Here is a 57,018-nt window from a genome sequence, read left to right on the forward strand (position 1 = left end):
CTTGCCTTCAAGTTCCAGTCCACGAACGCGCCCCTGCCCTGTCTGGACCAGGCACGTTGATGTGCCACAGAGTGTGCCGTTCGGATCATAAGTGGTCATATTGTTTTGGGTAATCTGGTATCCACCAAAAGTGACATAGATACTCTTCCCGTACTGATACCGAATACCACCTTCATACTGATCACCAGTTGTCGGCTTAAAGGCCTTTCCCCCCAATGACGTGGATGGATCAGAGACTTGTGGCTGAAACGACTGAGCGTAACTGAAATAGGGCACGAGACCGTTATCAAACAGATAAACGGCACCTGCTCGCCAGGTGAATGCATTGGAATTCGTGATGTACCTAGATTTGGTGAGAACATTGAGCGTGTTATCGCGCGCCCAATCCTGACGTCCACCAATCGTGACCCGAAGGCGGTTGAACTTCAACTGATCCTGAAAATAAATTCCGTTCTGGCTGCTAATGGTTGCCGTATAGACCTGCGGGCTCAGATTGTCTGAATACCCAGCACTCCCACGTGCTTTCGGATTAAAGATATTCAGGATCGGCAGAACATAGGAAGACGCCACCAGATCGCGGCTATGCCGCCAGTTCGTATAGAAATAATCAGTGCCAACCAGGAGTAGATGCCGCACAGGACCTGTACGGACATGCCCTTCAAGTTGCGTATCCGTCGTGACACCCTGAGACTGCCCGCGGCCTTCCACAGCACGTCGATTAACCGTTTCGCCTGCAACACATCCAGCCACTGTCGCCGCGCATTTGGCTAGCGTATCGCCAGAAAGCACTGTCGCTCTGTAAAGCGTGTTCAGGTACGTGTAGCGCGTATTGTTTCGGACTGTTAGAAACCGGTTGAATTTATGTTCCAGAAATGAGCCTGCCAAAGCCTGGTTTCGGTCAAACGTATCCCAGTTCGGCTCACCAATATTCGCATCATTCGCGATATGACGGCCTTTGGATGCATACAGTGTTCCCGTTGCTGGCAGGAACTGGAATGTGGAGCCACCCTGATCTCGCTGATACTGTGCAAGCAAAGTCCAGACCGTCTTGGGTGTAATTTTCCAGGTCAGGCTTGGGGAGATGTAGTAGCGGCCAGTCCGTACTTCATTGACCTGAGTGTCACCATATCGAGCGAGGCCGACAATCCGGCCTGTCAAAGCCCCATCATGCGTCAGTCGGCCAGACACATCCCCAGAGGCCTGCCCCTGCCAGTTGGACAGGTTGGTAAATCCGCTGCTCTGTAGAAAGAATTCGCCTTCGCTCTTTTCCGTCGGACGCTTCGTCACAAGGTTAACGACGCCCCCTGGTGCCGTCTGACCATAAAGGGCACCTGAAGGCCCCTTCAGAACTTCAATCTGCTGAAGTGCAAACGGATCAAAGGACGTTCTGGTCCACTGGCCGCCTGATGGCAGACGCAACCCATCGACAAAGTTGTTGTTTGATGAAAATCCACCCGCACCAAACCCACGGACAGACACTTCATCCACTCGACTGTCGATGCCGGATGGCTCAGCCTGTACACCCGCAGTATAGGCCAGTGCATCCGCAATTGACGGAGATGCGCGCAGTTCGATTTCTTCGCGGCTGACGATGGAAATGGACTGAGGCGATTCAATAATCGGTGTGCGTGTCTTTGTCGCAGAAGACGCGTGGGACATGCCGGTCGCCGTCACAACAATAACTTCCGCTTTGGACTTTGGCGCCTGCGGCTGTCCGGTCTTCTGAAGTTGTTTCTGGCCCCTGGACTGAGCTTCATCCGTAACAACAGACGTATCTGCACCTGCAGCGGCGGAAGTTAGCCCTGCCAGCACAAGAGCGGGAAAGACAGTATATTTGACGACAGAAGAAGACATGCTGGCCCACCGAGAGAGGATCGGAACTGGAGCCCTCATATTTGCAATTGATAATTATTGTCAATTAGATGTTATCATGGGAATTGCATCAAAGAATGCCTAACCCCGACACGGCCAGATCTGTCTCAATAAATATTGTTGTTTTTCAATTATATAAAAGGAAAATATGCTATCTATGACTCAGTGACTGGCGCGAAAAACGTTCCATCCCGTATGCTGAACAAGACGCTCAAGGGCACGTGTTCCCAGCAGTGAATTGCCCTGCGCATTCAAACCCGGTGACCATACCGCAACCGACGCCACACCGGGAACAACGGCCAGAATACCGCCCCCAACGCCCGACTTTCCTGGCAACCCAACCCTGATCGCAAAAGAGCCGGACCCGTCATAATGTCCACACATCATCATGAGAGCGAGTACGGTCTGGGCATTTCGCGTGGAAATGACGCGTTCGCCCGTTCGGGGATTAATACCGCCCGTCATCAGATAGGTGCCCATTTCCGCAAGCTGCCTGCAACTCATGGTCAACGCGCACTGATGAAAATAGAGGTCCAGCGTTTCATCAACGGGATTATGAATATTCCCGAATGTCCGCATGTAATTGGCCAGAGCCTTGTTGCGAAATCCGGTTTCTTCTTCCTGCCGCGCCACATCCCGATCAATCAGGATGGTATCCGGATCTGAGCTCATGGGCTTCAGGAAGCCCAGAAGCTCATTCTGCGCACCGTCCAGACCATACTGGGATGTCAGAATATCCGATACGACAATCGCACCCGCATTGATGAACGGGTTTCTCGGAATGCCGTTTTCGCTTTCAAGCTGGATGATCGAATTGAATGCACTCCCTGACGGTTCCTGCCGCAAGCGGCTCCAGAGCCCGGCGTCCACCGCATTAAGCGCGAGCGTCAGGCCGAAGACCTTTGAAACACTCTGAATGGAAAAAGCTTCTTCAGCGTCCCCAACAATATGACTGCCGCCTTCTGCATCGATAATGGCCATTCCAAACCGACCGAGATCGACGTTTGCCAACGGCGGAATATAGTTTGCCACCTGCCCCCGATCTGTCTCGGCACGCATTTCCTCTGCGATTTCCGTGATAATAGCGGTCAGTGACGGCATAAGGGGTCATCTCCAGTTCAGGCGGTTGTAAGACCTTTCACAGAGCAGCCTATTGAAAAAAGGCCTTTTTTAAGAACAGGAGCCATGCATCTTACGCGCAGCTCTTTATTCAGGGTGAAACAACGCGATGACGAACAACCTCCCCCACAATCACAAGCGCGGGTGAAGAAACCTGTGCTTCTGCGGCCTGAGCCGCCATTGTTCCGAGTGTTCCCGTTAACACACGTTGCCCGGGCTGGGTTCCCCGTTCCACGATGGCTGCTGGCCAGTCTGACGGCAGGCCATTTTTTACCAGACCCGCCATCAGAGCTGGTAACGTCGAAATTCCCATGTAGATGACGACAGTCTGGCGGCGATCCGCCATATCGTCCCAAGGCAGATCCAGCACGCCATCCGCCCTTGCGTGCCCTGTCACAAACAGACACGCCTGAGCACAATCCCTGTGTGTCAGGGGAATACCTGCGTAGGACGCACATCCGCTGGCAGCGGTAATGCCCGGCACAACACGAAAAGACACTCCCGCGTCCACCAGGGATTCAATTTCCTCGCCACCGCGCCCGAAGATGAACGGATCGCCCCCCTTCAGACGTAGAACGCGTTGACCGGCTTTCGCGTGACGGATCATCTCGCTGTTGATTTCGGACTGTGGCATCGCATGGCGATTACGCTGCTTGCCCACAAAAATCAGCTCCGCATCACGTCGAACACGTTCGAGCAACACTTTGGGTAACAGATTATCGTAAAGCACCACGTCAGCATTCTGCATGAAGTGGAGGGCCTTCAATGTCAGAAGATCGGGGTCGCCGGGCCCGGCCCCCACAAGCCAGACCTCGCCAGCAGCCCGCTGTGCCGACAGGAGCACATCAAGCACACTGTCAGCCCGAACCTCATCGCCTGCCAGTGCAGCTTCTGCGCCTGCTCCGTCCAGAAAATCTTCCCAGATCCGTTTCCGATCCTGCACTGCAGGATATTGTGCGGACACCCGCGCCCGGCGGGACTGCATATACGCGGCGAGTTGCCCCGTCCCATGCGGCATCCAGCTTTCAATTTGTTCCCGCAGTCGACGCGCCAGAACCGGTGCTCCGCCAGCGGTTGAAATTGCCACACGTACCGCCCCACGCCGAACCTGCGCAGGCGTAATGAACGTGGACGGCTCCGGATCATCAACAGCACAGACTGGAATATTTAACGTGTCAGCAAGAGCAGCCACTACGCGATTGACGCTCCGATCGTCTGTTGCCGCATAGACCAGACGACACCCCGGCATGACAGTCTGTAAAATATCAGCGTCAACGCGACCGCCTACATGCCGCGCCAATCCCGCATCCACCCACTCCTGAACAACGGCATTCAGGGCTTCCGCAACAATCTCGATCTGCGCACCATGATCGAGCAAAAGCCTGCCTTTGTTGACAGCAACTTCGCCGCCGCCAACCAGCAATACACGTGCGCCCTCCAGACGAAGGGAAATGGGAAACCAGCCTGTCTCAACCCCGGATGCGGGCATCTCTATATCCATGTGCGTTCAGAATAACAGTTCCGGAACGGAACGCCGTTTCTCTTCCCTACACGCCCACCCCGAACAGGCAAAGACAGGATGCCCTCAGAAAAACCCAAACGACCTTGAGTTCAGGCTTCTCTGTAAACAGTAAGGTTCAGCGGTGCCCGTATCCTCCGCCGCCGCCAACATACGGTCCGCCTCGGCCATTGTGATGATGATGTCCCCGTCCATGATCGTATGGTCCGTAGCACGCCATCAGAGGTGCCATCATGGCAAAACCAAGCACCATCATTGCAAGACGCTTCATGGGAAAATCCTTTTGAAAGACTGAACCGATAAGATTTCTATTCAGGAAATATGGCTGCTTTCCGGCGACAGTTTCCCCTGATGTTACGCGGCAAGCCCTTGAAGACCCACTTGCATTTCTGTCCTGCACGGACGGGGAGTTACCATTTTAACCATTTTCGCATATAATTTCGTACGACTGTAGGACAACCGTTCGCCTGCACTCGCCCCAGGAGCGCGACATGATGGCTGAATTTATCGTCAAGGCGATCAAATCGATCCAGAACGGTATGGGTTTTCCAATCCTTCTTGGAATTCTGGTTTTGCTCGTGATCGTCGGATATGTGGTGCTTTACGCGCTGGTAATGTGACAGGACGCCATCTCTCAGGATCAGGCCTGACTTTGGCCTCAAATTTCCAATCGTCAGGACCTATTTTGATGACCACACACGAGATCAAGAAGCGTCTCGATTTTCTCCGCGAAGCCTCCAAGCTCAAAGATGTGCTCCGCCGTGCTTTTACTCTGGGTGGTCAAGCTGAAAGCACCGCAGAACACACCTGGGGTCTATGCCTTCTTGTCATGACCTTCGCTGACCAGCTTGAAGGCATCGATCTGCTGCGCCTCCTTAAGATCTGTATTCTCCATGACCTGGGCGAAGCCATCCATGGCGATATCCCGGCCATTTCTGTTGAAGCTTCCAGCAACAAATCCCAGCAGGAACGTGAAGATCTCCTGACCGTGATGGCCCCTCTTCCCGAGCATTTGAAAGAAGAGTTTCTTGAGCTTTGGGATGAATACGAAAATGCTTCCAGCCCTGAGGCAAGGATGGCAAAGGCTTTCGACAAACTCGAAACCATTTCCCAGCATAATACTGGCATCAACCCGCCAGACTTCGACCATGAATTCAATCTGACTTATGGCCGCCGCTACACCGACCATTCAGCATTAACCCGTGCGATCCGCGACGTCATTGACAGTGAAACCATGCGAAACGCTGAGAAAGTCTGAACACACGCTGATTGTTTCGGAGAATTTTGTTTCTCGACAAAAAGAAACAGTTTCCCCAAAAATACCCCACTATGGTTTGCGCGTCAGGGAATGACTTGACGATCCTTCGTTGCTCCAGACACAAACGGAGCTCATAAACTTGCAATTCCGGGAGATCGGCAGGCCACAGCATGACCAGCCACCATTCTGGCACTCCAGCCGCTACCCGCTCCCGATTAAATCTTAGAAAACTGACGTACTGCGGTTTCAGCGCCGCCCTCTCCTGCGGCTCAGCCTGGGCACAAAGTACCAATACGGCGGGCACAACCCCATCCAACGTATCCGGCAGCACGACATCCACAACGGAGCATATCGTCGTTACCGGCCATAAACCGGAAGGAGCCGTCATTGGTGCGCCAAAACCACTCATGCAAATCAGCGCAGATGAGATTAAATCCTATGGCGTCGATACCGTAACGGATCTGTTGAGCACCATTTCGCCTGAGACACGCTCCGGACGGGGAGCAACAGGAAATGCTCCTGTTGTTCTTTTAAACGGCAAACGAATTTCCGGCCTTCAGGAGGTTAATGACCTTCCCTTTGAAGCAATTGCACGTGTGGAAATTTTTACGGAAGAAGAAGCTCTCCGTTATGGCTACGCCGCAGATCAGCGCGTCGTCAACATCATCACCGTCAAGCACTTCCGGTCAGTTCGTGCGCGCGTATATGGCGAAACATCCTCGGATGGGGGTGGAGAAAATGGCGCTCTTTCCCTCAGCTTCACGCGATTGCAAGACGAACGGCGCATCAACCTCAGCGCTCGTTACACGGCCAGCTCATGGCTGAGAGACAGCCAGCGCAGCGTGGCTCCCCCGGCGGCAAACTCACTCTATGCCACACAGGGCAACCTTAGTACGTCAGATGGTACCAGCCTGGACCCGGCCCTTGATGCTCTGTCCGGACAGACCGTCACTACGGCAGGCAGCCCATCCTTGCCTTTCGGGCAGGCCGCGACGCTGGACGATATTCTCCCCTACGCGAACAATCCCAATACCAGCACGAATGCCTCAGCGTATACGCTTCAGCCGCGCAAGCACGAATTGAACCTGAACGGAGTTTACGCTGATCGTATCGCTGAAAATATCAGCTCGTCTCTCAATGTGAGTTTTGATCATCAGGATCAAATCAGTCTGCAGGGGCTACCGCATGGGGTACTCACGCTGCCTGGCGGAAGTTTCTATTCACCATTTACCCAGTCTGTTCAGCTTTTCCGCAGCTTTGGAAACATCGCCCCTCTTCAGCAGACCGCACACACCGAAACAGGACACGCCGGCCTTAATTTTAATGGAGATCTCGGGGACTGGAAGTGGAATGCCAAGGGCAGCTACGATTACACTCAAACAGTCACGAACAGCCAGACTGGGCTGTCGCTCACAACGGCCCAGGCAGCCCTGAATTCCAACGACCTTTCTTTCGACCCGTGGGCAACAGTTTCTCCAGCCTGGTTAGGCATGCGCCTCGTCAATCACGGTCGCACCACAAGTAATCAGGGTCAGATCAACGGACTGCTCTCCGGTCCGGTTTTCACACTTCCTGCTGGAGATGCCTCCACCAGCATTGCAGCCACGGGAATACTCAGCCAGCAAAACGCTGTATCCACCGTCAATACCGTGACATCTCGCGCGGCCATCAGCCGGGACATTGGTACAATTCGGATCAACGGCGACCTTCCGATCGCAAGCCGAAAGAACCACTTTCTGTCTTTTCTTGAAAAGCTGGATGCCAATGTGAACGGTGCGGTCAGTCAAGTGTCCCACTTCGGAACATTGGGAACAGTTGGTGGGGGCGTCACATGGGCGCCTCTCACATGGATCCAGCTGCCGCTCTCCATCACTGAACAGACAGAAGCACCCGCAGCAGCCTCCCTTGTGGCGCCCACAATCGAAACTCCGAACGTCACAACATATGACTATGTGCGTGGAGAGTCCGTTCAGGTCACGACTGTATCTGGCGGCAACCGGAACCTGCGGTCAGCCGATCGACATGAAATCAGTCTTGGTGCCATCCTGTCCCCCCCTTTTCTGGACGGATCACGACTGCACATCAATTACGTGCACGACAACACACACAATCCGGTTCTGTCTTTACCGACTGCCACCGCAGCCATTCAGGATGCTTTCCCGGATAACTACCAACGAGATGCTGAAGGCGTTCTGGAACGTGTGGATTTAAGGCCAGTCAACGCCGACTATGAGAAGCGGACAGAATGGAACACCACTTTCTCGCTTTCACGCCCATTCGGAAATGAGCCTGACAAAGCGCACCATAAAGGACGGCCAGGCAATACCACGCAGGGTCGGTATTACGTTGTCCTGACCCAGGTCTGGCGGTTGAACGATACCGTACGATTACGATCCGGCCTCCCCGCGATAGACCTCCTAAACGGCGGAACGATAGGTGGCCTTGGCGGCAAACCCCGTCATGAAGTGGAACTTCAGGCAGGGGCTTATCGAAACGGTATTGGCATCAGGCTGGACGGCAAGTGGCAATCGAGCACATCAACTCTGGGCAGCACGTCCTCAGGCAGCCTGTATTTCAGTAGCCTCGCAACCTTGGATTTTTCGGTTTTCGTCACTTTGGGAGACGTCCCCCGCTGGAAACACAGCGACTGGGCTCAGAATTTTAGAATCATGTTGTCGCTGGATAATGTCTCGAACAACCGCATTCACGTTCATAACGGAACTGGCGCCACGCCGGCTGGATACCAGCCTGCCTTCATGGATCCCATGGGGCGGACTATCGGGTTGTCTCTTCGAAAATCGCTCTAAAATCGCTCATCACGCCTTCTTGGCACTGCCGTCCAAAGATGTGCGCGAAAGTTGGATTACACACTGACACAGAACGCGAGCTTGCCTTCAAACAGTTGAGATCCTTGCAATTCTGCAAAGTTCTCGCGTGTGGGTATCGTCCCCAAACTGTCCATGTTCATCCCTCCGTAGAGGTGAATGCAACGTTTGGTCATAAAATGTGAGTTTAGATTTTCTCTTGAGACCCTATGTGTGAAGCAGATTTGTGACAACGATTTGACAGCTATGAAAGTTTCCTGCGCCTGATGTCGGCCGAAGAACCGCCTTTACAACTCCCGAAAGTGGCCGGTGTCCGACGCGTCATGAGCAATGTTGGTGTGTTGCTTGGAGGACGTGTCGTAAATGCGCCCCTGAGCCTCCTCCATATCTGGATGGCAACACATTTCCTTGGAAGTTATGGCTTTGGTCTCATCGCCATGATGTACGCCTTCGCGCGTACCATGGGCGATCTGGTCGATTTCCAGTCGTGGCAGACAGTGCTGAAATATGGCCTTCGCCCGCTGACGGACGGAGACCGGATAGGGTTTCAGCGCGTCATAGCGTTCAGTTTTCTGCTGGATGGCCTTGGAGGATTGCTTGGGTTTTCTGGCGGCCTGTTCATCAGTATCTTTGCTATGAAAATGCTGGGCTGGCCGCCAGAAATTCACCAGACAGGAACAATATTCTGCCTGTCGATCCTGTTCATGGCATCCGCCACACCCACAGGTCTCCTGCGCATCTTCAACAGATATGATCTGATTTCCATTCAGGGCGTCGTCGCCACTCTCGTTCGCGTCGTGGGTACTTTTTTCCTCGCCGTAAAAGGCGCGTCCGTACCGGCATTGGCGTTCGTGTGGATGTTCGCCGAATTTGCAGCCTGGGCAACACTCGGGTTTATGGCCGTCCGGGAGTTGATCCGCCGAGATCTGATGCGTGGCCTTACAAAAGAACTACGCGATCTGATCCCTGACCTGTTGAATGGGCATTTCTTTCGAACCCATCTCGGTATCAGGCGCTTTGCGCTTTCCACAAACCTCAATTCTGCCCTGGCTCTGACCTTCGGGCATATTGGAACGCTTGTAGTGGGAGCGTTCGTTGGCCCCGCAGGTGCCGGATATTATCGGGTGGCCAGCCAGATTGCCGCTGGGATCGCCAAGCCAGCCGCACTGATTCAAACAACCGTGTATCCCGAAATGGCGCGCCTCTGGCGTGATCGCGCGACAACCAAGCTTTATCGCCTGACCATTCAGGTAGCACTTGCCGCGGGTGGGATTGGGACAGGTCTGCTGGCCTTGACCCTTCTGGCAGGGCGCCCCCTTTTACAGCTTTATATCGGCCCAACAGGTGCAACGCAGACGATGCCAGTCACACTCTGGCTTCTTGCAGCGGAAGTTGTTGCTGTCTGGGGCCTTCCGCTCGAACCCCTCCTGTTCACAACAGACCGTTCCGGCGCTGCGACATCTGCGCGTTTCCTGGACTTTCTTGTATTTTTTCCAGGGCTTGTTCTTGTTGTCCGCAGATACGGTCTCGATGGAGTTGGTCCTATTACACTCTGCGGGGTCATGCTCCTGATCGGACTTCAGCTTCTTCTGGTTCTTCGTAAGCCCTCTCTGCGCACGATTTCCCAGCCATGAAAGTCGTCTTCCCCTTAATCGCCCAGCGACACCAGACACTACACGCTCTACCAATCGCACTGGAAATGTCAGCCCGACACCCAGAAGTCGCGGTCCATATTGCGTGCCTGACAGCAAGTCATCTGGAACTCGCGCGTTCGTTGGCTACGCTCTATCCGGAGTCTCGCGTTCAGTTTGACCTGCTTCCGATTTCAGATGCACTTCGGCATCGGATTGAAGCACAGGGACTACGAGTCCTTGACCGCCTCATAGGGCTGTTTTTCTCCCGGAAGTATTTCAAGGGCTTCGATGCCATCATCGTTCCTGAAGCGACCTCTCTTCAGCTTCGACACATGGGCGTTCGTACCCCCCGTATGATCTGGACGGGTCATGGGGCCGGAGATCGTGCCATCGGCTTTGCCAAGCATCTCAGAAAATTTGATTATCTTCTGGTTCCCGGCCGTAAAGTCGAAGAGCGGATGCTGGAAAAAGGCATCATCCGTCCCGGCTTCTATCACCGTGGCACATATGCAAAGTTTGATCTGGTTCGCCGGATGCATGCACGTCGACCACCGCTTTTTAATAACGGTCGCCCGACAATCCTGTATAATCCGCATTTCGTGCAGCGTTTCTCGTCATGGCGCATGATGGGCAAGAAGCTGCTTGATTTTTTTGCAGCACAGGATCAGTACAATCTGATCTTTGCTCCTCATTTCCGGCTGTTTGATAACCATCGCCCGGAAGGAGAAGCCCTCAGACGAGAATATGCGGGTCTGTCCCATATGCTAATCGACCCAGGGAGCGAACGAAGTATCGACATGACCTATACCATGGGCGCAGATCTCTATCTCGGGGATGTCAGCAGTCAGGTGGCAGAATTCATGATACGACCACGCCCATGCCTGTTTCTCAACGCTCACGAAGCAGCCTGGCAGGATAACCCCAATTATCAGTCTTGGACGCTTGGCCCGGTGACGGATAATATTGCCAATCCTGGACAGGAAATCATGAAGGCGTTCGACACACACTCACGTTTTCTTGAGACCCAGCGCCAATATGTACTAGAGACTTTCGAAACTTTGGGCGAACAGCCCACGGCACCCGCCGCAGCGGACGCCATAGTTAACTTTCTACACAAGGCCGCCTGATGTCCGGCGATCCTAATGGAGCTAGTCTAGGTTTGACCGAGGACACCCAGAACCCAACTCTTCTCTCCGCTCCGACGCCGAGCCGCTCTGGCCTGACCAGACGGTACGGGGACTTCACGAGCTTTGCCGCAGCCCTGGACTATGCAGCCCAGGGCGAGAGTGGATTCAATATCTACTCTGGCCGCGGGCAACTGCTGGAAGCCTTGCCGTATCGAACGCTCCGCGAACAGGCAATTTCCATGGCCCAGCGCCTGCTTGGCCTTGGACTGGCAGCAGGAGACCGGGTGGCCATCGTCGCAGAAAGCGATGGTGACTTTGCCCGTATCTTCTTCGGTTGCCAGTATGCAGGGCTCGTTCCAGCTCCGCTGCCGCTTCCTGTCGCTTTTGGCGGACGTGAAGGATATGTTTCCACCCTCCGTGGCATGATCCAAAGCGCTGCAGCACGTGCTGTTGTGGTTCCGGACGTGATCGGAAGCTGGACATCGGAGATCGTTGAGGGGCTGGATCTGGTTTTTGGCGGCTCCCCTGCTGACCTCTACCGTCATGCTGAAGCCAATGTAGAGCTTCCGGAAATCAAATCCGAAAATCTGTCCTACCTCCAGTTTTCATCTGGCAGCACGCGTTTCCCAATGGGCGTTTCTGTCACTCAGGCCGCCGGAATGGCCAATGCACGCGCGATTGCCCGTGATGGTCTCAAGGTTTATCCCGCAGAAGATCCCCGCGATGATCGCTGCGTGTCCTGGCTGCCACTCTACCATGACATGGGCTTGGTCGGGTTTTTCCTGACTCCCCTGACATGCCAGTTGACGGTTGATCTGCTGCCGACCCGCGAATTCGCACGTCGCCCCCATGTGTGGCTGGACCTGATTTCGCGCAATCGCGGCACGATCGCCTACAGCCCCTCCTTTGGCTACGAGCTATGTTCGCGTCGCAGTGGCCAGGCCGATCTGGACCTCTCTTGCTGGCGCATTGCGGGGATCGGCGGCGACATGATCCGCCACCATATCCTCGAAGGCTTTGCCGAGCGTTTTGAATCCAATGGATTTGATGCGCGCGCATTCGTTGCCAGCTACGGTATGGCCGAAGCGACGCTGGCCATCAGCTTTGCCCCGCTCAACACCGGCATTCAGACCGACACGATCGATCTGCGCACGCTGGAAAAAGACGGCCTCGCACAGCCTTCCAATGATCCTTCTCACGCGCTCCGCACCTTTGTGCTTTGCGGTGAAGCCCTTCCTGAGCACGAGATTGAAGTCCGTGACCCGCTCGGTAACATTCAGCCTGAGCGCCACGTTGGCTGTGTTTTCGTCCGTGGACCAAGCCTCATGTGCGGCTATTTCCGCCGCCCCGAAGAGACCGAAGCCGTTCTCGATGCTGATGGCTGGCTGAACACTGGCGATCTTGGCTACCACCTGAACGGCCAGATTGTCGTAACGGGCCGCGCCAAGGATCTTATCATCATCAACGGCCGGAATATCTGGCCGCAGGATCTGGAATGGTCTGCCGAGAGCGAGATCAGCACACTCCGGTCCCGCGATGTCGCAGTTTTCTCCCTGGAAACCGAAACAGGCGAGAATATCGTCGCACTTGTTCAGTGCCGTGCAACCGAAGAAGAAAACCGCAATACGCTCCGTGATGAAGTCACGAGCCTGTTCCGCCGTCAGCATGGTGTGGATGTGCAGGTTATTCTGGTTCCGCCCCGTACCCTTCCACAAACGTCTTCCGGCAAGCTGACGCGTGCCCGTGCCAAGACAATGCTTCTGTCAGGTCAGTTCGATCTGCAGACCGAGCCAACCAACTCCGCAGCCTGACGGACACACCTGACCGCTTTTCCTCTCCCTGCTCAGGGAGGGGGTGGCGAACAGACGTGCTTTGACGCATAAAGCGCTCACAAACTGCATAGTAAGACCGAGAGTTCAATTCCATGACTGACAGCGTCGCCGGCATCTCCGGAATGATCATAGAAAAGCTGCTTGCCAACCCGAAAGTGCCGCGGGACATCAATGGCAACAGCAAGATCGTCGAAGATCTGGCTTTTGACAGCCTCGCCGTCATGAACTTCGTCATGGAAATTGAAGATGAGCTGGATGTGTCTGTCCCGCTCGACAAGCTGGCAGATATCCGCACCATCAACGATCTGGCTGCCTGCCTTCATACACTGAAGGCAAGCCACGCGTGATTGATATCTTTGCAAAACACGCCGCCCTCCGGGCAGCCTATGACGGATTGACGGCAGTTTCGCCACGCAACCCGTTCGAGGTCGTGATTGAACGCCCACTCTCAGCCACGGTCGGTCTGATTGAGGGGCGTGAGACGCTTCTGTTCGGAACCAACAATTATCTGGGCCTCAGCCAGTCAGGGCACGCAGCGGAAGCCGCGATTGAGACAGCCCGCACAATGGGCGTCGGCACAACGGGCTCCCGGATTGCCAACGGCACTTTCGGCCTGCATCGCAAGCTCGAAGAGCGCCTCGCCTCTTTCTTCGGCCGCAAGCACTGCATGGTGTTCTCTACAGGATATCAGGCAAATCTCGGCACCATTTCCGCGCTGGTCAACAAGGACGATGTGCTGCTTCTGGATGCAGATAGCCATGCCAGCATTTATGACGGTGCAAAACTGTCTGGTGCGCAGGTCATCCGCTTCCGCCACAATGACCCGGTCGATCTTGAGAAGCGCCTTGCCCGCCTGAGCGATCATCCCGGCGCCAAGCTGATCATCGCAGAAGGCATCTATTCCATGACGGGGAACGTTGCCCCGCTGGACAAGTTTGTCGAAATCAAGAAGCGCCACGGCGCCTACCTGATGGCTGATGAAGCACATTCCTTTGGTGTACTGGGCAAAAACGGTCGCGGCGTTGCTGAACTCCAGGGCTGTGAAGACGGCATCGACTTCGTAGTCGGAACCTTCTCAAAGTCGCTCGGAACAGTGGGGGGCTACTGCGTCACGGATCATGATGGCGTTGATCTGATGCGCCTCTGTTCTCGCCCGTATATGTTTACAGCCTCCCTCCCCCCGGAGATCATCGCGGCAACGCTGGCTGCTCTTGATGATATGGTTGCACATCCAGAACTTCGCACCCGCCTCCAGGACAATGCTGCACGTCTTCATGCCGGATTGAAGGCCGCAGGCCTACAGACCGGCGAACATGTTTCGCCGGTGGTTGCCGTGACGCTTGAAACGGTGCCTCAGGCTGTCGGGTTCTGGAATGCCCTTCTTGAAAACGGCGTTTACGTTAATCTGTCTCTCCCGCCCGCAACACCTGACAACCGTCCGCTGTTGCGCTGCTCGGTTATGGCTGCTCACAGCCCTGAAGAAATTGATCAGGCAACAGCCGTCTTCAAGCAGGTTGCCGAGCATTTTCGAGACTGAGTACGGCGTCGCTTAAAACGCAAAAAGGGGACTGTTCCAGACAGTCCCCTTTTTTATGGGCTTTATCCTGAGAAATAACGTCAGGCGGCTTTGCGCAAACGTTTCATACGTAAAAGCAACGCAGGCAAAGTGAGCAAGGGATGTCGCCGCTCAAACTCAGAGAGGGCCAGATCAAGCCCTGTATGACGCTGGATTTTCCACGCCAGATAAGACGCACCGTTTTCAAAAGTAAACGCCGCTTTCACGAGCCGGGCAACGTTTCGGGGCTTGCCTGACGTCCCAACAAGCGCCCAGCGCCGTGCTGCCCGTTTGCGCAAAGTCGGCGACACGGTCGGCTCAAGCATTTCGCCCACTGCAGAATAACCAAGATGCGCTCGCGCCCATCCCAAGGTCAGCATGCTACTGAACCGCGCCTCTTGGCCAGCAAGCAAACTATTGCCGCGCCCCTTCTTCTCAACACGCAATTCTGAGGCATAAGTGTGGGCAAAAAGGGTCTGCCAGTACTCAAGCGCCGTCATATGGGGCGCCCCCAGGAGCGCAGCCCAGCAGGACGCAGTCGTTACACACCGCGCCAGCAAGTCCAGCAACATATCCGCTGCATGCTCGTCTCGAACCCACACCAGACGTACAGGCTGACAGAACCGAGCCCATAGTGTCGTATCGAGCGCGCCCAGTGACGTACGGTCTTCGAACTGCTCCCGCGACAACACCGCAATCTTTGCGCGCAACGTGCGATGACCGTTTTTGAATTCGGCGTAACGGACATTCGGGGGAAGAAGCAGATTGCCGGTACGAGCGACCATACTGCCCGTAAAATCCTTTGAGCTTTCCGTCACGATATAAAAATCGAGAATACCGTCCGGGTCTGCTGCGCGGAGCACCGAACCATAAAACAGAACACCCAGAGGCGGACGTGGGAAAGCACGAGCCAAAGCATCGGCGAAAGCTGCAGCGCCCTCATCAACCGGCGTTGTAAGCTCTTCAATCAGGAGTTTTTCAAGTGCATCAGGCATGGAGGAAACGGAAGGCTGGCCCACGTTCAAGTCGAATACGCCCACTCTCTGAGGGTGTGAAAACCTCTCCGTCGAGGACAAAGTCACTTCTTGTTTCAAGCATCATGTCGTCCGTTCGGCCACTCACATAGTCAGGATGCCGCCGCAGCCACCGGGGCGCACGTCCACACAGAAGCGCAGCCGTCGCACGGGCAAGGTTTTCCGGATAGGCGCTGACATCAAGATATCGCAGACCTTCCACATTCGGTTCCGCATCCCAGAACGGCCAGATTCCATGAGAAAGCCGTGACAGTCCCGTTGAAAGAAACATGAAGCTGTTCCCGTCATAAGCGTGGCCAGATGTTTCAACCCGTAGAGGCTCCCCCTCCAACCAGCTCTTGCGACTTTTACGGAAAAGGAGACTGACAACGGTGCTGAAGAGCGTAAAGCCTACAGCCAGATCATGGGGGGCAAACCTGACGACTGCTGGGGAATGCGCCGTACGAACAGCGCGCGCATAGCCCGTACACCCTCCAAACAATCCGAGCACTGGCTTGCGGTCTGTGTCTGGCCAAGAGAGACAAATGGGTGTGCGTGTGCTCGATCGCATTGCAGCCCCTTGTTGCAAGCGATTGATGGCCTCCATCTCCCTCAGCCCGAACCCGATATCCCCAGCAATGAGATTGGTGTTCCCTGACGCGATTACGGCGATATCGGGAAGGCGATCTGCTGGATATGCACGCGCAATGGCTGTCAGCGCAGCGCTGATTGTTCCGTCCCCACCATCAATGGCGATGGTTCGGACTCCTTGGCGGCAAAGGTAATGAACATGTTCGGTCATCCCCTCACGACTGTCTGATGGAACGAAATTCTCTCCGAGAAGCGCCTTGGCCTCCGTAGCGAATACGGAACCGCCGCGCCGGTTCTTACGGCTGCGAGCATTATGAATAAGGGCAAATCGCACTATAGGGGGAATTCTTCGTTTTTGTTCGGAGCTATGCGGGCGGGTCTAGCACGGCTATGATGTTTCGGCCAGAATGCGAGCTTCCCCTTCCGGCAGAAAGACTGACAAGGCTTCATTTCCTCCATGCCCCATGATCTCCCCGCAGAAACGTCTTCTCAGCGGGAGACGTGCGCCGTCGTTCTGGCCCATCTCTCGGACCCTCACCTCCCACCTCCTCCGGTTCGCTGGTGGGAAGCTCTGAACAAGCGGGCTCTCAGTCTCATTTCGTGGAAAAAGCACCGTCGGCACGTTCATCTGGCAGCCACATGCGCGGAAATCGTACAGGATATTGCCAGAGCCAACGTTGATGCCATTCTTGTCAGCGGAGACCTGACAAACTTCGGTACGCCAGCAGAGTTCACCATCGCTGCCGAATGGCTGGAAAAGCTCCCGGCGCAGGCACTGGTCATCCCGGGCAATCATGACTGCATGATCCGTCAGTCCCCTGAAAAGGGGATCCTGCAATGGGAGAAATGGTCTGCGGCGACTTACCCGTACGCCCGCATCCACAACGGCGTTGCCATTCTCGGTGTGAACTCCGGCATCCCGACCCCACCGTTCATGGCTTATGGCCGGGTTGGTCGCAAACAGCTCGCCCGACTGGAAACTCTGCTGACGCAACTGGGCGATGCAGGACTCTGTCGTGTTGTCATGATCCATCACCCACCCCGAAAAGGGCTGGTGCCATGGCGGAAGTCGCTGCTCGATCATCCCGCTCTGGCAAAGCTTCTTCAGAGAACCGGCGCTGAAATCGTTCTCCATGGGCACTCCCATGACGCGACCCTGACACACATCGCCGGAACTGAAATACCGCTTCTTGGGGTCGCCTCTGCATCTCTGACAGACAAACGTGCTCATCGACAGGCCTGCTGGAACCATCTGACTATTCGGCCCCGAAAAAGTGGTTGGACGATTGATCTTGCCCGACACCGTCCGGATGGGAGCATTACGGAGCAGGCCTCCTGGTTCCGCCCGCAAGGTACGCAGGCATGAAGCAGCGCGCCTCCATTCTCGACAGATATCTGCTGTGGCAAATGATGCCACCGTTCGTGATCGCCCTCTTTGCGATGCTCGTGGCGCTCCTTCTGGAACGCCTGCTCGTCCTGTTCGATTATCTGGCCTCAGCCGGAAGCTCCCTGGCGACTTGCATCGCACTCCTGACAGACCTTCTGCCGCATTATTTCGGGATCGCTCTTCCAGCCGCCCTCTGCATCTCGGTCTTTCTCACCATCCATGGAATGAGCGACAATAACGAGATTGATGCACTTCAGGCTGGGCGTGTGTCTCTACTGCGGATCAGCCGCCCCTTCATGATTGTTGGCCTGCTGCTGGGGGCGGTGAGTGTGCTGCTCTACGGCTATATCCAGCCGGTTGCGCGCTACGATTATCGGGCCGGCTTCTATTTCGCGGCTCATACAGGCTGGGCACCGCATCTTCAGGCAGGAATGTTCGCGTCCACGTCTGATACGGCAGTGATGACGGCAGACAGCGTCAGTCACGGCGGCACCCACATGAGGCGTGTCTTCATCCGGGAAGTGAACAAGAATGGCCTTGCTCACATCATCACCGCCCGCCGCGGCATGCTCACAATTTCAGATAAAACCCGCAGCACCCAAATGGATCTCTGGGACGGTGAGATCGTCGACGACCCCTTCCCCGGAGCCGCCAATCACAAACCGACGGTCACGCATTTCTCGCACGTCGTTCGCGTCATTGATCACCCTGCAAAAGAGACGACCTTTCGCTCTCGTGGAATTGACGAACGGGAACTGACTCTTTTCGAGCTCGCACATGACCTTCGTTATGGCGTACCGGGCATCGAATATCGGACGCTTCGTGCAGAAATCGATTTCCGCATCGCGCATGCGCTTGCCATCCCGTTTATCCCCCCCCTGGCCGTAGCGCTGGCCATTGGCTCACGGCGTAGAAAGTCGGTGTGGGGATTGATTGCGGTTTCGGGCATTCTTGTCGGGTTTGACCAGATGCTCATGTTTGGACATAGCCTGGCCGCGACGGGCCGCCTTCCCATCTGGCTTGCCATCTGGGTGCCGGAAGCGCTCTTCTGCATTGGCTGTCCCGCCACTCTGCTGCGCCGGTCGCGCGGTTCCTGGAAACGCCGCAAACTGGTTCGCCCGTCATGACCGCCCCCGCACCACACTATGTTCTGTATCGTTATCTGAACCGTGCACTTCTGGGGCGCTTCATGCTCTGTGGTGGCGTGCTGGTCTCGCTGCTTGAGATCCTTGCGCTCCTTGAAAAAACGACGCCCATTCTCAACCGAAATCTGGGCTTCAAGGGCATCCTGACATTTGCACTGCTGCATCTTCCCGCGCTCAGCGTCGAGATCATGCCTCTGGCATTCATGGTCGGGGCACTGTTCCTTCTGATGCAGATGACGCTGTCATCCGAAATGTCCGCCCTTCGTGCAGCCGGACTTTCCACGATCAATCTTTACAAGCGATTTCTGCCGGCCATTCTGATTGTGGGTTTTACCGGAACAGCCATGCAATACTGGCTCATCCCCCCTTGCGAAAATGCGCTTGCAACATGGTGGAACAAAACGGACCCTGATGCAGCGAAGCCCGACACGCCCTCAAAGCGTATTCTCTGGTTTCGTGCAGGGCCGACTCTTGTCCGTATCGGCCAGTTTGCGCATGGCGGAGCGTTCCTGAGGGATGTTACCATTTATCACCGGGACCCGGGTGGCCTTCTGACAGGGACCGAGCACGCCGCGACCCTGACGTATGATGGCAAGAACTGGCACCCGACCGGAGCGCAGGATCTCACGCTGACGGATAATGGCGCTTTTGTAAAAATCACTGGTGGTGACAATAATTTTGCCATTCCGGCGACGCCATCAATGATCATGACGTTATCGGAAGATAACGCTGCCGTGACCCCAAGTCAGATCGGGGCCATCCTCCACAAAGGGGCACCTGCCAGTCTTCCCCGTGCAACCTACCGCATGGCACTCTTCAGTGGCATTATTCTTCCGTTTCAGGTCGCAGTAATGCTTTTATTAGCGCTACCAGTGATCTATATCCCCCCTCGGGCAGGACTTCGAAACCCGCTTCCGGTCTATGTGCTGGCCGCGGGAATGGGCTTCGTGATCCTGCAGGGAATGATTTCCGCACTGGGCAATGCTGGAACGCTTGCCGCGCCACTGGCTGCCTGTGCGGGCCCACTTCTGGGCGCCCTTCTTGGGCTGACCTGGGTCCTGAGGATGGAGGAAAGATGAGCAAGTCCAAACCATGGCAGAACATGTCGTCCCTCCGGACGGGGCGCAGCTTCGATCTCGGAAAGATGTCGCTGCCTCAGTTGTGGATTGCCTATCTCACCTACCCTACCATCCTTCTGTATTTCGTACTGATCGTTGCAGCAGCTTTCGGAGCACTTCATTTCTCCCATAGCCTGGTGACAACGCTAATACCCGTTCCTGTCGTGATCGTGGTGTATCCGCTGGCCTGGTACATGATCCATCGCTTCATCCTGCATGGACGCTGGCTATACCGGAACCACTGGACCGCTTCGCTCTGGAAGCGCATCCACTTCGATCATCACCAGGACCCCCATCTGCTGGATGTGCTGTTTGGATCACCCCTGAACACCGTCCCGACCATGGGCATCATCACCATGCCGATCGGATATCTGATCTGCGGCTGGAGCGGGGCATTCTGCGCCCTGTCCACAGCGCTCGTGATGACGTGCATCTATGAGTTTTTTCACTGCATCCAGCATCTGGCCTACAAGCCACGCTGGAAGTGGGTTGCCCGGATCAAGCAACTTCATGTTCTTCATCATTTCCATGATGAAAATGGCAATTACGGGATTACAAACTACGTGCCGGACCGCTTTTTTGGCAGTTTCTACCGTGAAGCCCGTGACCGCGCGCGCAGCCAGCACGTCTTCAATCTCGGCTACGATCTGGATGAAGCCAAGCGCTATCCCTGGGTCATGAACCTTACAGGCGCTCCGCCCAAAGATCGTCCTGATGGGGCACGCTCTTCCTCCGACAACAGCCGCACAGCGTGAGCCTTCCTGTTCTCGTACTTGCTGGCTCTCGTGATGGTGAGCATGATGTTCTGGCACAACTCGGAAAGGTCTCGCACAAAGCACTCCTTCCGGTCGGCGGCCAACCGATGCTGGGGCGCGTCCTGCGCGTGCTGGAGAGCATGCCTGATCTTGGGCCCATCACGATCAGCATTGAAACACCCGACCGTATCCGGGACATTTCCGGCCAAGCCCACGTTCTCCAATCGGCACCGTCTCCCAGCGAAAGCGTTGCTGAAGCTCTCAGCAAGGTCGGGACGCCCTGTCTGGTGACAACGGCTGATCACGCGCTGCTGCGTCCAGAATGGATTTCAGAATTTCTTGGTAAAACGGCTGGATGTGATCTTGCCGTAGGCGTCGCTCTTCGGGAAACTGTAGAGCGCGACGTCCCGACCACGAAGCGTACCTATATTCGCCTCGCGGACATGAGTTTTTCCGGATGTAATCTTTTCTGGATGGGCACGCCTCAGGCTGCGGAAGTGGTCGAACTCTGGAAGCGGCTTCAGAAAGACCGCAAGCGCCCCCTAAAAATGGCGCGAACACTTGGCTTCGGAACACTTCTTCGGGCCCTGACAGGCCGCCTGGATTCCACCGCTCTGTGTCGTCGGATCAAAGTTCTGACGGGGGCGAAAATACGTCTCGTGCCGCTTTCTGACGGTCAGGCCGCCGTAGATGTCGATAAGCCTTCTGACCTGACACTCGCTGAACAGCTTCTGGCACAACGGTCTTCATGAAAATTGCCTACGTCATCAATTCGCTCGAATGCGGTGGCGCACAGCTACCCATTCCGGACATTGTCTCCGTTCTTCAGCAGCGCGGTGGCGAAGTCACAGTTTTCAGCCTCGAAAAGCGTGATGGCCTGGCCATTCCCGTTCTGGAAAGCCACGGCATTGAGGTTCGTGTGCGGTCCGGCGGTAACAAAGACCATTTAGCGGCTTGGCGCTGGCTGCGTGATGAAATGGACGCATTCCAGCCCGATCTGATCTGGACGTCCCTGACCAGAGCTACGCTTCTTGGTCAACGCGCAGCCAACAGGCTCGGTGTCCCGGCAGTCCACTGGCAGCATTCTGCCCGCCTGAAATCTGCCAACAGCCTCCTGCTCCGGCTTTTGTGCCGGAAAGCGAAACTATGGATTGCAGACTCCCCTACGGTTGAGGATTTCGCTCGCAAAAGTCTGGGACTACGGAACCGCGTTCTTTCCTGGCCGATTTTCCGGGCCAACCCTCACAGTCCCACAGCAAAGGCCTGGCGCAAAGGACAGACCGTCCGTATCGGGAGTCTTGGCCGACTACATGCCGTCAAAGGGTATGATCTGCTTTTCGAAGCACTGGATCTGCTCCGTGACCACCCGGACCTTCCCCCCTATCGACTGTCCTTAGCCGGAGACGGCCCAGAAAAAGAAGCACTGGAGCAAATCGCCAGGGAGAAAAAACTCCCGGTCGATTTTCTCGGACATTGCGACAAGCCGTTCGAATTTCTGTCGACGCTGCATCTGTATGTTCAGCCATCCCAGTGGGAGGGCATGTGTGTTGCCGCCCATGAGGCCATGGCCTGCGCGCTGCCCGTAATTGCCACGCCAGCCGGCGAAATCCCTCACACTATGGAAGACGGGCATTCCGGTCTTGTGGTCCCGTTCAACAACGCTCCGGTTCTGGCCAGTGCGATTGCTGAACTCATCATGACGCCGGGAAAGCTCAAACCCATGGGGCGCCTCTCCCGAGAGCGCGTTCTGGAGCGGTTCGGCCCGACGGCGTTTCTACGTCAGGGAAATGCCGTTCTGGACCGAATTCCTGGCTTCAACCCAGCCCCAGACGACGCTTCACATTCATAAGATCCCGACGTGGGCCAATTCCAACACGCTTGACGTCAACAAGCGTCACCTGCCCAGCGGCTGAGAGCGTGTGGAAACCGTCCGGAAAACGACGGCGCAGCACGGCAGGCGCATCCAGCACATCACTTGGCGTCACTTTCGGCAACCCGCGCTCAAGCCCTTCAATCTTCAGCAGACGAATGCCTTGGCCATAAGTGTCACGGCAGTCTTGCGTGGGAAGGAAGAGCTCTCCATCGACAACAACCGGAGTGCCACCCGGACGCGCTCCCGCACGGTCACTCAAAAACAGTCCGAGATGTGTCCACGGCCCCGTAAGACTGTCTGCTACGGAGATGTGCAGAGCGCTTTGTCGCTCGTCTCGTGTGCCTGCGGGCGTCCAGAACATCCACCAGCGCTCGGCATAATGGAACGGCGTGGCGTCAATTGCGGCCTCTCGGAAATCAAATGCTTCGACCTTTTCCCATTCCAACGGAAAAGCTTTGGCCCGATACAGGGTCAGGCGGCCTGAAGCACTGGCCTCGGGCAGCATGTACGTCTCCCCGCCATGCTCAAAGACATACGGGTAGGACAGATGCCAGTCCTCACGCAGGACAGGCTGTTGCTGAATCAGCTTTCCCGTCCGGTCATAGACCAGAACATCAATGGTGCCTTTGGGGGCCCGATAGTCGAAGGCTTCCGCAAAAACATGCAGCTTTCCGTCCCGCCAGAGACCAAAAGGATCTGCCAGAAAACGATGATCTCCGATATCCGGCAGGGTCGTCACCTCAAACCCGTTGAGACTACCCGCTCGGATCAGGTCCGCCAGAGGAGCGTGGATAATGGCGCAACGCCAGTGGTCCGTGCGTAGAAACGGCATGCCGACTCTCCTTGAAAAACGCGAACAGGGGCAGACGTAAAGCGCAGATCCGGGCAATATGGAACCATGAGTTCGGTCCTTTCCGAGATCCCACCTGGTTTCCCTGAACGACAGTTTGCCATCCGGCGTGCTGTTTTGGGGCTATGTCGCGCCATGGGCTGGGCAGCAATCAACGAATTTGCTCTTCCCTCGGCCGGGCGTCGCGCAGACGTGATGGCCCTCCTGCCGGATCACAGCCTGTCCTGCATTGAGATCAAATCCGGACTCCGCGATTTCCAGACAGATCAGAAATGGCAGGATTACAGGAACTGGTCGGACAGGCTGTACTTTGCGGTGGATGATGGCTTCCCACTGGAGGTTCTGCCTCCGGACGTTGGTATTATCACTGTCAGTCTCAGCATGGTGCCCAATAGCCTCTTCCACAGTGTGGTGGCAGAGTGCGCCATCATCCGTGACCCCGCAGAACACCGGATCGCACCGGCACGTCGGCGGACAATTCTGCACCTGTTTGCCACCACGGCCGCCAGTCGCCTCATGTCTCTTGAGGATCCGGCCATCACTGCATCCCTGCGCGCAGCACGCCGCACAGAATAGGATATGTCCATGAGTTTTGACCCTATTGCCGTCCGTCTTGAAGCCGCCCGCAGTGTGGTCCGGGACGCAGCGGCCCTCGCCCTTTCCATGCGCCCTCAGCCTGGTGGCCCGACAGGCACCCTCAAAGGCCGTCAGGACTATCTGACGGAAGCAGACGGAGCGGTTGAAGCGCTCGTCAGCCGTCGGATTCAGGAGCTCTTCCCGGAAGACGGTTTTCAGGGCGAAGAAGGCGGTCTGACGCGTGAGGGGCAGTTCCGCTGGGTCGTGGACCCGATTGATGGAACCTCCAATTTTGCACGCGGGCGAGACCGGTGGTGCGTGTCGCTGGGTCTGCTTGAGGGCAATGTGCCCGTTGCTGGCGTTATTGAGGCTCCAGCCCTCAATGAAGTGTTCACTGCTCAGAAAGGCAAAGGCGCCTTTCTGAACGGAAAACCTATCAAAGCCTCCCCTATCAGCAACCCGCAGGAGGCCATGATCGAAATGGGATGGTCCTGCCGGGTGTCGACCGAACTATTTGGAGAAAAAATCGGTGCCATCATGTCTCTGGGTGCCATGCCGCGTTCAGGTGGGTCCGGAGCCTTGGCGCTGGCAGACGTCGCATGTGGCCGCAGCGATGGTTACCTGGAAATCGTGATCCAGCTTTGGGATGTGGCTGCAGCACTGATCATTCTGGAAGAAGCCGGCGCTACTGTGTCTCCGTTCCTTCAGACGGGCGGCCTGACAGGGGGAGCCACTATCCTTGCGGCTGCACCGGGCATTGCACAAATCCTGTCAAACGCCGTGAAGGTGGAAATCTGACACGACCTGTTGCCCCGCACTCGTGATTTGGCCTCATTTCACGCATAGTGCGGGACAGATCCATTTTTGCCGTTAGCAGAAGGTAAGTTTTATGACCCTGTCCGGTCTCCTGCGTTCGACCGTTCTTGCCGCCACAGGGTGTGCAACGCTCGCTGCATGTTCTGGCACAACCACCACGACAGCAAGCGAACAGCAGATCGTTGTGGATAAAGCGACGCTGGCTGTTCAGGACCTGTTTGCAAAAACAACCTCGACATCCCGCTCACAGCAGCTTCTGGCGGAAGCCAAAGCCGTCATGGTGTGCCCGTCTGTTCTGAACATGTCGTTTGGTCTGGGAGGCTCTGGCGGTCGCTGCGTTCTCATGAGCCGCGATGCGCGTGGGTCATGGTCTGATCCGGCATTTTACCGTCTGAGCACGGGGTCTCTGGGTGTTCAGGTTGGCGTCCAGAACTCCGAGATGATTTTCTTCATCATGTCCCAGCGCGGCATTCAGGCCCTGCTGGATAGCCAGTTCAAGTTTGATGCGACAGCATCCGCCTCTTTCGCCACGATCGGAACTGGTGTTGAAAGCAGCACGGCCGGCGCAAAGAATACGGACATCTATGCGGCACAGAAGGCTCAGGGCCTTTATGCGGGCGCAGCCCTTGGTGGCTCCAAGCTGACGGTGGATAGCGGCGCAAACCGCGCTTACTACAATCAGGCTGTTGGTCCTGAAGACATTATCGTGACGATGCGCGTTAACAATCCGTCTGCCGATCCGCTTCGTCGCATGATGATGAACATTGCGAAACTACCAACAGCCTCCACGGCCCGCTCAACAAGCGCAACGGCTCCAGCCTCTCAGGGGAGCACGTCAACGGATATCGACCCCGTAAGCAGCAGCCCTTACCCCAGCAACTACGACACCTCGAAGCCTTACAGCACCCAAACGCGTGGTGTGCAGAGTTCATCTCTGAACCCTGTGAAGTAAGACAAAAAAAGCCCCGCACATGAAAATGCGGGGCTTTTTTTATTGTGGGACGACCGGGATTTTTTCTCGGTATGCCCGGATATTTCGGTCCTGCTCCTGAAGTGTCTCAGAGAAACTATGACCACCCTCACCCGTGGCGACAAAATATAATGCCTTACCTTCCGCTGGATGTGCCGCAGCTTCCAAAGACGTCTTGCCCGGTGAGCAGATTGGCCCCGGTGGCAGGCCGGTTTCCAGGTAGGTATTGTATGGGCCAGGGACCTGAAGATCATCATGCGTCAACGGGCGGTCCAACGTCCCCAGACCTTCGCTAAGGCCATAAATGACGCTTGGATCCGTCTGAAGGCGCATGCCAAGTTTGAGGCGGTTCAGAAAGACGCGCGCCACCATTGGACGTTCAGTCGGCACCGCTGTTTCCCGCTCGATCAGGGATGCAAGCGTCACCAGATCCTGCGGGTTCTGAATTAAGCCGTCCAGAGCTTCCACATCACGCTTGTCCCAGATGGACTGCACCTGAGCGTCCATCATGCGTTTCAGGCGATCAACCATGGATTGCCTTGCAGTACCACGAACATAGGCAATCGTCTGAGGAAGAACGCTTCCCTCCACGATTTGAGGGACGTCTCCCGTCAAGAACGGTGCTTTGCGAAGAATATCCGCAATCTTCAGCGCCGTCAGACCTTCAGGAACAGTTAACTGATGGGAAACAGGCCTACCGTGCCGCAGAATTTCCAGCACATGAGCCACGGACGCTCGGGCGGGAAACTGAAGTTCTGCCGCATGAATCTGTCCATCCCGATGCGTCAGGAAGGCTGATAGCCGGAAGAAGGCTCCGGAGGACCATGTTGGGGAAAGAATTCCGTCATCCTGAAGAGCTTTCGTAACCGTCGCGTTATTACCGCGTGGAATGACAAAAGCTTTTGTTTCAGGAAGCGGACCAGGGTCAGTGTAATGACCGTACCCGGCCACCGCTGCTGCGACAAAGAGCAGCGGCGCCATGAAGATTGCCAGCTTACGGCCAGCCTTGGGGGGAAGAAGAGGTTTTCTGTTTTCTTCGCCGTCCGGCTGGCTTTCAGGCATAAATCAAAACGACTCCGCTCAGTCCTTGCAGCGCTTCAGGATAATGCTGGCATTCGTGCCGCCAAACCCGAAGCTGTTGGACAGAGCGACATCAACCTTACGCTTCTGAGCCTTCAGAGGCACACGATCAATTACGCTCTCGCGTGCCGGATTTTCAAGGTTCAGCGTGGGCGGCACGATGCCGTCACGGATGGCCTGAAGGCAGAAAATCGCCTCCACAGCACCAGCTGCGCCAAGAAGATGACCAATGGCGGACTTGGTGGATGACATCACTAGGTTCTTGGCATGGTCGCCAAAGAAACGCTCGACCGCATCCAGTTCCAGATCGTCAGCCATGGTGGAGGTGCCATGCGCGTTGACGTAGTCGATATCGGATGCCTGAAGACCACTGTTCTTCAGGGCAGCCTTCATGGCGCGGAACGCACCTTCATGACCTTCAGCCGGGGCTGTGATGTGATGAGCGTCGCCGGACAGGCCATAGCCGCCGATTTCGCCATAGATCTTGGCACCGCGAGCCTTGGCATGTTCGTACTCTTCCAGCACGACCACACCGGCACCCTCACCCATGATGAAGCCATCACGATCCTTGTCCCACGGACGGGACGCCTTGGTCGGATCATCATTGGAGCCGGTGGAGAGCGCACGTGCCGAGCAGAAACCGGCAATACCCAGCGAGCAGATGGCAGCTTCTGCGCCACCGGCAATCATGACGTCTGCATCACCGTACTGGATCAGACGGGACGCATCGCCAATCGCATGCACGCCTGTAGCGCAGGCTGTAACGACAGCATGGTTCGGTCCCTTGAAGCCGTAGCGGATCGAAAGGTGACCGGAAATGAGATTGATAAGCGCAGACGGGATGAAGAACGGTGACAGACGACGGGCCTTGCCGCTCGAAACTGTCAGAGAACCTTCATAAATCGTCTGCAGACCACCGATACCGGAGCCGATCATCACGCCTGTGGCACAGCGATCGTCTTCGTTCTCAGGCTTCCAGCCCGAGTCCTCGACGGCCTGGATGGCAGCGGCCAGACCAAGATGGATGAAGCGATCCATTTTCTTCTGGTCTTTGACCGGCACCCAGTCAGACAGCGTGAGACCGCCTTCTTCGGTCGGTCCCTCAGGAACCTGACCAGCGACCTGCGCAGGGAGTTCGGAAGGATCAAAATGGGTAATACGCCCGATACCGGACTGCCCTTCGATCAGACGCTTCCACGTCAGTTCCGCACCCACCGCAAGTGGGCTGACAACACCGATTCCGGTAACGACGACGCGTCTTCCGTTGATTGCATTCCCGCTCATCGATGCCTCATGTCTCACGTTGTAAACGACCATACGATGCGGCCTGAACGCCGCTCCGTGTATCCGCCCCTGGTAATCGAGGCGGGATGGGACCAGCCTTAGACCAGTCCCGAAAGCGCCTTAGGCAGCCTTCTGCTTCTCGATGTAGTCAATCGCGTCCTTGACGGTGGCGATCTTCTCAGCTGCATCTTCCGGGATCTCGACGGAGAAAGCTTCTTCGAAAGCCATGACCAGCTCAACCGTGTCGAGGCTGTCTGCGCCCAGATCGTCAATGAAAGACGCTTCCGGCGTGACCTTGCTTTCTTCAACGCCGAGGTGCTCGACAACGATCTTCTTCACCTTGTCAGCGATATCGCTCATCTGTTTGTTCCTTCTGCCCGTTCAGGGCGTTACAAAAAACTCGTATTGCCGTCTGCCAGTCCGGGAACCCATCAGGGCTTCCAGCGCAGGCCACCTCTCCTTTCGGAAAGGCGTTGCCACCGGCCGAACCGGACATCGGCCTTCATCAGACCGGGCAAAGCAGCGCGCGATTAGCACGCTTTGACCTGAAACGCCAAGCGTCTCAGACCATGGCCATGCCACCGTTGACGTGCAGGGTCGTTCCCGTGACCCAAGCAGCCTCGTCAGAAGCCAGATACACCACTGCCGCAGCCACGTCATCCGGGTTTCCCATCCGACCGAGCGGAATGGAGCCAACCAGCTTTTCGCGGATACCCTCAGACAGCACATCCGTCATCGGCGTTTCAATGAAACCAGGAGCCACAACGTTGACCGTCACACCGCGAGGACCGGCCTCCTGAGCCAGTGACTTGCTCATACCAACAATGCCAGCCTTTGCCGCTGCATAGTTGGCCTGACCCGCATTTCCTGTCGTTCCAACAACAGACGCGATGGAAATGATGCGGCCAGCGCGACGGCGCAGCATACCCTTAAGGGCCGCGCGGGCCAGACGGAACGGGCTTTCCAGATCCACCGTCATGACCTGCGACCAGTCACTGTCCTTCATGCGAATGGCGAGCGTATCGCGCGTCAAACCCGCATTGTTCACCAGAATGTCCAGCGGAGCCCCGGCTACTTCTTCAGCCTTAGCCACAAGACCATCAGCTTCAGACGCATCCGACAGGTTGGCAACTGCAATATGCGTGCGCTCACCGAGGCTGTCTGCCAGTTCCTTCAGAGCCGCTTCACGCGTGCCGCTGAGAACAACCGTTGCGCCAAGGGCGTGAAGCTGACGGGCAATAGCTGCACCGATACCACCGGATGCACCCGTGACGAGTGCGATCTTGCCAGAAAGAGAGAACATGGTTCGTTGTCCTTACAGAGCCTTGAGCAGGGCTTCGATTTCAGCAGGTGTGCCAGCATTGTCCGTGGCAAGATCAGGAGCAATACGACGCGCCAGACCGCACAGCACCTTGCCGGCTCCCAGTTCATGCATGTTTGTCACGCCCATGGCCGCCATGGCCTGAACGCTTTCGCGCCAGCGGACCGTTCCCGTAACCTGCTTCACCAGAAGGTCGCGGATCGCATCAGGATCCGTTACCTTCGCAGCAGTCACATTGGCAATAACCGGGACGCTCGGCGCAATCAGTGTAGCCGTTGCCAGCGCTTCGGCCATTTCACGACCGGCAGGCGCCATCAGTGACGAATGAAACGGCGCGGAGACCGGAAGTTTCACAGCCCGCTTGATGCCACGCTCCTTGGCAAGGGCAATGGCGCGATCCACGGCATCCATGTGTCCAGACACAACGATCTGGCCACCGCCGTTATCATTGGCAATCTCAAGGATCTGTCCCTGGGCTGCATCTTCGCAGATGGACTGCGCCTGCTCAGCCTCAACTCCGAGAAGAGCTGCCATGCCGCCCTCACCTGCAGGAACAGCCCGCTGCATTGCCTGACCGCGCAGACGCAGCAGACGGGCACCTTCAGCAATACCGAGCGTGCCAGCGGCAGCAAGAGCAGAATATTCTCCAAGAGAATGACCCGCCAGCAAAGCGGCCTTGTCTGCCAGTTTGAAGCCACCTTCGGTTTCAAGGGCACGAACAGCAGCGAGCGATACGGCAAAAAGTGCTGGCTGCGTGTTCTCGGTCTTTGTCAGTTCGTCCGCTTCACCGGAGAACATCAGCTTTGACAGATGCACTCCTAGGGCATCGTCAACTTCCTGAAAAACGGCGCGGGATGAAGCAAAGGCATCATGCAGGGCCTGCCCCATTCCGACTGACTGACTGCCCTGACCCGGAAAGACAAAAGCGTGAACCGACATGGATCCCCCTGCTGGCATGAAAAACAGGCTCAGGGTGATGCTGTTTCACACGCGATCTGTCAAATTCTGCGTTATCTGTCAGGCGTGAATGTCGCGTATGCCTCACCGGGAATTTTAACCCGGACCCGGCCAAAAGGCTTGCTGGAACGGAATACCGTATCCTCTGCATAGTCCTGCGGCCGAAGCAGAACAGTCATTGGCTCCCTGCTCACGTTTGACGCCAGCACCCGGACGGTACCGCTCGTCACAGCCTCAAAGTTCGCTCCCGGAGCAATATCTATCTTGAGCCGATGAGCATCCGGCATGAACCAGGACAGGATCACACCCGTCAGATCACGGATGCACGCATTGACCTGATGCAGCCAGTGACGGGCCTCTGTGCCGGTAAATGTCTGCCGCGCAGGCAACGCGACCACCAGAGACAGCTCCGTTCTGACATTATGCCCGATGGCTTCTGTCTGAAGGACTGGCGGGTTCTCTGCCTTCAGGCGGTGTGTCAGCGGGAAATGCATGTCCCGGTCCTGGCCGAAGAACAAGGGAATATCCCCATCCCGGCTATGAACCATAAGCCGCGCTTTTGAGGGGTAATCATGGTCAGGCAGCAACTCGCCTGTGAAATGGAGTGAAAGACCCTCTTTTGCCGCCTGCGGGAAGCGGTCAAACCGCTCATAGATACGTGCGATGTCCTGATATGTCGCAACGCGCACGTCATGTCGGCCAGCGACAATAAGATGCTCCTCAGAAGCACCGTGCGCCTCGTGAAGCCCGACACAGGAAAGGAATGCGATGAAAGTTCCGGTCAGAAGACGATAGGTCATGAATTTACTTTACAACAAATGATGTCTTATTCAATTTTTTGCAGAACAACCAGAACCTGCGGCAGCCTTACCGGATTATCCAGATATTCGATCAGGCGAAACATCCCGCCCCAAGCTTTAAGAATATAGTTCCGTGGTATGATGGCCTCTCCATAATGCGCCTGAGGCTGAGGACGCTTTGCAGACGCGGCATGCAGGAACCGCCCAGCTTCAAAATGTGAATTTGCCTGCGCTTCATCCACAAAACTGTTTGCACAAGCTTCATGCCATGGATGCTCCAGTTTCATTCCAGAAGCACGACGCAAGCGCTGCTCTGCACAAAATGACAGAAACCGCCGGCTCTGCGTCGTAAAAACAACCAATCCATCTTGCTTCAGAAGCCGATGAAATTCCCTCATCCAGTGGCCGGCCAGAAATTCATCCAGATGTGAAAATGTCGACCAGGACGTGATCAGATCCAGCGTACCGGGCACGAGCGGCAATGGTGGCACCAGTCCGGCCTGCAAGAAGGGAAGAAATGGATTGGCGCGCCGTGCCGCCATGAGGAAGCGGTCCGTATGCTCGACGCTGACGAGGGACTGTGATCGCACATCCTTCATGAAGAGGCGCGCCATCCGCCCCCACCCACATCCGAAATCAAGAACGGAAGTCTCAGGCCTCACAGGCTTTCCCGCGTAGGCGCAATACGCCTTTATTTCCCGATAAAAAACATGCGCCTCATGAATGGAAACCTCCCCGTGATGCCCATGAATTTCACGCTGAAGATCATCCGGGGGGAACTCAGGCATCCGAACGCCCCGCACCTCGTGTCCGCCAAGGGACGAGACCAGAACATGCAGCCATTCTTCGTCCGCAAGCCCGTGAAAGGCTTCAAAAACAGCATCCGTCCTGTCGGAGTGGGTCATTCTTCTACCGTTACGCCATGTCAGTAACGATTTATTAACGCACTTCCACCAACAAGAGAACCAAGCCGCCTACGCATGAAAAATCCTGCCCCGCACTTTTCAGATACAACACAAGAAAGAGTTCTCACATAAACTGGATATGACTCTTGAACCCCAAAAGAGCAGCATCCCGCAAATTGTATTGGGCATTCGGGTGAATGTAATACTCAAACAGAGGCGTAAAAATTACACCCTTCACAACGTGGATAGCGTAGTTGAACTCCATCACGACCGCATCCTGCTGAACACCTGTCGCATGATTGGGGAGTGATTGCCCTTTACGGATCAGCGCAGCTTCACTTCGGCTCACACCGGATGCAATCTTGGTGTAGGTCAGAGAAAATCCGAGCGTATCGTAGGGTCGAGACTTCAGAAATCCGCGGTTAATCAGTGCGCCATAAACGAGATAGCGGCGCAGGGACGTATGAGGATCATTGTAAATAAGCCCCGTCATCGCCGTCAGGCCTGAGCCCTTTGCCCGATAGTGCAGCAACTGCTGATCCAGCATGACCCATGTTGACCAAGACGCGCTTCGCTTTTTATGCGCAAGTCCGCTCTCTGCATAAGAACCGTCATACAGATCATAATAGTTATCAGTCTGCGGCGTACTGAAGAGCTGGGCCCCAAATTTGTAATGGCCCGGCAAGGTTCCATGCCCGAAAACCGGCTCCCAGGCTGTTTCAATCGGTGCTGCATACCCAATGATGTTGGCCCCATTAAATTTAAAGCCGGTCCGATGCTGATAGACTTGGTAAATCCCGTTTTCGATCGGATACACTCCCGTCTGGACATAGACAGAACGCACCGGCCGTCCTCGAACCCGAAATCCCCAAGTCGCAGCGGGATAGCCAGCGTCAAAATTCGTGTCCGTAATCCCTTTGGGACGACCGCAGAAACTACCGTTCTGGAAATTGCAGAACAAAGGGCTCGCCGCAAAATCCGAAATTTCTGACATACGGCCAGCGGCGATCGCCAGACGCCCACCGTAAAGCGTTTCTTCCCCGTACATATAGACCAAATGCACGACAACATTTCCGCCACCGCCATAATCTTCGGAAGCATGATTGAGCCAGTCACCAAACATGCGATTGGCCGTCGTACCGTATCGTCCCACCGTAATCATGTGCGTCGCAAAACCACGCAGGCCAGCAAGCTTTTCCCAGTCCACATCAAGCTGCATGGCATACTGACCCGCATTGCTCGCGCCCTGCTTGTAGTTTTCAAATCCTGGCGTTGTTCCGCGCGTCGGCTTCGTTATCGCTCCGGCAAATTCATTCGTATTGTCGACAAGGAAATTGATGCCACGCTTACGCAGCCAGTCTGACAAAGGATTGGAGACGATAGCCTCAGGATGGGAAAATGCTGGAACGGTTGTTTCACGCGATGCGTGCACAGGAAGAGGCGTTGAAACCAACTGACTTGGCGCAGATCCAATATCGCGGTCCATGACCTGAGCAAAAGCAGGCAGCGAGACGAAAATACTGAAAAACCACACGAACCATGAGCTTTTCAGAGCATAACCCAGCACACGAAGATGCAAATCTGGCGCCCCTATTTGAACAGGAATAATGTTACATCACGACCCGTGAAGCGAATTGCGCCCGATCCAGAGTCAGCGTGCAAAATCCCTACGCGACGGAGCATTGTAGCGTAATTAACATTTTAGAATTTCTCGTAAATTTGATTAATAATTCACAATATAAAATAATTAAAATATTTTTTATTATTTGTTTTAAAGTAAAAATACTTGTTAAGTTGAAGTACACTTTATATAGATATTAAAATATCTACAAAATCGCTAATTTAGAAAATTACTCATGTAATATTTCTTTCACATGGAGGGTTCGAAAAACCCCCTGGTATTGAGGTCTGCTCTGTGATTCCATTTCCCCTTAGTTGATTGGGGATGATGAAAGATGAAGCAGCCGGGTTTCTTTGATGTTGAAGAACGGCTTGCCCGCTTGAGCGGGCTTGGTGATCAGCTCGAAGCATTTTCCCGGACTGTGGATTTTGAAGTCTTCCGCCCTGACCTGGAGGGTTCGAAAAACCCTTGGCTCTGAGCTGTTCTGTGTGATTCCATTTCTTCGGCGTTGATTGGGGATGGTGGAAGATGAAGCAGCCTGGTTTCTTTGATGTTGAAGAGCGCCTTGCTCGGCTGAGCGGGCTTGGCGATCAGCTGGAGGCCTTTTCCCGGACTGTGGATTTTGAGGTGTTCCGCCCTGATCTGGAGCTGGCTCTGGCCTATTCAGACGGAAGTAAAGGCGGACGTCCGCCGTTTGATCCGGTGCTGATGTTCAAAATTCTGGTCATCCAGACGTTGAACACTTTGTCTGATGAACGGACAGAGTATCTGATCAACGACCGCCTGTCGTTCATGCGCTTTCTGGGATTGGGGCTGTCGGACCGCGTGCCGGATGCCAAAACGGTCTGGCTGTTTCGTGAGCGTTTGACACAGGCGGGTGCCATTGAAAGGCTGTTTGACCGATTTGACGCGACCCTGCGGAACGCCGGTTATCTCCCGATGTCCGGCCAGATCCTGGATGCAACACTGGTGGCTGCTCCAAAGCAGCGCAATACGAAGGCTGAGAAAGCGGATCTCCGGGCAGGACGTATTCCAGAAGACTGGCAGGACAAGCCCGCAAAGATGTCGCATAAGGATCGTCATGCACGATGGACACTTAAGTTCACGAAGGCGAAGCGGCAGGACGATGGAACCATACCGTCGAGCGATCTCGCCATCCCGTTCTTTGGCTACAAATCCCACGTCTCCATCGACCGGAAGTTTCGGTTCATCCGAAAATGGAAGACGACGGATGCCGCCGCCAGTGATGGTGCGCGATTGAGAGAGGGGCTGTTAGATAAAACCAATACGGCCTCAAGCGTTTGGGCTGATACAGCTTATCGCTCGAAAGCGAATGAGGACTTCATGGACAAAGAGGGTTTTGTCTCAAAGGTTCACAGAAAAAAGCCGCATCTCAAGCCTATGCCCCGACATATCCAGAAATCGAATGCTGGAAAGTCCGTGATCCGATCGCGCGTCGAGCACGTCTTTGCCGACCAGAAATCACAGACGGGATTGTTCATCCGAACTGTCGGTATCACCCGGGCCACCATGAGGATCGGGCTGGCCAATATCGTCTACAACATGCGCCGCTTCCTCTTCCTCGAAAGATTGAACGCGAGCGCATAGTCATCCAGCGGGAGAGCAGTCCCCGATCTGCTCAAAACGCAGATCAAAAGCTCCCCCAAAAACCGTCAATCAAATCGCCAAAAGCCTGAAATCACGAGCCAGGCGCATCAACCAACGGTTCTTCGATCCCTCCACATGAAACACGTTTGCGTGCCTATTTTCGAAAACATGTCTTTTTTTGTGGAAAATCAAAGCCTGAAAGCAGAAGACGTTTACCATTCGTGCGAACCACATTTCGTGGCGCATGAAGAGAGAGGAAATTTCTGCATGTCTCTTTCTGGTAAAATTGCCGCTGTAACCGGGGCGGCTCAAGGTATCGGCAAGGCCATCGCTCTTCGTCTGGCGCGCGAAGGAGCTGACATCATTCTATTGGATGTCAAACAGGAAACCGTTCAGCAGGCTGCCAAGGAAGTTGAGGCTCTTGGTCGGCGTGCTATCGCTCTGACGGCTGACATCAGCAACCGCGATGAATTTCAGAAGACCCTGAAAGAAGCCTCCAGCCAGCTGGGCGGCCTCGATATCATGGTCAATAACGCCGGCATCTGTCAGGTGAAGCCTATTCTGGACGTCACCCAGGAAGAAGTTGAAAAGATTTACCGCATCAATGTTCAAGGCGTGATCTGGGGCATTCAAGCTGCGGCCAACATTTTCAAAGAGACCGGCAAGAAGGGCAAGATCATCAATGCCTGCTCCATTGCTGGTCATGAAGGCTTTCCTCTTCTCGGGATCTATTCTTCCACAAAGTTCGCAGTTCGCGCTCTTACGCAGTCGGCCGCCAAAGAACTGGCAGCCTTCGGTATCACCGTGAACTCCTACTGCCCGGGGATCGTCGGAACGGATATGTGGGTCGAGATCGACAAGCGCATGTCTGAGATTACCGGTGCTGAACTGGGCGCAACGTACAAGAAGTATGTTGAAGGCATCGCCCTCGGACGGGTCGAAACAGCAGACGACGTTGCTGGCTTCGTCGCATTCCTGTCGGGCAAAGATTCCGATTACATTACTGGCCAGTCCATCCTGATTGATGGCGGCCTCGTCTACCGCTAAGGCTGTAGATACAAAAAAGGGCCGGAGAGGTCCGGCCCTTTTTTGAAATCCTCAGGCGTCCCGCGGAATAAGACGTCCACGCTGCCATGCTTCCGCAGCATCATCAGGGTCCTGCCCTTCAACGCCGATGTTATAATCCAGCGCACTCATGACCTTGTTGCCGAGCATCATCTCGGACAATTCGTCAAGAAGATCCGTGTCTGCCTTGCGGGCTACATCTTCCCGCAGAACCATGCGCGCAGACATTTCCCCACCAAGCAGCTTGTCAGGGTCCTCAACCGGCGTCAGCAACGCGGTGTGGAACACCGCATGTGGCTGAGTGGCAACCACAAGCGGAGATTCGCCGTCTGCCTGCGCCTTTTCCAAACGACCGATCAGAGCGGCCTCCCCCACAACTTCAAGCGGCAGGGAAGAAAGGGCTGGAAGCTGCTTGAGTGCTTTTTCAAGAATTTCGCGGCTGTCCTCTGCAACGATCACCCGATCCACTTCAGCTGATGTCAGCGCATTGACAGTGCCGAGCGCACGCAGCGCAGCAAACGAAATCTGTGGCTGATACAGGTCCCCGATGACACGAAAGCCAGGCCCAGCGAATTTTTCATCGCGCGGGAACCAGGCAGAGACCAGAAGATCGACTTCGCCCTGCTCCATGGCTTCCGCCACATCTTCAGGGTCGAGGTCCACAAACTCGACGTCCACCTCATGCGCTTCGAGAACACGGGCGACCGCACTGGCACACCCGGCATGAAGCGAGGTGTACAGATGGCCGATCGTCATTTGCGTCATGAGGCAGTCCGTCAGTCAGAAAATTGAAACGTGAGACCGTGGATAAGCCTCACGCTTCATTTTGTCACGACCCTTACCAGATCTTTACGCGCTGATCCGGGGCAAGATAGAGCTTGTCGCCCTCTTTTACGCCGAATGCATCATACCAGGCGTCAATATTGTGTGCTGGCATGTTCACACGCGTGACGGCCGGGGCATGCTCGTTCGAAAGCATCTGCTGGCGCAGCGCATCCGGCCGATCCTTCTCACGCCACACCTGCGCCCAGCCCAGGAACACGCGCTGATCGCCCGTCAGACCATGAACGGTTGTCTGCGGCTTGCCATGCAGGGAGTCATGATAAGCCTGCAGACCAAGGTTCAACCCGCCGGAATCCGCAATGTTCTCGCCCATGGTCATCTTGCCGTTCACATGCGTGCCCGGCAGAGGCTCCTGCGCGTCATATTGTGCACCAAGACGATCCGCCAGCTTCTGGAAGGCATCCGAAGATGCTTTGGTCCACCAGTCATTCAGACGGCCATGTTCATCATAATGACGGCCTTGGTCGTCAAAGCCATGACTCATCTCATGACCGATCACGCCACCAATGGCACCATAATTCACAGCCATATCGCCCTTCGGATCGAAGAACGGCGGCTGAAGGATGGCAGCCGGGAAAACAATCTCGTTCATCGTCGGATCGTTGTAGGCGTTCACGGTCTGCGGCGTCATGCCCCACTCGTCACGATCCACCGGCTTGTCGAGCTTGTTCAGCTCATGCTGCCAGTTAAACGCGGCGCCACGCACAGCATTGCCATACACGTCGCCTTTGCGAACTACGAGGTTGCTGTAGTCCCACCACTTTTTGGGATAACCAACCTGAATAGCGAAGTGATCCAGCTTGTTCAGAGCAGCCTTACGGGTCTGCTCGTCCATCCATGTGTTGTGCTCAAGGCGATCATGGAAGGAAGACTTCACCTTCTGCACCAGCTCCGTAATCTGAGCCTGTGCTGACGGCGGAAAATAGCGGGCAACGTAGATCTTGCCCAGAGCCCAGCCCATGGCGCCATTGGTCACGCGCGTCGCACGCTTCCAACGCGGAGACTGCTGCGCCACGCCCGACAGCGTGCGACTGTTGAAGTCAAAGGACGCGTCAGAGAAATCATGAGACAGATAGGCTGCGGCATTATCTGCAAGATGGAAGGCTAGCCAGGCCTGAAGCACGCTGTAATCAGCCTTCTTCAGAACGCGGGACATGGCTGCGATGCCATCCGGCTCGCGTACGTCTACCTTGCGATCGGCAATATTTTCGGCCGGAAGCCCTGCAGTCGTCAGGAATGTGACCCAGTCAAAGTCTGGAGCGATCTTTTGCAGCTGCGTGACCGTCATCGGGTTGTAGAGCTTGAGCGGATCGCGGGTCTGATCGCGGGGGATCTCAACCTTGGCAAGCGCCGTTTCAAGATCGACGACAGCCTGTGCGTTCTTGGCTGGATCAGCCCAGCCCACAAGCGTCAGCATCTTCGCGACGTAAGCCTGATAGGCCTTTTTCTTGTCGGCAAGCTTCGGGTCTGTGTAGTAGCTGATATCGGGCAGGCCTAGTCCACCGCTGACGCCAATGCTCATGCCCTGATCGAGCATCAGCATGTAATGTTCCGGATCTTTCTGATCCTGCTCGACGCCAATCTGGAACGTCGAGAACGCCATGGAATTCAGGGACGTACCAAACGCCTCAGCCAGGCTCTTGGCATCACTGACCTTGCGGATCTTCTCCAGATCCGCAGCAAGCGGCTTGGCTCCTAGAGCATCAACAGCCTTCTGGTCCAGATAACTGGCGTAGAAGGTGCCTATCTTGCCCATGTCATCAGACGGCTCGGCAGAAACATGCTTCTGTGCTTCGCTCAGGATCGCCTTCTGGCGCTCCATGGACAGTTCGTACAGAATACGGAACGGACCATAGCTGCTCATATCGCCTGGAATTTTCAGGTTCTTGAGGTACGTGCCGTTGGCATATTCGAAGAAATTGTCGCCCGGCTTGACGCTATGATTCATGCCGGCTTCATCAAAGCCCCAGCCTGAATTGTAACCGGCGGCCTGTGCACTTGCGGCTGTAAGGCCCATAGCCAGCGCAAGTACACTCGCACCTTGCGTCAGGCGGCGTTTAACAGAAACTGTAGTCTTCACATTATGCCTCATGTTCTGGCGATCGCCGTAGCATGAGGCATAAAAGATCATTTCGTCAAAAGGCCGTCCATACAAAGGGAGACTTTTTGTTACTTCCCGCTTTTGCGGGTTGTCTTGCGTGCTTTGTCACCCAGCGCGGAGACAGCCAGCACGTCATAATCAAAGACCATAACCTTATCGAGATAAGGCCCGGCAAATTCCTTGAAGGCCTCATGAGCGGGGTCAAAGAACGCCGGATCTGTCACCACGGGCTTGCCAACATAGTAGTTCCGGTCCCCTTCAGAGCGGAACGTTACGAGGAACGCCTGCTGCAGGCCACCCTCTACACCTTCCCCACTATTCTGGAACCCGGTCTCAATGCTGACCACAACCGGGCGGCCGTCCGGGCGGCGGCTGTCTTGTGCAAGATGCAGAAACCGGCCGGACACTTCTGCACGCTGTGCCGTCGTGGCGTCCTTCTTGTACCGGAACATCACCATGTGCCGCACGGTGCCGACATGCCAGTCCGCCGCTGTAAACTGCGCGTATCCGACCTGTCGGGCAAGCTGCTGGGAGGCCACCGTTGCGGCTGCCGGTGTATCGCTCGTCACCGGGCCTGATGTCGCGATCGGCAACGAGTACGGATCTGCTTTGGCTGAGAAGCCCTGCGACAGCCCTGCGATGGACAGAAGGGCAGCGGCTCCCCAGATAAAGCGACGGGACAGAAGTGGTCGAACGTCCATTCTCAAGCTCCAGTTACAAGACAGAAAATGCAGCCCTTCATGGCACGAAATGGCCTCTTCCGTCTTGTGAATTTCCGTAAGTCTGACGAACCGTCAGGCCGCAATCTGGCGCTGAAACGATTTGCGACGCCACTGGATCAGTCGATACACCCCATTCGCTGCCAGCTTCTGCCAACGGGAATGCGGAGTGAAGCCGATTGTCTTGAAGATCATCGCCGTCACACGATCAATGTGCTTCTGCTGATAGAATCCCATGGCTTTGGACATGTAAGCCGCAATGCACCGCTTGTGATCATAGGGCATGTCCGGGGATTCATTGGTCGTGTGATAGGCGGACGCCAGCTCATCGTCCTCACTCTCGGTCACACGCCCAAGAGCAATACGCGTCCGTGCCCAGACACTGAGCTTCTCGCGCTTCAGATAGCGATGCATGTGATCATAGAAGAGTTTGAAATGCCGGTATTCATCGGCGGCAATCTGCTTGCAGATGGCTTTCAGCAGGGGCTCGTCCGTCGCATCTGCCAGTGCCGTGTAAAAAGACGACGTTCCCGTCTCGACCATACAGCGCGCGATCAGTTCGCCCGTGCGAGACCCGCGGATAGACGCATCAACGTCTGCATCAATCTTGTAACTTGCGCGATAGCGCTCAAAAGCCTCTTCATAATCCCAGCTCGGATCTGCCAGCATGGCCCAGCGGCCCAGAGCATCTCCGTGCTGAACTTCTTCCACTGCCCAGTTGGCTGTTGCCGCGCTGAAATCCGGGTCTCCCACAAAGACGTGTCTCAGATATTCAGCGTAGTCCAGACCATTCTTTTCAACGACTGAAGCAGACTTCACCAGAGGAATGATATCCGGGTCCACGCGGGATGGATCAAAGGAATCCCAGTCCATCTGCTCGATACGCCAGTGTTTCATCGCTTTGCCTCGTCCGTTTTCCGGCTCATAATCATGACGATGAGATGACACGCCGGGGCCATTTTGGGTAGGTGTGACGCAACAACGTTGGAGAAAGCCCCGTGACGGCTCAGAAAATGACACAGCCAGACGTCCGCCACGACTGGACGCGCGCTGAGGTTGAAGCGCTGATCAACCTCCCCTTCCCGGACCTAATGTTCCGCGCCCAGGAACTGCACCGTCGTTATTTCGACCCCACAAAAGTGCAGATTTCCACGCTTCTTTCGATCAAGACAGGCGGCTGCCCCGAAGACTGCGCCTACTGTCCGCAGAGCGCCCGACACGAAAAAAGCGTGAAGGCCGAGCGCCTAATGGCCGTCGAAAAGGTGATGACCGAGGCGCGTGCAGCAAAGGCAGCAGGCGCAGGTCGATTCTGCATGGGTGCTGCCTGGCGCTCCCCGAAGGACCACGATCTCGACTCCGTTTGTGAGATGATCGAGGGCGTAAAGTCCCTTGGTCTCGAAACATGCGTCACGCTGGGAATGCTGGACTCCGTACAGTCTCAGCGCCTGAAGGATGCCGGGCTGGATTATTACAACCACAACCTCGACACCTCCGAGGAATTCTACGGCTCCATCATCTCCACCCGCACGTATCAGGAGCGCCTCGATACGCTCTCCAACGTGCGCGATGCTGGCATCAATGTCTGCTGTGGCGGAATCGTGGGTATGGGCGAAGATCTGTCCGACCGCGCTGGCCTGCTGATGACGCTCGCCAACCTGCCGAAGCATCCCGAGAGCGTGCCCATCAATCTGCTCGTTCGCGTTGAAGGCACACCGTTAGGTGAAGCTGAAGCGGTCGATCCGATCACATTCGTTCGCATTATCGCTACGGCCCGCATCATGATGCCGGAAAGCCATGTCCGTCTGGCGGCAGGGCGTGAAAACATGACGGATGAGGCGCATGCTCTGTGCTTCCTCGCAGGCGCTAATTCCATCTTCTGTGGCGAGAAGCTCCTGACCACGCCAAACCCTGCTGAACACCGTGACCGTCAGCTTCTGTCCGCTCTGGGCATGACGCCGATGGTTCAGTCTGAATCAGAAATGGGAGCGCTACGCCCTGCCGTTCCGAACGTTGCTGCCTACGAAGCGGCTCTGTCCTAATCAACAAGGGCGAGGCATGCTGTTTTGCAGCGCCTCGCCCTACACATTGCTGATTAAGCTTTTAGACGCGCCGCAATATCAGCCACACGACGGCCATAGCGCTCAGCCGTCAGCAGATCTCCCTTCTGAACACCATCGACACCCGCATTTGCTGGAGCGCGCGCCAGAAGCCCGACTGACCCGCCCAGATTGTTCGGATCGTCGCCCGTGGCCTCAAGAGTGTTGGACGGCGGAATTCCCAAACTCACCCAGACGCCACCATGCTGGGATGCAAGTGTTTGCAGCGTAATCAACGTCACCTGCTTATCCCCGTTCGGACTGGCGGAGTTCGTGAAACCACCGAACACCTTGTCCTGCCAGCCGCGCGTGAACCAAATTTTGGACGTGGCATCTGCAAATTTCTTAAACTGCCAACTCACATTCCCCATGTAGGTTGGCGTTCCAAAGATGATGGCATCCGCGTCATTCAATGCCGCCCACTCTGCTTCGGTAATTTCACCATCCGCGCTAATTGCCACGAGTTGAGCCTCAGCTCCCTGCGCCACATGCTCCGCCACCACTTTGGTGTGCCCATACCCTGAGTGATAGACGACCAAGACTTTAGACATCGTTCCTGTCCTTCGAACCAAGAGATCAAACATACAATGCGATACGTGGTATCCATTGGAAACCAGCACCCTTTCTGGTATTATGTTGGAAAATTCGGGACAAGAAGGCACTTTCAAGACACATGGTAACCTCGCAGAAACCAGACACCCCGGCACGAAACCTCTGTTTCAACGTCTATGCGAAAGAGTGTCCGACCCGCATGGTGCTGGACAGGCTCGGTGACAAATGGGCCCTTTTGGTGCTGGACCGCCTTCAAAATGACGTTGTGCGCTTCAATGCCCTCAAGCGGGACATCAATGGGATTTCACAGAAGATCCTGTCTCAGGTTCTGAAAAACCTTGAGCGTGACGGGCTTATTTTAAGGCAAGCTTATCCAACCGTGCCCGTCACTGTTGAATATAGCCTCAAGCCTCTCGGAGAGACCCTGATCCAGGCGGTTTCAAGCCTCACGCACTGGGCTGAAACCCATATGGCTGACATTCAGGACTCTCAACGTCTTTACGATGAAGCAAAAAACAGCGCGCTCTGACATTTTGCGCCTTCCATAAAGCCATTTTTCAACTTTTCCCTTGGCCTCGTAGCCGTTCTTTCCTAAACCCTCGCCCTTCGCGAATTCGGGACGGGACCAGCCAAAATGACGACGCAACCTCTTAAAGCGCCAAAAATTCGCGTCGGCATCGACTTTGGAACGACCAATAGTGTCGTCGTCATCGCAGATGAGCAGGGCAACACGCAGCCTGCCATCTTCAACTTCATTGACAGCCCGTCTTCCGAAACCTGCCGCACCCTGCTCTGTCTCTGGATGGATCAGGAGGGCAATCGACGCGTTCTTCAGGACGCTATCGGGCTTGATGCCATCGAGGCCTATCTGGATGATCCGGCAGAAAGCCGCCTCATCATGTCCATGAAAACCTATCTGGCTCAGGGCTCATTCCGCGAAACACGTGTTTTTGCCTCGACCATGACGCTTCAGAACCTGATTGCCCGGTTCCTGCGTTCCCTGATGGACAAAGCCGGCATTACACCAGAGCAGGTCAGCACAACAATCGGCAGGCCCGTGCGCTTTGCGGGTGAACTGGCCGATGACGATCTGGGTGTGAAGCGCCTGAAGGAAAGCTTTGTCGAGGCAGGTTTCGCTGAGCCAAACGTCGTGCTTGAGCCCGAAGGGGCTGGCTGGCGCTTCATGCAGCGACTGGATGCACCAGCAACCGTGCTGGTGGGAGACTTCGGCGGCGGCACAAGCGATTTCTCTGTCATGCGCTTTGACCCCCATGGCACACCGCGCACCGTCACTCTGGGTCATTCCGGTGTCGGGATTGCGGGGGACCAGTTTGACTTCCGTATTATCGACAATGTCGTCGCACCTGCACTTGGCCGGGACACGACATATCGGGTGATGGGTGGGCAGCCTCTTCCCGTCCCTATTGAATGGTATGCGAGCCTCGGGCGCTGGCATCGCCTGTCCCTGATGCGGACCCCTCAAACCCTTCGCAGCATTGCAGACGTCGCAAAAACGGCCTCCGATCCGCAGAAGCTACGAAATCTGCTGCGTCTGATTGAAGATCAGGAAGGCCAGAACCTGTATCGAGCGATTGGTCAGGCCAAAAGCGATCTCTCACGGTACGACAGCACAGTCCTGAAGTTCAGCCACCGGGACCTGAAAATCGAGCAGGCCATCACGCGTGCAGATTTCGAAAGCTGGATCAAACCCGATCTGGAAAAACTCGCAGCAGCCATCGACGATGCCCTGAACGTTACAGGCCTCGGAATTAACGATATCGATCATGTCTTCCTCACCGGCGGCACGTCTTTCGTTCCGGCTGTTCGGAAGCTGTTCACGGATCGCTTTGGTGAAAGCCGCGTCGATGGCGGATCAGAATTCGTCTCTGTTGCTGAAGGTCTGGCCCTGATCGAAGTGGAAGCAAGAGCCTCGGCCTGAATGTTCAGGCCGGGCTACTGGTCAGGCGATCTGGAGAAATGGGGCTCATCGCGCGGGCAGAGACAACGGCCTCACGGAATGTTCCTTCCACAGACAACTTGAAGGCCACATTCGTATTTCCATAAGCCCGGGTCGTGAGACAGACACCTGAAGAGGTAAAAATTTCCACGACCGAACCATCTACGAAAATATCCAGCATATTGCGGGCGGCCAATGGCAAGGGGGCGGAATCTCCATTGGCCATCAATTCTTTTCCGGGCCGGTATGGATCGTAATCAAGCTCCAGAAATGGCCCCTGCCCTCCAAATGTCAGGCGCCCCGCCTCGGTTCCGATAAAGGTCAGACGAATTCGGCCATTCGGTCCATCGGGAGCGGCCCAGGACGAGGGTGTGAGCTGGCGGAAATGCGGGCCTTCCAACGCAGCCAGATTGGGATGGGGTGCAAGACGCAGAGCGGCATCTCGGTCAGCTGTGAGAACCCGAGGCAAAGACATGACACCACTCCAGCCCGCTTCCATGGCCCCATGACTGCGCTCAGGCTTTTCAGGCAACCAGCCCCAGAGAACACGCCGCCCGTGCTCATCCAACATGGTCCGTCCGGCGTAGAACGAGCCATACCCAAGCGGCTGAATAATGCGCGGATGAAATGTGCCTTCGCTGTAAATGCCTGAAGCATAATAAACAGTGCTGCCCAGCGAATAGATCAGGACCCAGGTATCACCGAGCGCAAAAAAGTCCGGGCATTCCATGGCATCGTCGTAAGCGCCAGCCTGATGCGTGGGGCCATAGAAAAGAGTGCGATAGGTCCAGTCTTTTAGATTTTTGCTATCGTATTTCAGAATGACGCCACCCGGACCAAACTTGGATTGCCGAACGTTGGCGCCCAGCAGCATGTGCCATCCCTCGCGATCCTTCCAGACGAGCGGATCGCGAAATCCATCAACATGCAGTCCCGGCGGGGGCTCAGAAAGAACCGGGACGGGGTTCTGCTTCCAGTGCATCATCTGGAGATCAGATGTCGCCGTGCACTGCACGGATGGCTCAATCCCCGTGTAAAAAGCGATGGCCTGATCTTCAACGATCACAACGCAACCACTGAAAACTCCGAGGGCATCTGGTCCCCCGGGGACAGGGCTCATCGCAACGGGTTCGTGATGCCAGTGAACGAGATCAGAGCTGGTCGCGTGGCCCCAGTGAATGTTTCCAAACGCAGCTTTGTCCGGCCCCCACTGATAGAACATGTGATGGCGACCAGTGACCCAGACCGGGCCGCAAGGATCGTTCATCCACCCATAAGGGGCAATCAGATGATATTGAGGGCGCAACCGATCCGCAGCCATAGCGGCGGCTGACGGAAGACGATAGGGCCGCGCCTGACTCCTGTGCGTCAGCCCCAAAGCGAGCAAGGCCACTCCAGACCCAAGAACCATTCGCCTGGATGTAGGCCTCATCTTCTCTCCCTCTCATTCCGATTTCGTTACTATCGAATGAGAGGGGCGGCTCTGGCAATGACGGAAAAAGTTTTTCGTTGATCAGCGAATGGGTGCTGCGGGCGCACTCACGGCAGAGACGGTAATGGAGGCTTTCTCCACATGGCCAGTCTGCTGCACACTTCGGCTTGAAAGTTCCTGCTGTCGTAAAGCGGCGGCGGTGTTCATGTCACCCTGTGCTTCAGCAGCTTGAGCCGCGACAAGCAGAGCACGCCGCATTCCCTCATAGTCCTGCGCATCCCGTCTCTTCTGTGTCAGGGACATGGCCTGTTCCAACGCAAGTGCTGGCGCATGATTCAGGAGTGCCAGACGGGCCGCCAGATCCTGATGATCCAGCATGGCAGTAGGCTCTTTTGAGGGAGCCAATAATGCTTCCATGCGGGTCAACTGCGCTGTATCACCCTGATCCGAAGCCCCTAAACCAGCCAGATAAGCCGCGCGATTGCGAATGCCCACGTCAGGCGACTGAAGCGCCACGAGCGCTGAAGCCTCAGAACCCGTTAGGTCATGCTGCCGATAGAGCGCTGCACTTCTGACAAGCTCCAGATCACTGGACTGACTGTACTGACGCAGCTTCAGAGCTTTTTCGGTGCGATCGAGCGCGGTCAAAGCGTCGGCAGGCTTGTTTTCTTCCAGCAGGGCCGTCGCAAGATTGAAGCCCGCATCATGGATCTGGGCAGCATCATCCCGGATAAGGGCACGGTCCATCGCCGCACGGTACTGACTTTCGGACTGGTCTGGATGTCCGAGCTCAAAAGCGCTCCGCCCGGTGTCCATGGCGTTTTCATAAGCCTGGTCCGGATCAGGCCCCCTGGTCACCGACGAGCAACTCGCCATGGCAAGACACAGCAGAATCATACGCTTCATGGACGGACAGCCTCCGCTGGCAGACGATGACTGGGCGCTTTCTGCGCTGTACCACCCAGCAGCCATAGGCCCCTGAGCTGATCTGTCAGCTTGCGGAGGCTATTGGCACTCGCTTCCGCCTGCGTGATGAGCGCAGGAAGCTGGGCTGTTGCGGCACTGGTATGGGTAATCGTTTCCTGCACCTGCGGCATGCTCTTGCGAAGGGTGTCCGTGGCCGATTTGGCATTGTCCATCGTGCCATCAGCTTTCGTCATGACACCCCCAAGCTGCTTTTCGATCGGCTGAAGGCGGGCAATAACTTCTGTAAGATTTTCCAAGGCCTGATTGGCTTTCTGAAGGGTATCGTCCTTTGAAAGAAGCCCGCCAACCGTGCCCTTGCCAGCCCGCATGTCCGTCAGCATGTCGTTGACCTGCTTGGTAATGGCCTGAACGCTATCCATTGCAGGAACGAGCTTGTTTCTCAGGTCCGTAACCGTCTGGGTAATCACGTCTGCCGGGTTTGCCTCTACCGTTGCGTTCAGCACGGCATAGCCCCAGTCCATGTCTTCCCCACGGCCACGGCCCAACTCGATATAGCTGGCACCGGCCACCACGAAACGATGCCGGATCACGGCAGCACTATCCTGACGGATGAAGGGCACAAACTGCGGTTCGATATAGCCCTCGGCATACATCCGGCCAGTGCTGTTCAAATCCAGATGGCGAATTTCACCGGCATGCACGCCCATGATCTCAATGTCGTCACCAATAGCCAGCCCGGCCACGCCAGTTTCCGGCAGGACAAAGTGGATCTTCTTTTCGGGTGTCAGCCACTGCTTGAGAAAGCCGGCTTCTGCCACAGCCACAGCGAAGAGGACGATGGTCACAAGGACCAGCAATCCCACCCATTCATCCGCATAGCGGTTCTGGAAAAGCGGGCGGGCAGTGTCAGGGCGGCGTACGCGAAACATCAAGACCCTCGCATCGAAAACAGTCCATCATCATACAGTCGGAGGCGAATGGTCGCATCCGCTTCATATGCCCCCCAGCCGCTGTCATTCGGGGCAAGCCAGACAACAGCACAGCCCCGGTCACGCGCATCCGTCAGAGCGGACAGAAAGGCGTTCATGAGCGGAGGGTTGGCACTTCCCATCGGATTTTCCAGCAGAAGAAGTGCGGGCTCCCCCAGAAACGCACGCACGCAGTCAGCGCGGCAACGATCCAGAGGAGAGAGTTTGCCCGGAGAAACGACTGGCAGACCAGGCAGGCCAAACTGCATTCCCAACTGCACGGCCTGTTGCATCAACCGTTCCTCGGGCACCCGAGTATGATGCAGTTGTGGCCAGAGAATGTTCATGTGAGTGCCATACAGGTCGATCCACCCGCCATTGGCCACCATCCGCCCGATTCGCCCCCGCAAGGCCGCAGCCCGGCGTTCATCCAGATCAGACCATTCAAGCCCCATACAGCGGGCAATTCCGTCATCCAGATCTACCAGCCCGACACACATATCGGCAAAGAGGCTGGCCTGCTGCATATCCCGACATTCAATCAGGGCGCAGTCACCCGGATTTAGACGCAGGTTATAACGGACAGAGGCCAGGCCACTGCCATCAAAGCGTGGACGAGCATCCAGCAACTCCAGAATAGGGTCGAGGATGTTCAGTTCAGCAGGCGGGACTGTCTTTTCGTCGGCCATATCAACCCAGCCAGACGCTGAGGACGACATTAATCGTCATGATGGACAGAATGCCACGCGCAAATCCTCGGGGCATCAGGGACGACAGGTCGTCTTCGGTTGTTGCATCCATTCCCGACAGGCACGAGCACACACCGACCGCAAAGCCACTGAAAATGAATTTGGCTGGAATGGCGAAATAGTCGACCGGGTGCATACTGCTCACCACCTGATCCAGAAACGCCCAGACCGGCATGGTGATAACACCTTCAACACGACAAACCGCATAACCGACCAGCAATGCCGTCAAACTGAAGATGATGCCCAGCGTGAACCCACTGATGGTCATGGCGAGACTTCGCGGCAGCAGGAACGCTACGAACGGATCAATCCCCATGCCCGTCAGAACACGCATCTGACCACCCGTCGTCAGGGTTCCCAGTTCCGTCAGCATCAACATCCCGGAACGCCCCAGAAGAATGACGCCAACCAGCACCGGAGCAATCTCCCGCACCATCACAGTGGACAGGATCGAGCCCGTCATCTGGGCCATCCCGGCAAAACCCAGCCAGTAAACGGCCTGCGCCACAATCCCAAACCCTGTCAGAGCGGCCGTCACCAACACACTGAGAAGACCGCCGCCTGTGGCCTGCTGAAGGGAATGCCAGAATTCAATCCGCACAGTCCGGCGCCATGACGTCGGTGACAGACCAACACGAATAACGCCCCAGGAAGCACCAATGACCATCAGGGTGAACCGCATCTGGGTCCGGGTAAAATGCCCCAGGGTGCCCAGAGCATTCTGCACGCGCGGAATACGATCGAAGCGGGTTTTCATCGCCGCCCTGCCAGAATGAAGCTGCGGGTCACGCCGCTGTTTGGCAGATAAAACATGCCCCGGGCTCTGAAGAGGAAATGCTCCCGAAGCTGAAGATAGGCCTGTTCCGAAACTTGAATTGTCCCGGCATCTGGCGCGCTGGCAGCCAGAAGCTCAGCCACATTGATAGCCTCGCCCCACAGATTAAAGACGGACGGCTCCTTGCCGAGCATCGCGGCCATAACAGGCCCAACATCAATGCCCACGCGGAAGACCGGATCAATATCTACGGACGCTAGGAGGGACAAGCAGGCTTCACGAATGGAGACTGCAGCATCTGCCAGACGCAGCACAGCACCCGGATCGGGCTCCTGCGAACATCCGCCAACCAGCACCAGACGGTTACTCACCACCTGAACAGAGAACAGTCCTGTTTCCCGGGCAATGCGTTGAATATCCTCGCTGAGCGACGAGACAACTTTCATGGCGCGTTCGGCGCTGTGGCTATCCATTGCATAAGGATCAGCGAAGGAAATCACCATGACCGGCACCTGCGGGTAAATCCCACTTGGCACCACGCCGTCCTGAACACCCGAACCTGGTGGCAGGAGGAATCCCTCATCGTAACGCGTGTCTTTCAGCTCATGCGACACGCTTGGACGCGCTCCAGCCTGCTGGTCTCCCTGATCCAGAGCCTGGGAAAACCGTAGTGCCACGACAGACGAAACAATCGCAACAATATGCTCCATCGCGTCTGCTCTGGAGGGATCTTCCAAAACAATAACACCAACAGCCTGATGCCCACGCATAACCGGATGAAAGACGAGCGACTTGGCCTCGACGGATCGCATGATGATGCGCTGGAAATTCTGACTGCGCTCATCCTGACGCGCATCTTCAATGAAAAGGGAATGCCCTTCCATCAAAGCATCGAAAAGCTTGCTGTGCTCGCGTTTCGTAATCTCGATGCCCGTGCTGTGAACATCCCGCACGGGATCAAAAGCGTCTTCGCACAGCAGACGTTCTCCGTCCGGCAGCAATCGCCAGAGGCTGGCCCGACGGGAGCCGGTCCGCGCTGCCAGAGCTTCGGTCAGGATCGGGACATCGTGAGACGCTTCAAACAGATCCGGGGTACTGGCAATTTCATACAAAGAGGCATTTTCCGCGCGCATCTGCTCACGACCAATTTCAAGCCGTTTGCGCAGGCGTTCGATACGCCGCCCCTGTATGATCAACCCGAGCGCCAGCAAAGAGGCCAGCCCGACGACCAGTGCTGAAAACCAGAGGTTCTGACGACGCGCTGTAACGGCAAAGTCCGAGAAGTCGTTTTCTGGCGCATTCAGCAACAGAACCCAGCGCCTGTGCACGAAGGGGAGCGTCGCGGCGATGGTCACGTAATTCTTGTTGCGCGCCGTCACGAGGCCCGGCCCAGGTCCTTTGACCCTGAAAGTATTCAGAGCCCGAATGAAAACAGGCTGCGTCTTCGGATCAAGCTGCATATGGGCGGGATCGAAGGACGGCTCCGCCCCATCCTCGCCCATATTATGCCCGGCAATGATCTGTCCCTTCATGTCCACGATCACAGCTCGACCGCTGCGGCCAACCTGAAGCTCGTTAAGAAAAGACGTCAGCCGGTTCAGGGAGATATTGGTAGCAAAAACCGCGTTGTGCCCATCCTTCATCGGGAAGGCAATGGAAGCGGTGATGGTAAACTCGCGAGCCGCTAAATATGCGTAAGGGTTGGTCCAGTAGAGCGCTCCGTCTCCCCGTCCAATCCTTTTGATGGCGCCCTGAAACCATGGACGCGCCGTGACATCATATTTATCAGCCGGATCAAACGCCGTGCCCAGATATGTGCCATTCTGGTCCACGTATGTGTGCCGATAGACCTCATGACCATTCTCGACCTGAAAATGCGTCTGCTCGTAGTCCTTGCCGTGTCGTGTCACCATCCAGAACTGGCCCTGATCACTGGCCAGATAAAAGCTGTCCACCTGGGGCGTATGAGCCAGCATGGAACGGCCATAGAGCATGAACGAGTCTGGTGACGCATCCGTCAGCGGTGAACCAAACATGTCCGGGGCAATGCTTGCACTGTCAGATGCCGGAGACAGATAATTCCGGACCTCTTCCGTCACATACTTCTGCTGACTGCGCAGCAGGTCCGAGGAAAGCGCAATCGCGCCCTGACGGGTTGTCCGATAGTTGTGCAGACTGATCGCAATAATGGCGGCAATGACCAGCAACACACCAACAATAGGCCCAAGAAACTGCAGAACCTTTTGCCGGCTACTGGCTGGGCTACGTGTCGGATCAACAATCTCGGCAGCTGACAAGGGCGTGTTACTCCGGAAGCACGGATAGTCTGATGGTATTTCTGACAGGCTTTGACATGCCAATATCTCCTGCCGATTAATCTACCGCAACCCATACGATACTGAACGAACGCTCGAACCAGCAGGTTTTTTGCCTGCTTCCAATAAACTTTCGTCAATTCTTGCTCTGTACAAAGAGACAGCTTAATCCGTATCGTACAAGTCCTCTTTTATTCGTCTTCCGTCGGCAGCATATCATACTGCCCCGCCTTTCATTCACGCATGCCCCGGTGCCTCCCATGATTGAACTGCTCCCCCACCGCTCTGTCCTGACTTTTTCAGGCGCTGACCGAGCGTCGTTCCTGCAAGGGTTGATCACGAACGACGTTCAGTCCCTCTCACCTGGTAACGCGGTCTGGAGCGCCCTTCTGACGCCGCAGGGCAGATGGCTGAGCGAGTTTTTTCTCTTCAGCGATGGCGATCGCATTCTGATGGACTGTCCATCAGAGCATGCAGAAATGCTGCTCAAAAAGCTGTCGCGCTTTCGTTTGCGTGCAGATGTCAAAATTGAACTGACAGCACTGCATGTCATTGTTGGTGCCACTGAGACGATACCTCCTGAAGCGCTCTGCTCCGCGCCCGACCCGCGCTGCGAGAATGCTGGATGGCGAGCGATTGTCTCCCAGCCGCCTGTCGAAACCACACAGGGTCATGACTGGCTGGACCGACGTCTCTCTCTTGGCCTTCCCGACACGGACGACTTCGAGAGCGAAAAAACGCTCGCGCTGGAAGCCAATCTGGACCTGCTGCACGGCGTGTCATGGAAAAAAGGCTGCTACATGGGGCAAGAGTTGACAGCCCGCACCCACTATCGTGGTCTTCTCCGCCGCCGCATCCTGCCAGTCACGGTGAAAGAGGGTACTTTTCCGGAAACGGGCGGCATTCTCACGATGGGTGACAAAGAGGTCGGTGAAGTGCGCTCACGTCATGGATCGCACGCTCTGGCCCTCCTCCGGCGTGAAGCGTGGCTGTCGCCAGACCTTGCTTTTGAGGGCAAACCAGTCTCCGTTGTGTGGCCTGACTGGTTCCCTCTGGAGATGCGTTCGTGACCTATACCCCGCCTGCCCCCGCCACCGTCGATGACATTGTCAGCCAGACGAAGTTCGATGCGAATGGTCTGATTTCCGCCATCGCGCAGGACACGAAAGGCGTCATTCTCATGCTTGCGTGGATGAATGCGGATGCTCTGCGGGAAACACTTTTGACGGGACGTGTATGTTATTGGTCCCGGAGCCGAAAGTCTCTCTGGCGCAAAGGTGAAACGTCAGGCCAGCAGCAGCATCTTATTGAAGCCCGACTGGACTGTGACATGGATGCCGTGCTGATGATTGTAGATCAAACTGGCGTCGCCTGCCACACCGGGCGTCGCAGCTGTTTTTATCATGGCGTCACACCAGACGGGCTGCGCGACACCGCACAGCCCGAAATCAGCACCAAAGAACTATACGGTCACTGACTGACGTTAACCGGCACCGCTGCTCCTGGCAGCGGCCAACCCGGCATCATGAACGTTGCCGGGCAATTGTCCTGCACCTGCGGGGACGAAAGATAAGCACCATTCCCCGGGAAGACTGAAAGCTTCTTCGGGTCCAGAGTGAACCAGAACTGCGTCAGGACAACGCGACCCTCGTGGTCAGGCTCACACTGAAACTGAAGCGCTCTTTCCTCCCGAACGCCCGTGAGTTGCACGAACATCGACAGCAGATCGTCTTTCTTCACCTGAAAGCCGCTATGTTGTGCGAGCCACTGTCCATAAGCTGAAGACGCAAAACGATCCCGCAGGATCATGGACGTGACGAAGAACTTGTCAGCGTCATATCCGAAACAACGCGCATGCTTGGTATATTCATGCACATGCAGCGGGTGCTTGAGGTGTGGCACAACGCTTGCCAGCGCATTCTCAGTGGCAGGCTGAAGCTTTGGCGGCGCGTCGTCATGGTCATAAATATCGCACCCCTTCATCCACCACTGCTGCACAGGCACTGCCTGCGCTTCCAGAGCGTGCGGCTCGGATGCCCAGAGTCCGTGTAGCCCGATCAGATGGTTATGCGGTTGCCCTGTGAGGCACCCTCCGCCCGTTGCACAAAAGCCGGGTTGCCAGGTCAGGGCCAGTGTATCGTGGCTGAAATCCGCATGCGTGACAGGGGTCAAAGCTGGCCCAACAGGAGCCTGCGACGACACACAGCCCCCCAGAACAAGCAGGGCGGCAACTACAAGACGTCTCATGCCTTCAGTCCTTTGGCGTGATAGCTCAGATGATCAGCAATGACAGTCTGGATAAACCAGTAGGAATGGTCACTGTCGTCATGCCGGCGCATGTCCAGCGCTTGCCCACATTCTTTCGCCGCTTCAACAAGGGCGTCTGGACGGAGGTCAGCGAGATACTGATCCTGAAGCCCCTGATCCACGAGAATTGACGTTGGATGCTTATGCCCGCTCCGCAGCAAAAGCGTGGGGTCACATTCCTTCCACTTCGCAGGGTCTCCGCCGAAATAAGCATCAAAGGCCTTCCGCCCCCAGGGAATAACGCTGGGATGACAGATGGGCGCGAGGGCTGAAACTGTTTTCCAGAATTCCGGATGGTTTAGGGCCTGATTGAGAGCCCCCATGCCGCCCATGGAATGGCCCATGATCCCGCGTCGATTTCCATCCAGCGGAAACAGGCTTTCGGTCAGAGCGGGAAGCTCCTTCCGGATGTAGCTCTCCATCCGGTAATGGGCACTCCATGGAGCGTGCGTCGCATCCACGTAGAACCCAGCCCCGGTTCCTAAGTCATATTCATCATCTTCACCGGCTGTTCCGGTGTTCCGGGGAGACGTATCAGGCGCCACAAGCGCAATGCCGTGTTCCGCAGCGAAACGAACGGCATTTGACTTGATGAGAAAAGTCTCGTGCGTACAGGTCAGACCGCCGAGAACATGAATAACCGGAACCTTTTCGCCTGCCAGAGCCTCTTTGGGCAGAAAAATCCCAAAAGTTGCAGGCACGCCCAGCTCAGCCGACTGATGCCTCAGAAAACGGACAGACCCGCCACAACAGGCATGCTGCCCAAGCGTCTCAACATCAGTCATGCTCAATACTCCACAACGCTGCGGATGCTCTCGCCGCGCGTCATGAGGTCAAAACCGTGATTGATTTCGGAGAGCTTGAGTTTGTGGGTAATGAGGGAATCAATGTCGATCCGTCCATCCATGTACCAGTCCACAATCTTGGGAACATCTGTGCGGCCCCTCGCCCCACCGAAGGCTGAACCGATCCAGCGGCGACCCGTCACAAGCTGGAATGGGCGCGTGCTGATTTCCTGCCCTGCCCCGGCCACGCCGATCACGCAAGACACACCCCAGCCACGATGAGCACTTTCCAGAGCTTGCCGCATAAGGGTGACATTTCCCACACATTCGAACGTGTAGTCTGCGCCGCCGCCGGTCATCTCAACCAGATGCCCCACCAGATCACCGTTCGGGCCCAGATCCTTGGGGTTAACGAAGTCCGTCATGCCGAACTCGCGGGCCATCTGCTCCCGGGCCGGATTGACGTCAATACCGATGATGCGTGTCGCCCCGACCATCTTAGCGCCCTGAATGACATTCAGGCCAATCCCGCCAAGCCCAAACACGGCGACAGTCGATCCCGGCTCCACCTTGGCCGTGAACATGACTGCCCCGAGGCCAGTCGTGACACCGCAACCGATGTAGCAGACCTTGTCGAACGGAGCGTCAGGACGAATTTTCGCAAGGGAAATTTCCGGGAGAACCGTAAAATTCGCGAAGGTCGAGCACCCCATATAGTGATGGATGGGCTGACCCTTGTATGAAAACCGGGATGTCCCGTCCGGCATGACGCCCTTGCCCTGTGTGGAGCGGATGGACGTACACAGATTGGTCTTGCGAGACAGGCAGGACGGGCACTCACGGCATTCAGGCGTGTAAAGCGGTATGACGTGGTCGCCCGGCTTCAGATGTTTGACGCCTGGCCCCACTTCCCGAACGATGCCCGCGCCCTCATGCCCGAGAATGGCCGGAAAGAGGCCCTCAGGGTCCTGCCCGGAAAGCGTGTACTTGTCCGTGTGACACAGACCAGTCGCCTTGATCTCGACCAGAACTTCACCCGTTTTCGGGCCTTCAAGCTGCACGGTGTCAATTTCAAGAGGCTTTCCGGCCTCAAAGGCAATCGCGGCGATGACATCCATCTGAACTGGCTCCCTGATATATGTGTACAAAGTGTCTCATGAGGGAAACGGGACGCAAGAGCCGCGTTACGCTTCACACTCTTCTCATGCCCTGACACTTGACGCTCGAAAGGTTTCTTTTCCAGTTCGAGTGGCAAAAGAGTGCAAGAGAGTGGACATCTTTTGGTGTTGGCCGGTCACACTTTTCACGGTTAGTTTCACCGGCCATACCGTTTTCAGGCAAGGAGCACAGGCTTGATCGTCAATCGCCAACACGGGCTAGCCATTCTTTTCAGAGAGTCCTTGCCGCCTCTTCTGATTCTGGCGCTCTGGGACCTCGTGGTCGTCATTCTCTTCCAGATCTATCATCAGGAGTGGATGGACCAGCCAGCGCTGCCAATTTCTCTCATGGGCTCCGCACTGGCCATTTTTCTGGGCATGCGCAACAACGCGGCCTATGCCCGGTGGTGGGAAGGACGAACCCTCTGGGGCTCCATCACGAACAACTGCCGGTCGTTTGGCCGTGAGGCTGCATCCCTGCTCGGCGGTCGGCCTGACCTGGCCAGATTGATGGCAGCCTACCCGCATGTCCTGCGCGCCGCTCTGCGTGGCGACAAGACCGGCGAGGAAGTAGATCGCCTCCTTCCGTCCGATATCCGTGAAAAAGTCTTCGCCTGCTCCAACACGGCAAACGCCCTGCTTTACGAAATTGGTCTTGGTGTGCAGCAGGAAGTAGCTCTCAAGAATATCGACGGCGCCGTCCATGGCACCGTGGACCGCATCCTGTCCGACATCGCCAATGCGCAGGGCGGCCTTGAGCGTATCCGCAATACGCCGCTCCCGGTGCAGTATTCGGTCATTCCTGAAATCGCAACGCATCTTTTCTGCATCATTCTGCCGCTTTCTGCCGTGCAGACCC

Annotated in this window: 55 protein-coding genes (2 of these 55 only partly in view); 26 read left to right on the forward strand and 29 right to left on the reverse strand. The window is 56.0% G+C overall.

Annotation, left to right across the window (positions count from 1 at the left end; genetic code table 11):
• From M2305_RS01325 to M2305_RS01340, 4 genes are all read right to left on the reverse strand, one after another.
• On the reverse strand, positions 1–1,854 hold the 5' portion of the coding sequence (locus tag M2305_RS01325) for a TonB-dependent siderophore receptor (RefSeq protein WP_264648361.1). Its footprint begins 432 nt before the window's first position; 1,854 of the gene's 2,286 nt are visible here — the first part of the coding sequence; its start codon is at positions 1,852–1,854; its stop codon lies beyond the left edge, outside the window.
• A 180-nt stretch (positions 1,855–2,034) separates the two neighbouring features.
• Positions 2,035–2,973 (reverse strand): glutaminase, encoded by a 939-nt coding sequence (locus M2305_RS01330; RefSeq protein ID WP_211500173.1) that lies wholly within the window; start codon positions 2,971–2,973, stop codon positions 2,035–2,037.
• Positions 2,974–3,082: 109 nt separating this feature from the next.
• Positions 3,083–4,480, reverse strand: coding sequence for a siroheme synthase CysG (cysG, locus tag M2305_RS01335; protein WP_264648362.1), 1,398 nt, complete (start codon positions 4,478–4,480; stop codon positions 3,083–3,085).
• Positions 4,481–4,628: 148 nt separating this feature from the next.
• Positions 4,629–4,781 (reverse strand): hypothetical protein, encoded by a 153-nt coding sequence (locus tag M2305_RS01340; RefSeq protein WP_198150457.1) that lies wholly within the window; start codon positions 4,779–4,781, stop codon positions 4,629–4,631.
• A gap of 220 nt (positions 4,782–5,001) precedes the next feature.
• Between M2305_RS01340 and M2305_RS01345 the strand changes: the two genes are divergently transcribed.
• From M2305_RS01345 to spt, 8 genes are all read left to right on the forward strand, one after another.
• Positions 5,002–5,130, forward strand: coding sequence for a hypothetical protein (locus M2305_RS01345; protein ID WP_264648363.1), 129 nt, complete (start codon positions 5,002–5,004; stop codon positions 5,128–5,130).
• A gap of 68 nt (positions 5,131–5,198) precedes the next feature.
• A complete protein-coding gene (locus M2305_RS01350; protein ID WP_046899522.1) occupies positions 5,199–5,768 on the forward strand; it encodes an HD domain-containing protein in 570 nt (189 codons plus the stop codon).
• Positions 5,769–5,938: 170 nt separating this feature from the next.
• Complete coding sequence (locus tag M2305_RS01355; protein ID WP_264648364.1) at positions 5,939–8,575, forward strand: TonB-dependent receptor; 2,637 nt, start codon at positions 5,939–5,941, stop codon at positions 8,573–8,575.
• A 284-nt stretch (positions 8,576–8,859) separates the two neighbouring features.
• Positions 8,860–10,227: a lipopolysaccharide biosynthesis protein gene (locus M2305_RS01360; RefSeq protein WP_264648365.1), complete on the forward strand. Its 1,368-nt coding sequence runs from the start codon at positions 8,860–8,862 to the stop codon at positions 10,225–10,227.
• The gene (locus tag M2305_RS01365; RefSeq protein ID WP_264648366.1) at positions 10,224–11,354 is read left to right on the forward strand and encodes a sensor domain-containing protein; all 1,131 of its coding nucleotides are present in this window, start codon (positions 10,224–10,226) and stop codon (positions 11,352–11,354) included. The genes M2305_RS01360 and M2305_RS01365 overlap by 4 nt, the downstream gene beginning before the upstream one ends.
• Positions 11,354–13,165: a fatty acyl-AMP ligase gene (locus M2305_RS01370; protein ID WP_264648367.1), complete on the forward strand. Its 1,812-nt coding sequence runs from the start codon at positions 11,354–11,356 to the stop codon at positions 13,163–13,165. Before M2305_RS01365 ends, M2305_RS01370 begins: the two co-directional genes overlap by 1 nt.
• Positions 13,166–13,278: 113 nt before the next feature.
• Complete coding sequence (locus M2305_RS01375; RefSeq protein WP_046899528.1) at positions 13,279–13,533, forward strand: acyl carrier protein; 255 nt, start codon at positions 13,279–13,281, stop codon at positions 13,531–13,533.
• Entirely contained in the window at positions 13,530–14,723 is a 1,194-nt protein-coding gene (spt, locus tag M2305_RS01380; RefSeq protein ID WP_264648368.1) for a serine palmitoyltransferase, read from the forward strand. Before M2305_RS01375 ends, spt begins: the two co-directional genes overlap by 4 nt.
• An 80-nt stretch (positions 14,724–14,803) precedes the next feature.
• Here the strand turns inward: spt and M2305_RS01385 are convergent, their stop codons facing one another.
• Positions 14,804–15,736: a hypothetical protein gene (locus tag M2305_RS01385; RefSeq protein WP_264648369.1), complete on the reverse strand. Its 933-nt coding sequence runs from the start codon at positions 15,734–15,736 to the stop codon at positions 14,804–14,806.
• Positions 15,729–16,679, reverse strand: a complete 951-nt coding sequence (locus M2305_RS01390; protein WP_099210178.1) for a diacylglycerol/lipid kinase family protein — start codon at positions 16,677–16,679, stop codon at positions 15,729–15,731. The genes M2305_RS01385 and M2305_RS01390 overlap by 8 nt, the downstream gene beginning before the upstream one ends.
• Positions 16,680–16,802: 123 nt before the next feature.
• Here M2305_RS01390 and M2305_RS01395 point away from each other — a divergent pair, with 123 nt between their 5' ends.
• From M2305_RS01395 to M2305_RS01420, 6 genes are read left to right on the forward strand one after another with little or no spacing between them, the layout of a single operon-like run.
• Positions 16,803–17,711 carry a metallophosphoesterase family protein gene (locus tag M2305_RS01395; RefSeq protein WP_264648370.1) on the forward strand — a complete coding sequence of 303 codons (909 nt, stop codon included), beginning with the start codon at positions 16,803–16,805 and terminating at the stop codon, positions 17,709–17,711.
• Positions 17,708–18,859, forward strand: coding sequence for an LptF/LptG family permease (locus M2305_RS01400; protein ID WP_046899531.1), 1,152 nt, complete (start codon positions 17,708–17,710; stop codon positions 18,857–18,859). The genes M2305_RS01395 and M2305_RS01400 overlap by 4 nt, the downstream gene beginning before the upstream one ends.
• Positions 18,856–19,956: an LptF/LptG family permease gene (locus M2305_RS01405; RefSeq protein WP_264648371.1), complete on the forward strand. Its 1,101-nt coding sequence runs from the start codon at positions 18,856–18,858 to the stop codon at positions 19,954–19,956. Before M2305_RS01400 ends, M2305_RS01405 begins: the two co-directional genes overlap by 4 nt.
• On the forward strand, positions 19,953–20,750 hold the full coding sequence (locus tag M2305_RS01410) for a sterol desaturase family protein (protein ID WP_264648372.1): 798 nt from the start codon (positions 19,953–19,955) through the stop codon (positions 20,748–20,750). Before M2305_RS01405 ends, M2305_RS01410 begins: the two co-directional genes overlap by 4 nt.
• A complete protein-coding gene (locus M2305_RS01415) occupies positions 20,747–21,502 on the forward strand; it encodes a nucleotidyltransferase family protein (protein ID WP_264648373.1) in 756 nt (251 codons plus the stop codon). The genes M2305_RS01410 and M2305_RS01415 overlap by 4 nt, the downstream gene beginning before the upstream one ends.
• Positions 21,499–22,599 (forward strand): glycosyltransferase, encoded by a 1,101-nt coding sequence (locus M2305_RS01420; RefSeq protein WP_211509127.1) that lies wholly within the window; start codon positions 21,499–21,501, stop codon positions 22,597–22,599. The genes M2305_RS01415 and M2305_RS01420 overlap by 4 nt, the downstream gene beginning before the upstream one ends.
• Here M2305_RS01420 and M2305_RS01425 read toward each other — a convergent pair.
• Positions 22,565–23,455, reverse strand: coding sequence for a glucosamine inositolphosphorylceramide transferase family protein (locus M2305_RS01425; RefSeq protein WP_264648374.1), 891 nt, complete (start codon positions 23,453–23,455; stop codon positions 22,565–22,567). The genes M2305_RS01420 and M2305_RS01425 overlap by 35 nt on opposite strands.
• Positions 23,456–23,521: 66 nt before the next feature.
• Here M2305_RS01425 and M2305_RS01430 point away from each other — a divergent pair, with 66 nt between their 5' ends.
• From M2305_RS01430 to M2305_RS01440, 3 genes are all read left to right on the forward strand, one after another.
• Positions 23,522–24,049 (forward strand): MmcB family DNA repair protein, encoded by a 528-nt coding sequence (locus M2305_RS01430; protein WP_264648375.1) that lies wholly within the window; start codon positions 23,522–23,524, stop codon positions 24,047–24,049.
• A gap of 9 nt (positions 24,050–24,058) precedes the next feature.
• The gene (locus M2305_RS01435) at positions 24,059–24,847 is read left to right on the forward strand and encodes an inositol monophosphatase family protein (protein ID WP_064274201.1); all 789 of its coding nucleotides are present in this window, start codon (positions 24,059–24,061) and stop codon (positions 24,845–24,847) included.
• Between the two features lie 91 nt (positions 24,848–24,938).
• Positions 24,939–25,817, forward strand: a complete 879-nt coding sequence (locus M2305_RS01440; RefSeq protein ID WP_046899537.1) for a lipid-binding SYLF domain-containing protein — start codon at positions 24,939–24,941, stop codon at positions 25,815–25,817.
• 39 nt (positions 25,818–25,856) lie between these two features.
• Here M2305_RS01440 and mltG read toward each other — a convergent pair whose 3' ends face one another.
• The 8 genes from mltG to M2305_RS01480 all read right to left on the reverse strand — a co-directional run bounded on the left by mltG (position 25,857) and on the right by M2305_RS01480 (position 33,734).
• Positions 25,857–26,897, reverse strand: a complete 1,041-nt coding sequence (mltG, locus tag M2305_RS01445) for an endolytic transglycosylase MltG (protein ID WP_211509130.1) — start codon at positions 26,895–26,897, stop codon at positions 25,857–25,859.
• Positions 26,898–26,915: 18 nt separating this feature from the next.
• On the reverse strand, positions 26,916–28,199 hold the full coding sequence (gene fabF, locus M2305_RS01450) for a beta-ketoacyl-ACP synthase II (RefSeq protein ID WP_064274200.1): 1,284 nt from the start codon (positions 28,197–28,199) through the stop codon (positions 26,916–26,918).
• A 120-nt stretch (positions 28,200–28,319) separates the two neighbouring features.
• Positions 28,320–28,559, reverse strand: a complete 240-nt coding sequence (locus tag M2305_RS01455) for an acyl carrier protein (RefSeq protein ID WP_007282219.1) — start codon at positions 28,557–28,559, stop codon at positions 28,320–28,322.
• Positions 28,560–28,761: 202 nt separating this feature from the next.
• On the reverse strand, positions 28,762–29,502 hold the full coding sequence (fabG, locus tag M2305_RS01460; protein ID WP_046899539.1) for a 3-oxoacyl-[acyl-carrier-protein] reductase: 741 nt from the start codon (positions 29,500–29,502) through the stop codon (positions 28,762–28,764).
• Between the two features lie 12 nt (positions 29,503–29,514).
• Positions 29,515–30,459 (reverse strand): ACP S-malonyltransferase, encoded by a 945-nt coding sequence (gene fabD / locus M2305_RS01465; protein WP_264648376.1) that lies wholly within the window; start codon positions 30,457–30,459, stop codon positions 29,515–29,517.
• Positions 30,460–30,530: 71 nt separating this feature from the next.
• On the reverse strand, positions 30,531–31,277 hold the full coding sequence (locus tag M2305_RS01470; RefSeq protein ID WP_264648377.1) for a DUF2987 domain-containing protein: 747 nt from the start codon (positions 31,275–31,277) through the stop codon (positions 30,531–30,533).
• Positions 31,278–31,303: 26 nt separating this feature from the next.
• Positions 31,304–32,182 (reverse strand): class I SAM-dependent methyltransferase, encoded by an 879-nt coding sequence (locus M2305_RS01475; RefSeq protein WP_264648378.1) that lies wholly within the window; start codon positions 32,180–32,182, stop codon positions 31,304–31,306.
• Positions 32,183–32,306: 124 nt separating this feature from the next.
• Complete coding sequence (locus M2305_RS01480; RefSeq protein ID WP_408870798.1) at positions 32,307–33,734, reverse strand: carbohydrate porin; 1,428 nt, start codon at positions 33,732–33,734, stop codon at positions 32,307–32,309.
• 403 nt (positions 33,735–34,137) lie between these two features.
• Between M2305_RS01480 and M2305_RS01485 the strand changes: the two genes are divergently transcribed.
• From M2305_RS01485 to M2305_RS01495, 3 genes are all read left to right on the forward strand, one after another.
• Complete coding sequence (locus M2305_RS01485) at positions 34,138–34,281, forward strand: hypothetical protein (RefSeq protein WP_015075062.1); 144 nt, start codon at positions 34,138–34,140, stop codon at positions 34,279–34,281.
• 50 nt (positions 34,282–34,331) lie between these two features.
• Positions 34,332–35,411: an IS5 family transposase gene (locus tag M2305_RS01490; RefSeq protein ID WP_015075063.1), complete on the forward strand. Its 1,080-nt coding sequence runs from the start codon at positions 34,332–34,334 to the stop codon at positions 35,409–35,411.
• A 267-nt stretch (positions 35,412–35,678) separates the two neighbouring features.
• Positions 35,679–36,458, forward strand: coding sequence for an acetoin reductase (locus M2305_RS01495; RefSeq protein WP_046899847.1), 780 nt, complete (start codon positions 35,679–35,681; stop codon positions 36,456–36,458).
• 51 nt (positions 36,459–36,509) lie between these two features.
• Here M2305_RS01495 and M2305_RS01500 read toward each other — a convergent pair whose 3' ends face one another.
• The 4 genes from M2305_RS01500 to M2305_RS01515 all read right to left on the reverse strand — a co-directional run bounded on the left by M2305_RS01500 (position 36,510) and on the right by M2305_RS01515 (position 41,036).
• Positions 36,510–37,241 (reverse strand): glycine betaine ABC transporter substrate-binding protein, encoded by a 732-nt coding sequence (locus tag M2305_RS01500; RefSeq protein ID WP_264648379.1) that lies wholly within the window; start codon positions 37,239–37,241, stop codon positions 36,510–36,512.
• Positions 37,242–37,314: 73 nt separating this feature from the next.
• Positions 37,315–39,474 (reverse strand): M13 family metallopeptidase, encoded by a 2,160-nt coding sequence (locus tag M2305_RS01505; protein WP_264648380.1) that lies wholly within the window; start codon positions 39,472–39,474, stop codon positions 37,315–37,317.
• A 14-nt stretch (positions 39,475–39,488) separates the two neighbouring features.
• Positions 39,489–40,121, reverse strand: a complete 633-nt coding sequence (locus M2305_RS01510) for a Dabb family protein (protein WP_086634096.1) — start codon at positions 40,119–40,121, stop codon at positions 39,489–39,491.
• Positions 40,122–40,214: 93 nt separating this feature from the next.
• A complete protein-coding gene (locus tag M2305_RS01515; protein WP_046899547.1) occupies positions 40,215–41,036 on the reverse strand; it encodes an acyl-ACP desaturase in 822 nt (273 codons plus the stop codon).
• Positions 41,037–41,152: 116 nt separating this feature from the next.
• Between M2305_RS01515 and bioB the strand changes: the two genes are divergently transcribed.
• Positions 41,153–42,178, forward strand: coding sequence for a biotin synthase BioB (gene bioB, locus M2305_RS01520; RefSeq protein WP_264649915.1), 1,026 nt, complete (start codon positions 41,153–41,155; stop codon positions 42,176–42,178).
• A 53-nt stretch (positions 42,179–42,231) separates the two neighbouring features.
• On the opposite strand, the gene M2305_RS01525 is transcribed toward bioB, so the two are convergent.
• Entirely contained in the window at positions 42,232–42,786 is a 555-nt protein-coding gene (locus tag M2305_RS01525) for a flavodoxin family protein (protein WP_264648381.1), read from the reverse strand.
• Between the two features lie 122 nt (positions 42,787–42,908).
• Here M2305_RS01525 and M2305_RS01530 point away from each other — a divergent pair, with 122 nt between their 5' ends.
• Both M2305_RS01530 and M2305_RS01535 read left to right on the forward strand, forming a co-directional pair.
• Positions 42,909–43,316 carry a winged helix-turn-helix transcriptional regulator gene (locus M2305_RS01530; RefSeq protein WP_086634094.1) on the forward strand — a complete coding sequence of 136 codons (408 nt, stop codon included), beginning with the start codon at positions 42,909–42,911 and terminating at the stop codon, positions 43,314–43,316.
• Between the two features lie 105 nt (positions 43,317–43,421).
• Positions 43,422–44,726, forward strand: coding sequence for an Hsp70 family protein (locus M2305_RS01535; RefSeq protein ID WP_264648382.1), 1,305 nt, complete (start codon positions 43,422–43,424; stop codon positions 44,724–44,726).
• Positions 44,727–44,730: 4 nt separating this feature from the next.
• Here the strand turns inward: M2305_RS01535 and M2305_RS01540 are convergent, their stop codons facing one another.
• The 6 genes from M2305_RS01540 to M2305_RS01565 form a co-directional block, all read right to left on the reverse strand.
• A complete protein-coding gene (locus M2305_RS01540; protein WP_264648383.1) occupies positions 44,731–46,176 on the reverse strand; it encodes a glycoside hydrolase family 32 protein in 1,446 nt (481 codons plus the stop codon).
• 81 nt (positions 46,177–46,257) lie between these two features.
• Positions 46,258–47,082 (reverse strand): hypothetical protein, encoded by an 825-nt coding sequence (locus M2305_RS01545; RefSeq protein ID WP_264648384.1) that lies wholly within the window; start codon positions 47,080–47,082, stop codon positions 46,258–46,260.
• Complete coding sequence (locus M2305_RS01550; protein WP_264648385.1) at positions 47,079–48,032, reverse strand: MlaD family protein; 954 nt, start codon at positions 48,030–48,032, stop codon at positions 47,079–47,081. Before M2305_RS01550 ends, M2305_RS01545 begins: the two co-directional genes overlap by 4 nt.
• Positions 48,032–48,760: a P-loop NTPase family protein gene (locus M2305_RS01555; protein ID WP_064274077.1), complete on the reverse strand. Its 729-nt coding sequence runs from the start codon at positions 48,758–48,760 to the stop codon at positions 48,032–48,034. Before M2305_RS01555 ends, M2305_RS01550 begins: the two co-directional genes overlap by 1 nt.
• A gap of 1 nt (position 48,761) precedes the next feature.
• On the reverse strand, positions 48,762–49,577 hold the full coding sequence (locus tag M2305_RS01560; protein ID WP_046899556.1) for an MlaE family ABC transporter permease: 816 nt from the start codon (positions 49,575–49,577) through the stop codon (positions 48,762–48,764).
• On the reverse strand, positions 49,574–51,892 hold the full coding sequence (locus tag M2305_RS01565; RefSeq protein WP_264648386.1) for an adenylate/guanylate cyclase domain-containing protein: 2,319 nt from the start codon (positions 51,890–51,892) through the stop codon (positions 49,574–49,576). Before M2305_RS01565 ends, M2305_RS01560 begins: the two co-directional genes overlap by 4 nt.
• Positions 51,893–52,170: 278 nt before the next feature.
• Here M2305_RS01565 and ygfZ point away from each other — a divergent pair, with 278 nt between their 5' ends.
• Together ygfZ and hisI are read left to right on the forward strand one after the other, a co-directional pair.
• Positions 52,171–52,980, forward strand: coding sequence for a CAF17-like 4Fe-4S cluster assembly/insertion protein YgfZ (gene ygfZ, locus M2305_RS01570; RefSeq protein ID WP_264648387.1), 810 nt, complete (start codon positions 52,171–52,173; stop codon positions 52,978–52,980).
• Positions 52,977–53,387, forward strand: coding sequence for a phosphoribosyl-AMP cyclohydrolase (hisI, locus tag M2305_RS01575; RefSeq protein WP_264648388.1), 411 nt, complete (start codon positions 52,977–52,979; stop codon positions 53,385–53,387). Before ygfZ ends, hisI begins: the two co-directional genes overlap by 4 nt.
• On the opposite strand, the gene M2305_RS01580 is transcribed toward hisI, so the two are convergent.
• From M2305_RS01580 to M2305_RS01590, 3 genes are read right to left on the reverse strand one after another with little or no spacing between them, the layout of a single operon-like run.
• Positions 53,381–54,157: a ribonuclease T2 family protein gene (locus M2305_RS01580; RefSeq protein WP_211506678.1), complete on the reverse strand. Its 777-nt coding sequence runs from the start codon at positions 54,155–54,157 to the stop codon at positions 53,381–53,383. The genes hisI and M2305_RS01580 overlap by 7 nt on opposite strands.
• A complete protein-coding gene (gene fghA / locus M2305_RS01585) occupies positions 54,154–55,002 on the reverse strand; it encodes an S-formylglutathione hydrolase (protein WP_264648389.1) in 849 nt (282 codons plus the stop codon). The genes M2305_RS01580 and fghA overlap by 4 nt, the downstream gene beginning before the upstream one ends.
• A gap of 2 nt (positions 55,003–55,004) precedes the next feature.
• Positions 55,005–56,120 (reverse strand): S-(hydroxymethyl)glutathione dehydrogenase/class III alcohol dehydrogenase, encoded by a 1,116-nt coding sequence (locus tag M2305_RS01590; RefSeq protein WP_064274070.1) that lies wholly within the window; start codon positions 56,118–56,120, stop codon positions 55,005–55,007.
• Between the two features lie 234 nt (positions 56,121–56,354).
• Between M2305_RS01590 and M2305_RS01595 the strand changes: the two genes are divergently transcribed.
• A protein-coding gene (locus M2305_RS01595; RefSeq protein ID WP_064274069.1) for a bestrophin family protein crosses the window boundary here: on the forward strand, positions 56,355–57,018 show its 5' portion. 212 nt of this gene lie beyond the right edge of the window; only the first 664 of its 876 coding nucleotides appear in the window; its start codon is at positions 56,355–56,357; its stop codon lies beyond the right edge, outside the window.

The organism is Gluconobacter cerinus (assembly GCF_025961355.1).
Lineage (GTDB): Bacteria > Pseudomonadota > Alphaproteobacteria > Acetobacterales > Acetobacteraceae > Gluconobacter > Gluconobacter cerinus.

Excerpts from the sequence above, each read along its gene's own strand:
- M2305_RS01560 (WP_046899556.1), bottom strand. The coding sequence starts at position 49,577 with ATGAAAACCCGCTTCGATCGTATTCCGCGCGTGCAGAATGCTCTGGGC.
- M2305_RS01485 (WP_015075062.1), top strand. The coding sequence starts at position 34,138 with ATGAAGCAGCCGGGTTTCTTTGATGTTGAAGAACGGCTTGCCCGCTTG.
- fabG (WP_046899539.1), bottom strand. The coding sequence starts at position 29,502 with ATGTTCTCTCTTTCTGGCAAGATCGCACTCGTCACGGGTGCATCCGGT.
- M2305_RS01385 (WP_264648369.1), bottom strand. The coding sequence starts at position 15,736 with ATGCCTGATGCACTTGAAAAACTCCTGATTGAAGAGCTTACAACGCCG.
- M2305_RS01590 (WP_064274070.1), bottom strand. The coding sequence starts at position 56,120 with ATGGATGTCATCGCCGCGATTGCCTTTGAGGCCGGAAAGCCTCTTGAA.
- M2305_RS01355 (WP_264648364.1), top strand. The coding sequence starts at position 5,939 with ATGACCAGCCACCATTCTGGCACTCCAGCCGCTACCCGCTCCCGATTA.
- M2305_RS01375 (WP_046899528.1), top strand. The coding sequence starts at position 13,279 with ATGACTGACAGCGTCGCCGGCATCTCCGGAATGATCATAGAAAAGCTG.
- mltG (WP_211509130.1), bottom strand. The coding sequence starts at position 26,897 with ATGCCTGAAAGCCAGCCGGACGGCGAAGAAAACAGAAAACCTCTTCTT.
- M2305_RS01580 (WP_211506678.1), bottom strand. The coding sequence starts at position 54,157 with ATGAGACGTCTTGTAGTTGCCGCCCTGCTTGTTCTGGGGGGCTGTGTG.
- M2305_RS01410 (WP_264648372.1), top strand. The coding sequence starts at position 19,953 with ATGAGCAAGTCCAAACCATGGCAGAACATGTCGTCCCTCCGGACGGGG.
- M2305_RS01535 (WP_264648382.1), top strand. The coding sequence starts at position 43,422 with ATGACGACGCAACCTCTTAAAGCGCCAAAAATTCGCGTCGGCATCGAC.
- M2305_RS01350 (WP_046899522.1), top strand. The coding sequence starts at position 5,199 with ATGACCACACACGAGATCAAGAAGCGTCTCGATTTTCTCCGCGAAGCC.
- M2305_RS01495 (WP_046899847.1), top strand. The coding sequence starts at position 35,679 with ATGTCTCTTTCTGGTAAAATTGCCGCTGTAACCGGGGCGGCTCAAGGT.
- M2305_RS01425 (WP_264648374.1), bottom strand. The coding sequence starts at position 23,455 with ATGCCGTTTCTACGCACGGACCACTGGCGTTGCGCCATTATCCACGCT.
- M2305_RS01395 (WP_264648370.1), top strand. The coding sequence starts at position 16,803 with ATGCCCCATGATCTCCCCGCAGAAACGTCTTCTCAGCGGGAGACGTGC.
- M2305_RS01420 (WP_211509127.1), top strand. The coding sequence starts at position 21,499 with ATGAAAATTGCCTACGTCATCAATTCGCTCGAATGCGGTGGCGCACAG.
- M2305_RS01490 (WP_015075063.1), top strand. The coding sequence starts at position 34,332 with ATGAAGCAGCCTGGTTTCTTTGATGTTGAAGAGCGCCTTGCTCGGCTG.
- M2305_RS01330 (WP_211500173.1), bottom strand. The coding sequence starts at position 2,973 with ATGCCGTCACTGACCGCTATTATCACGGAAATCGCAGAGGAAATGCGT.
- M2305_RS01430 (WP_264648375.1), top strand. The coding sequence starts at position 23,522 with ATGAGTTCGGTCCTTTCCGAGATCCCACCTGGTTTCCCTGAACGACAG.
- M2305_RS01470 (WP_264648377.1), bottom strand. The coding sequence starts at position 31,277 with ATGACCTATCGTCTTCTGACCGGAACTTTCATCGCATTCCTTTCCTGT.
- M2305_RS01370 (WP_264648367.1), top strand. The coding sequence starts at position 11,354 with ATGTCCGGCGATCCTAATGGAGCTAGTCTAGGTTTGACCGAGGACACC.
- M2305_RS01515 (WP_046899547.1), bottom strand. The coding sequence starts at position 41,036 with ATGAAACACTGGCGTATCGAGCAGATGGACTGGGATTCCTTTGATCCA.
- M2305_RS01440 (WP_046899537.1), top strand. The coding sequence starts at position 24,939 with ATGACCCTGTCCGGTCTCCTGCGTTCGACCGTTCTTGCCGCCACAGGG.
- M2305_RS01555 (WP_064274077.1), bottom strand. The coding sequence starts at position 48,760 with ATGGCCGACGAAAAGACAGTCCCGCCTGCTGAACTGAACATCCTCGAC.
- M2305_RS01475 (WP_264648378.1), bottom strand. The coding sequence starts at position 32,182 with ATGACCCACTCCGACAGGACGGATGCTGTTTTTGAAGCCTTTCACGGG.
- M2305_RS01530 (WP_086634094.1), top strand. The coding sequence starts at position 42,909 with ATGGTAACCTCGCAGAAACCAGACACCCCGGCACGAAACCTCTGTTTC.
- M2305_RS01525 (WP_264648381.1), bottom strand. The coding sequence starts at position 42,786 with ATGTCTAAAGTCTTGGTCGTCTATCACTCAGGGTATGGGCACACCAAA.
- M2305_RS01510 (WP_086634096.1), bottom strand. The coding sequence starts at position 40,121 with ATGGACGTTCGACCACTTCTGTCCCGTCGCTTTATCTGGGGAGCCGCT.
- M2305_RS01540 (WP_264648383.1), bottom strand. The coding sequence starts at position 46,176 with ATGAGGCCTACATCCAGGCGAATGGTTCTTGGGTCTGGAGTGGCCTTG.
- M2305_RS01435 (WP_064274201.1), top strand. The coding sequence starts at position 24,059 with ATGAGTTTTGACCCTATTGCCGTCCGTCTTGAAGCCGCCCGCAGTGTG.
- M2305_RS01500 (WP_264648379.1), bottom strand. The coding sequence starts at position 37,241 with ATGACGCAAATGACGATCGGCCATCTGTACACCTCGCTTCATGCCGGG.
- M2305_RS01400 (WP_046899531.1), top strand. The coding sequence starts at position 17,708 with ATGAAGCAGCGCGCCTCCATTCTCGACAGATATCTGCTGTGGCAAATG.
- fabD (WP_264648376.1), bottom strand. The coding sequence starts at position 30,459 with ATGTCGGTTCACGCTTTTGTCTTTCCGGGTCAGGGCAGTCAGTCAGTC.
- M2305_RS01360 (WP_264648365.1), top strand. The coding sequence starts at position 8,860 with ATGTCGGCCGAAGAACCGCCTTTACAACTCCCGAAAGTGGCCGGTGTC.
- cysG (WP_264648362.1), bottom strand. The coding sequence starts at position 4,480 with ATGCCCGCATCCGGGGTTGAGACAGGCTGGTTTCCCATTTCCCTTCGT.
- fabF (WP_064274200.1), bottom strand. The coding sequence starts at position 28,199 with ATGAGCGGGAATGCAATCAACGGAAGACGCGTCGTCGTTACCGGAATC.
- M2305_RS01340 (WP_198150457.1), bottom strand. The coding sequence starts at position 4,781 with ATGAAGCGTCTTGCAATGATGGTGCTTGGTTTTGCCATGATGGCACCT.
- bioB (WP_264649915.1), top strand. The coding sequence starts at position 41,153 with ATGACACAGCCAGACGTCCGCCACGACTGGACGCGCGCTGAGGTTGAA.
- M2305_RS01455 (WP_007282219.1), bottom strand. The coding sequence starts at position 28,559 with ATGAGCGATATCGCTGACAAGGTGAAGAAGATCGTTGTCGAGCACCTC.
- fghA (WP_264648389.1), bottom strand. The coding sequence starts at position 55,002 with ATGACTGATGTTGAGACGCTTGGGCAGCATGCCTGTTGTGGCGGGTCT.
- M2305_RS01365 (WP_264648366.1), top strand. The coding sequence starts at position 10,224 with ATGAAAGTCGTCTTCCCCTTAATCGCCCAGCGACACCAGACACTACAC.
- M2305_RS01345 (WP_264648363.1), top strand. The coding sequence starts at position 5,002 with ATGATGGCTGAATTTATCGTCAAGGCGATCAAATCGATCCAGAACGGT.
- M2305_RS01545 (WP_264648384.1), bottom strand. The coding sequence starts at position 47,082 with ATGAAGCGTATGATTCTGCTGTGTCTTGCCATGGCGAGTTGCTCGTCG.
- M2305_RS01405 (WP_264648371.1), top strand. The coding sequence starts at position 18,856 with ATGACCGCCCCCGCACCACACTATGTTCTGTATCGTTATCTGAACCGT.
- M2305_RS01550 (WP_264648385.1), bottom strand. The coding sequence starts at position 48,032 with ATGTTTCGCGTACGCCGCCCTGACACTGCCCGCCCGCTTTTCCAGAAC.
- ygfZ (WP_264648387.1), top strand. The coding sequence starts at position 52,171 with ATGATTGAACTGCTCCCCCACCGCTCTGTCCTGACTTTTTCAGGCGCT.